56 protein-coding genes and 5 pseudogenes (2 of these 61 only partly in view) are annotated in these 55626 nt (G+C 69.0%); 18 read left to right on the forward strand and 43 right to left on the reverse strand.

The genetic code is table 11. The annotated features are described in order from the left end of the window. Nucleotides 1-213: the final stretch of a SpoIIE family protein phosphatase gene (locus GTY58_RS03185; protein WP_010982025.1), read on the forward strand. It extends 2217 nt beyond the left edge of the window; the window shows 213 of its 2430 coding nt (coding positions 2218-2430); its start codon lies off the left edge, out of view; the stop codon is at nucleotides 211-213. Between the two features lie 359 nt (nucleotides 214-572). Here the strand turns inward: GTY58_RS03185 and GTY58_RS03190 are convergent, their stop codons facing one another. Continuing rightward, on the reverse strand, nucleotides 573-1019 hold the full coding sequence (locus GTY58_RS03190) for an Lrp/AsnC family transcriptional regulator (protein ID WP_010982026.1): 447 nt from the start codon (nucleotides 1017-1019) through the stop codon (nucleotides 573-575). A gap of 93 nt (nucleotides 1020-1112) precedes the next feature. Between GTY58_RS03190 and GTY58_RS03195 the strand changes: the two genes are divergently transcribed. Both GTY58_RS03195 and GTY58_RS03200 read left to right on the forward strand, forming a co-directional pair. Continuing rightward, complete coding sequence (locus tag GTY58_RS03195; RefSeq protein WP_010982027.1) at nucleotides 1113-1931, forward strand: LLM class flavin-dependent oxidoreductase; 819 nt, start codon at nucleotides 1113-1115, stop codon at nucleotides 1929-1931. Further along, complete coding sequence (locus GTY58_RS03200) at nucleotides 1928-2365, forward strand: nucleoside deaminase (protein ID WP_010982028.1); 438 nt, start codon at nucleotides 1928-1930, stop codon at nucleotides 2363-2365. Before GTY58_RS03195 ends, GTY58_RS03200 begins: the two co-directional genes overlap by 4 nt. Nucleotides 2366-2483: 118 nt before the next feature. On the opposite strand, the gene GTY58_RS03205 is transcribed toward GTY58_RS03200, so the two are convergent. From GTY58_RS03205 to GTY58_RS03315, 22 genes are all read right to left on the reverse strand, one after another. Continuing rightward, the gene (locus tag GTY58_RS03205; protein WP_010982029.1) at nucleotides 2484-2894 is read right to left on the reverse strand and encodes a gas vesicle protein K; all 411 of its coding nucleotides are present in this window, start codon (nucleotides 2892-2894) and stop codon (nucleotides 2484-2486) included. Next, complete coding sequence (locus tag GTY58_RS03210; protein ID WP_042494207.1) at nucleotides 2891-3175, reverse strand: gas vesicle protein; 285 nt, start codon at nucleotides 3173-3175, stop codon at nucleotides 2891-2893. Before GTY58_RS03210 ends, GTY58_RS03205 begins: the two co-directional genes overlap by 4 nt. A gap of 2 nt (nucleotides 3176-3177) precedes the next feature. Next, nucleotides 3178-3993 carry a GvpL/GvpF family gas vesicle protein gene (locus tag GTY58_RS03215; protein ID WP_010982031.1) on the reverse strand — a complete coding sequence of 272 codons (816 nt, stop codon included), beginning with the start codon at nucleotides 3991-3993 and terminating at the stop codon, nucleotides 3178-3180. Continuing rightward, nucleotides 3990-4439, reverse strand: a complete 450-nt coding sequence (locus GTY58_RS03220) for a gas vesicle protein (RefSeq protein WP_010982032.1) — start codon at nucleotides 4437-4439, stop codon at nucleotides 3990-3992. Before GTY58_RS03220 ends, GTY58_RS03215 begins: the two co-directional genes overlap by 4 nt. Next, nucleotides 4436-4600, reverse strand: coding sequence for a hypothetical protein (locus GTY58_RS03225; RefSeq protein WP_154696715.1), 165 nt, complete (start codon nucleotides 4598-4600; stop codon nucleotides 4436-4438). The genes GTY58_RS03220 and GTY58_RS03225 overlap by 4 nt, the downstream gene beginning before the upstream one ends. Nucleotides 4601-4656: 56 nt before the next feature. Beyond that, nucleotides 4657-4908 (reverse strand): gas vesicle protein GvpG, encoded by a 252-nt coding sequence (locus GTY58_RS03230; protein ID WP_010982034.1) that lies wholly within the window; start codon nucleotides 4906-4908, stop codon nucleotides 4657-4659. 17 nt (nucleotides 4909-4925) lie between these two features. Beyond that, a complete protein-coding gene (locus tag GTY58_RS03235; RefSeq protein ID WP_010982035.1) occupies nucleotides 4926-5648 on the reverse strand; it encodes a GvpL/GvpF family gas vesicle protein in 723 nt (240 codons plus the stop codon). A 3-nt stretch (nucleotides 5649-5651) separates the two neighbouring features. After that, complete coding sequence (locus tag GTY58_RS03240) at nucleotides 5652-6101, reverse strand: gas vesicle structural protein GvpA (protein WP_010982036.1); 450 nt, start codon at nucleotides 6099-6101, stop codon at nucleotides 5652-5654. Between the two features lie 110 nt (nucleotides 6102-6211). Further along, nucleotides 6212-6580, reverse strand: a complete 369-nt coding sequence (locus GTY58_RS03245; protein ID WP_010982037.1) for a gas vesicle protein — start codon at nucleotides 6578-6580, stop codon at nucleotides 6212-6214. Between the two features lie 553 nt (nucleotides 6581-7133). Continuing rightward, a complete protein-coding gene (locus GTY58_RS03255) occupies nucleotides 7134-7940 on the reverse strand; it encodes an ABC transporter ATP-binding protein (RefSeq protein ID WP_037651180.1) in 807 nt (268 codons plus the stop codon). After that, complete coding sequence (locus GTY58_RS03260) at nucleotides 7937-8911, reverse strand: iron ABC transporter permease (protein WP_037651175.1); 975 nt, start codon at nucleotides 8909-8911, stop codon at nucleotides 7937-7939. Before GTY58_RS03260 ends, GTY58_RS03255 begins: the two co-directional genes overlap by 4 nt. Before the next feature lie 62 nt (nucleotides 8912-8973). Next, a complete protein-coding gene (locus GTY58_RS03265) occupies nucleotides 8974-10017 on the reverse strand; it encodes an ABC transporter substrate-binding protein (protein ID WP_010982040.1) in 1044 nt (347 codons plus the stop codon). 90 nt (nucleotides 10018-10107) lie between these two features. Further along, a complete protein-coding gene (locus tag GTY58_RS03270; protein WP_010982041.1) occupies nucleotides 10108-14430 on the reverse strand; it encodes a non-ribosomal peptide synthetase in 4323 nt (1440 codons plus the stop codon). 7 nt (nucleotides 14431-14437) lie between these two features. Further along, nucleotides 14438-14695 (reverse strand): phosphopantetheine-binding protein, encoded by a 258-nt coding sequence (locus GTY58_RS03275; protein WP_010982042.1) that lies wholly within the window; start codon nucleotides 14693-14695, stop codon nucleotides 14438-14440. Between the two features lie 32 nt (nucleotides 14696-14727). Continuing rightward, the gene (locus GTY58_RS03280; RefSeq protein ID WP_037651173.1) at nucleotides 14728-16290 is read right to left on the reverse strand and encodes a fatty acid--CoA ligase; all 1563 of its coding nucleotides are present in this window, start codon (nucleotides 16288-16290) and stop codon (nucleotides 14728-14730) included. A gap of 46 nt (nucleotides 16291-16336) precedes the next feature. Further along, the gene (locus GTY58_RS03285; protein WP_010982044.1) at nucleotides 16337-16855 is read right to left on the reverse strand and encodes an FcoT family thioesterase; all 519 of its coding nucleotides are present in this window, start codon (nucleotides 16853-16855) and stop codon (nucleotides 16337-16339) included. After that, nucleotides 16852-17742, reverse strand: a complete 891-nt coding sequence (locus tag GTY58_RS03290) for a TauD/TfdA family dioxygenase (protein ID WP_010982045.1) — start codon at nucleotides 17740-17742, stop codon at nucleotides 16852-16854. Before GTY58_RS03290 ends, GTY58_RS03285 begins: the two co-directional genes overlap by 4 nt. A gap of 35 nt (nucleotides 17743-17777) precedes the next feature. After that, the gene (locus GTY58_RS03295) at nucleotides 17778-18017 is read right to left on the reverse strand and encodes an acyl carrier protein (protein WP_010982046.1); all 240 of its coding nucleotides are present in this window, start codon (nucleotides 18015-18017) and stop codon (nucleotides 17778-17780) included. After that, nucleotides 18014-19084, reverse strand: a complete 1071-nt coding sequence (locus GTY58_RS03300) for a beta-ketoacyl-ACP synthase III (RefSeq protein ID WP_010982047.1) — start codon at nucleotides 19082-19084, stop codon at nucleotides 18014-18016. Before GTY58_RS03300 ends, GTY58_RS03295 begins: the two co-directional genes overlap by 4 nt. Before the next feature lie 71 nt (nucleotides 19085-19155). Further along, entirely contained in the window at nucleotides 19156-20562 is a 1407-nt protein-coding gene (locus GTY58_RS03305) for an MFS transporter (RefSeq protein ID WP_237528711.1), read from the reverse strand. A 270-nt stretch (nucleotides 20563-20832) separates the two neighbouring features. Then, the gene (locus GTY58_RS03310; RefSeq protein WP_010982049.1) at nucleotides 20833-21585 is read right to left on the reverse strand and encodes an aspartyl/asparaginyl beta-hydroxylase domain-containing protein; all 753 of its coding nucleotides are present in this window, start codon (nucleotides 21583-21585) and stop codon (nucleotides 20833-20835) included. Between the two features lie 28 nt (nucleotides 21586-21613). Next, nucleotides 21614-22270, reverse strand: a complete 657-nt coding sequence (locus tag GTY58_RS03315; RefSeq protein WP_037651171.1) for a hypothetical protein — start codon at nucleotides 22268-22270, stop codon at nucleotides 21614-21616. 777 nt (nucleotides 22271-23047) lie between these two features. Between GTY58_RS03315 and GTY58_RS03320 the strand changes: the two genes are divergently transcribed. After that, nucleotides 23048-23551 carry a copper chaperone PCu(A)C gene (locus tag GTY58_RS03320; protein WP_237528712.1) on the forward strand — a complete coding sequence of 168 codons (504 nt, stop codon included), beginning with the start codon at nucleotides 23048-23050 and terminating at the stop codon, nucleotides 23549-23551. A gap of 79 nt (nucleotides 23552-23630) precedes the next feature. Here GTY58_RS03320 and GTY58_RS03325 read toward each other — a convergent pair whose 3' ends face one another. The 7 genes from GTY58_RS03325 to GTY58_RS03355 all read right to left on the reverse strand — a co-directional run bounded on the left by GTY58_RS03325 (nucleotide 23631) and on the right by GTY58_RS03355 (nucleotide 30121). Beyond that, nucleotides 23631-24209 carry a sigma-70 family RNA polymerase sigma factor gene (locus tag GTY58_RS03325; protein WP_078234912.1) on the reverse strand — a complete coding sequence of 193 codons (579 nt, stop codon included), beginning with the start codon at nucleotides 24207-24209 and terminating at the stop codon, nucleotides 23631-23633. A 274-nt stretch (nucleotides 24210-24483) separates the two neighbouring features. Further along, on the reverse strand, nucleotides 24484-25161 hold the full coding sequence (locus GTY58_RS03330; protein ID WP_010982053.1) for a hypothetical protein: 678 nt from the start codon (nucleotides 25159-25161) through the stop codon (nucleotides 24484-24486). 150 nt (nucleotides 25162-25311) lie between these two features. Next, entirely contained in the window at nucleotides 25312-25833 is a 522-nt protein-coding gene (locus GTY58_RS03335; protein WP_010982054.1) for a copper chaperone PCu(A)C, read from the reverse strand. Beyond that, nucleotides 25830-28085, reverse strand: a complete 2256-nt coding sequence (locus tag GTY58_RS03340) for a heavy metal translocating P-type ATPase (protein WP_010982055.1) — start codon at nucleotides 28083-28085, stop codon at nucleotides 25830-25832. The genes GTY58_RS03335 and GTY58_RS03340 overlap by 4 nt, the downstream gene beginning before the upstream one ends. Further along, on the reverse strand, nucleotides 28085-28321 hold the full coding sequence (locus tag GTY58_RS03345; RefSeq protein ID WP_037651170.1) for a hypothetical protein: 237 nt from the start codon (nucleotides 28319-28321) through the stop codon (nucleotides 28085-28087). Before GTY58_RS03345 ends, GTY58_RS03340 begins: the two co-directional genes overlap by 1 nt. A 609-nt stretch (nucleotides 28322-28930) precedes the next feature. Next, nucleotides 28931-29152, reverse strand: coding sequence for a hypothetical protein (locus tag GTY58_RS03350; protein WP_242432295.1), 222 nt, complete (start codon nucleotides 29150-29152; stop codon nucleotides 28931-28933). Between the two features lie 135 nt (nucleotides 29153-29287). Beyond that, a complete protein-coding gene (locus tag GTY58_RS03355) occupies nucleotides 29288-30121 on the reverse strand; it encodes an alpha/beta hydrolase (protein WP_010982058.1) in 834 nt (277 codons plus the stop codon). 109 nt (nucleotides 30122-30230) lie between these two features. Here GTY58_RS03355 and GTY58_RS03360 point away from each other — a divergent pair, with 109 nt between their 5' ends. Further along, nucleotides 30231-30716 (forward strand): helix-turn-helix domain-containing protein, encoded by a 486-nt coding sequence (locus GTY58_RS03360; RefSeq protein WP_107083219.1) that lies wholly within the window; start codon nucleotides 30231-30233, stop codon nucleotides 30714-30716. 5 nt (nucleotides 30717-30721) lie between these two features. Here GTY58_RS03360 and GTY58_RS39425 read toward each other — a convergent pair. After that, nucleotides 30722-30869: pseudogene (locus tag GTY58_RS39425) on the reverse strand (AAA family ATPase); the annotation flags it as partial. Between the two features lie 477 nt (nucleotides 30870-31346). On the opposite strand from GTY58_RS39425, the gene GTY58_RS03365 reads away from it, so the two are divergent. Together GTY58_RS03365 and GTY58_RS03370 are read left to right on the forward strand one after the other, a co-directional pair. Continuing rightward, nucleotides 31347-31688, forward strand: a complete 342-nt coding sequence (locus GTY58_RS03365; protein ID WP_048894525.1) for a trypco2 family protein — start codon at nucleotides 31347-31349, stop codon at nucleotides 31686-31688. A 45-nt stretch (nucleotides 31689-31733) separates the two neighbouring features. Continuing rightward, a complete protein-coding gene (locus GTY58_RS03370) occupies nucleotides 31734-32030 on the forward strand; it encodes a helix-turn-helix transcriptional regulator (protein ID WP_010982061.1) in 297 nt (98 codons plus the stop codon). A gap of 174 nt (nucleotides 32031-32204) precedes the next feature. Here GTY58_RS03370 and GTY58_RS03375 read toward each other — a convergent pair whose 3' ends face one another. Next, nucleotides 32205-32771, reverse strand: a complete 567-nt coding sequence (locus GTY58_RS03375; protein WP_010982062.1) for a DUF6817 domain-containing protein — start codon at nucleotides 32769-32771, stop codon at nucleotides 32205-32207. Nucleotides 32772-32947: 176 nt separating this feature from the next. Here GTY58_RS03375 and GTY58_RS03380 point away from each other — a divergent pair, with 176 nt between their 5' ends. Further along, entirely contained in the window at nucleotides 32948-33859 is a 912-nt protein-coding gene (locus GTY58_RS03380) for a LysR family transcriptional regulator (RefSeq protein WP_010982063.1), read from the forward strand. Nucleotides 33860-34104: 245 nt separating this feature from the next. Next, the gene (locus GTY58_RS03385) at nucleotides 34105-34872 is read left to right on the forward strand and encodes a class I SAM-dependent methyltransferase (RefSeq protein WP_107083231.1); all 768 of its coding nucleotides are present in this window, start codon (nucleotides 34105-34107) and stop codon (nucleotides 34870-34872) included. A gap of 413 nt (nucleotides 34873-35285) precedes the next feature. Here the strand turns inward: GTY58_RS03385 and GTY58_RS03390 are convergent, their stop codons facing one another. After that, the gene (locus GTY58_RS03390; RefSeq protein WP_010982065.1) at nucleotides 35286-36761 is read right to left on the reverse strand and encodes a glycoside hydrolase family 76 protein; all 1476 of its coding nucleotides are present in this window, start codon (nucleotides 36759-36761) and stop codon (nucleotides 35286-35288) included. 20 nt (nucleotides 36762-36781) lie between these two features. Continuing rightward, entirely contained in the window at nucleotides 36782-38392 is a 1611-nt protein-coding gene (locus tag GTY58_RS03395; protein WP_010982066.1) for an alpha-galactosidase, read from the reverse strand. A gap of 192 nt (nucleotides 38393-38584) precedes the next feature. Between GTY58_RS03395 and GTY58_RS03400 the strand changes: the two genes are divergently transcribed. Further along, on the forward strand, nucleotides 38585-38971 hold the full coding sequence (locus GTY58_RS03400; protein WP_137951505.1) for a hypothetical protein: 387 nt from the start codon (nucleotides 38585-38587) through the stop codon (nucleotides 38969-38971). Nucleotides 38972-39616: 645 nt separating this feature from the next. Here GTY58_RS03400 and GTY58_RS03410 read toward each other — a convergent pair. Together GTY58_RS03410 and GTY58_RS03415 are read right to left on the reverse strand one after the other, a co-directional pair. Further along, entirely contained in the window at nucleotides 39617-40648 is a 1032-nt protein-coding gene (locus GTY58_RS03410; RefSeq protein ID WP_242432290.1) for a LacI family DNA-binding transcriptional regulator, read from the reverse strand. Between the two features lie 114 nt (nucleotides 40649-40762). Further along, on the reverse strand, nucleotides 40763-41032 hold the full coding sequence (locus GTY58_RS03415) for a hypothetical protein (protein ID WP_037651161.1): 270 nt from the start codon (nucleotides 41030-41032) through the stop codon (nucleotides 40763-40765). A 31-nt stretch (nucleotides 41033-41063) separates the two neighbouring features. Between GTY58_RS03415 and GTY58_RS03420 the strand changes: the two are divergent. The 5 genes and pseudogenes from GTY58_RS03420 to GTY58_RS03440 all read left to right on the forward strand — a co-directional run. After that, nucleotides 41064-41603, forward strand: a pseudogene (locus tag GTY58_RS03420) (FAD-dependent oxidoreductase); the annotation flags it as partial. A gap of 150 nt (nucleotides 41604-41753) precedes the next feature. Continuing rightward, nucleotides 41754-41879 (forward strand): annotated as a pseudogene (locus GTY58_RS41525) (MFS transporter); the annotation flags it as partial. Nucleotides 41880-42182: 303 nt separating this feature from the next. Beyond that, the gene (locus GTY58_RS03430) at nucleotides 42183-42647 is read left to right on the forward strand and encodes a hypothetical protein (RefSeq protein WP_010982071.1); all 465 of its coding nucleotides are present in this window, start codon (nucleotides 42183-42185) and stop codon (nucleotides 42645-42647) included. Nucleotides 42648-43509: 862 nt separating this feature from the next. Further along, nucleotides 43510-43733, forward strand: a pseudogene (locus GTY58_RS40285) (cold shock domain-containing protein). Nucleotides 43734-43979: 246 nt separating this feature from the next. Continuing rightward, on the forward strand, nucleotides 43980-45044 hold the full coding sequence (locus GTY58_RS03440; protein ID WP_010982072.1) for an IS110 family transposase: 1065 nt from the start codon (nucleotides 43980-43982) through the stop codon (nucleotides 45042-45044). Between the two features lie 185 nt (nucleotides 45045-45229). Here GTY58_RS03440 and GTY58_RS03445 read toward each other — a convergent pair whose 3' ends face one another. The 5 genes from GTY58_RS03445 to GTY58_RS40295 form a co-directional block, all read right to left on the reverse strand. Next, nucleotides 45230-46069, reverse strand: coding sequence for an enoyl-CoA hydratase/isomerase family protein (locus GTY58_RS03445; RefSeq protein ID WP_042492694.1), 840 nt, complete (start codon nucleotides 46067-46069; stop codon nucleotides 45230-45232). 505 nt (nucleotides 46070-46574) lie between these two features. Next, entirely contained in the window at nucleotides 46575-47183 is a 609-nt protein-coding gene (locus GTY58_RS03450) for a DJ-1/PfpI family protein (protein WP_010982074.1), read from the reverse strand. Nucleotides 47184-47265: 82 nt separating this feature from the next. Continuing rightward, nucleotides 47266-47844, reverse strand: coding sequence for a helix-turn-helix domain-containing protein (locus tag GTY58_RS40290; protein WP_306292919.1), 579 nt, complete (start codon nucleotides 47842-47844; stop codon nucleotides 47266-47268). A 123-nt stretch (nucleotides 47845-47967) separates the two neighbouring features. After that, complete coding sequence (locus GTY58_RS03460) at nucleotides 47968-48255, reverse strand: DUF1905 domain-containing protein (protein WP_037651244.1); 288 nt, start codon at nucleotides 48253-48255, stop codon at nucleotides 47968-47970. A 171-nt stretch (nucleotides 48256-48426) separates the two neighbouring features. Continuing rightward, on the reverse strand, nucleotides 48427-48600 hold the full coding sequence (locus GTY58_RS40295) for a DUF6228 family protein (protein WP_237528715.1): 174 nt from the start codon (nucleotides 48598-48600) through the stop codon (nucleotides 48427-48429). Nucleotides 48601-48923: 323 nt separating this feature from the next. On the opposite strand from GTY58_RS40295, the gene GTY58_RS03470 reads away from it, so the two are divergent. Continuing rightward, entirely contained in the window at nucleotides 48924-49877 is a 954-nt protein-coding gene (locus tag GTY58_RS03470; RefSeq protein ID WP_010982076.1) for an immunity 49 family protein, read from the forward strand. A gap of 603 nt (nucleotides 49878-50480) precedes the next feature. On the opposite strand, the gene GTY58_RS03475 is transcribed toward GTY58_RS03470, so the two are convergent. Continuing rightward, nucleotides 50481-50945 (reverse strand): protein kinase, encoded by a 465-nt coding sequence (locus GTY58_RS03475; RefSeq protein WP_052082409.1) that lies wholly within the window; start codon nucleotides 50943-50945, stop codon nucleotides 50481-50483. Between the two features lie 1693 nt (nucleotides 50946-52638). Here GTY58_RS03475 and GTY58_RS39440 point away from each other — a divergent pair. Both GTY58_RS39440 and GTY58_RS03480 read left to right on the forward strand, forming a co-directional pair. Further along, nucleotides 52639-53157 carry a hypothetical protein gene (locus GTY58_RS39440; protein ID WP_042492696.1) on the forward strand — a complete coding sequence of 173 codons (519 nt, stop codon included), beginning with the start codon at nucleotides 52639-52641 and terminating at the stop codon, nucleotides 53155-53157. Between the two features lie 398 nt (nucleotides 53158-53555). Further along, nucleotides 53556-53699: pseudogene (locus GTY58_RS03480) on the forward strand (adenosine deaminase); the annotation flags it as partial. An 83-nt stretch (nucleotides 53700-53782) separates the two neighbouring features. Here GTY58_RS03480 and GTY58_RS03485 read toward each other — a convergent pair. Continuing rightward, nucleotides 53783-55626, reverse strand: partial view of an NACHT domain-containing protein gene (locus GTY58_RS03485; RefSeq protein WP_048894526.1) — the 3' portion only. The gene runs 1321 nt beyond the window's last position; the window shows 1844 of its 3165 coding nt (coding positions 1322-3165); its start codon lies off the right edge, out of view — the gene reads right to left on this strand; it ends in the stop codon at nucleotides 53783-53785.

The following is a 55626-nucleotide window of genomic DNA, read 5'->3' on the forward strand; positions in this document are numbered from 1 at the left end:
CCGATGGACCTCCGTCTGATTCGCCACAACGCCCTGGTGTGCGAGGTCACCGACTCCAGCAGCACCCAGCCCCGCCTGCGGCGTGCCCGCACAACCGACGAGGGAGGACGCGGCCTGTTCCTCGTCGCTCAACTCGGCGGACGATGGGGCTGCCGCCACGTCCAGAACGGCAAGACGATCTGGTCCGAGCAAGTCATCCAGGATTCCTCCTGAAGCTACGGCTCACGAGGCCGCTGCCACCACCGAGCTGGTCGTCAGCGAGCCGGTCACCAACGCCATCCGCCACGCAAGCGCCCGATCGAGCTGCGGCTGATCCACAACGGCATGCTGATCAGTCGCACGGCTGTGTGAGCGGTGCACCCGGCACACCGGAGCGGGAAAGACCATCTGGGCCGAGCAACCCGCCCACTGCACGCTCTCGACTCGACCACTGCCCCGCTCGTCGCTGCGTACCCCGCAGGCTGGGAGCATGATGTTGCCGCGCGGCCGGGGTCGGCGGGGCCTGGTGCGCCCGGACCGCGATGGCACTCCACTACCGCTCTGCGGGAATGCGGCGGCGGGTCGACCGTTGGTCAGGGCCGGCTGGGTGAGCGATAGGGCAGCGTCTGGCTGTAGACGACGCTCGTGGTCGTGCTGCCAAAACCAGCCAGCTCATCCACGAGCGTCTCCAAGTGCTCCATGGAGCTCGCGGCCACCTTCAAGGTGTAACAGTCGTCGCCGGTGGTGCGCAGGCACTCCAGGATCTCCCCCCGCTCGGCGAGCAGCCGACGCAACGGCTGGTGGCGGTTGCCGGGGTACTTCAGCCGGACGACGGCGAGCACGGGATAGCCGACCTTGGCCAGGTCGACCACGGCGTGGTAACCGGTGATGACGCCCAACGACTCCAGATTCCGCACCCGTTCCGTGGTGGCCGAGGAGCTGAGATTCACGCGCCGTCCCAACTCGCTGAGGGAGATGCGAGCCTCCCGTTGCAGCTGCCCGATGATCGCCCAGTCAACGTCGTCAAGATTCACGGCCATGTCGCGACTCTACCGGCAGAACCACGGAAGAACGTCGCCATCGCCGGGAAGATTCGGTTCCGTATGCCATGATCTCCTGGATAACCTCGGCTCATGCAACTTGGCGTCAACGTACCGAACTTCGGGCCCGGAACCGATCCCGGCGTACTGCGCGATTGGGCGCGGCTCGCTGAGGGGCTCGGCTTCGACCTCCTCATGGTGTCGGACCACGTGGCCGTCACCCCGGACGTGGCCGAGCGGTACCCGGAGCCGTTCTACGAGCCGTTCACCACGCTGTCCTGGCTGGCTGGCCTCACCACGAGGCTGCGGCTGGGCACCACGGTGCTCGTCCTGCCCTACCGGCATCCGCTGCTGGTGGCTCGGATGGCTGCCAACCTCAACCAACTCAGCAGCGGCCGGTTCGTCCTCGGGGTAGGCGTCGGCTGGGCGCGTCAGGAGTTCGACGCGCTCGGCGTTCCGTTCACCGCGCGCGGCCGACTGGCCGACGAGTACCTGGGTGCCCTGCGGGATGCCTGGCGCACGGAGACCGGGGACGGCACCGCCCCGATACCTGTCTGGGTCGGCGGCCACAGCGAGGCGGCAATCCGACGCACGGTCAGGTTCGGCGACGCCTGGCACCCGCTGCGGCTCCCCCTCCCCCTGATGCGCTCAGTCCTGGCGAACCACTCGCTGCCGGCGTTCGCGCCCCGGATCGCCCTGCGGATGACCGGCACACCGGTCGACGACCGCGAGCGGCCCGCCGGTGTCGGCACCATCGAGCAGATCCTCGACGACCTCGACCAGCTCCGTCTGCTCGGCGCGGCCACCGTCGTACTCGACCCCTACCACGGAGATCCGGAGGAGACCCGCCGGCCCCACGCGGCCTGGCAGGCACTCACCGCCGTGGCCACACACTGGAGGACCCCATCGTGATCACCATTGAGGACGAGACCCTCCTGCGGCGTGCCATCGGCATCGCGGCCCACGCGGTCACCCTGGGGGACGCACCGTACGGCTCCCTGCTGACCGGCCCGGACGGCGCGATCCTTGCCGAAGCCCACAACACGGTACGGCGCGACAACGACATCGCCGCCCACCCGGAACTGAAGCTCGCCCGCTGGGCGGCCCGCGAACTCGCCCCGGCCGCGGCCGCCCGCACCACCATGTACACCAGCTGCCAGCCCTGCACCATGTGCGCCGGCGGCATCGTCCGCTCCGGCATCGGCCGGGTCGTCTACGCGCTCTCCACCGAGCAACTCGTCGAACTCAACCCGCAGTCGGGCGACTGGCCGACGGTGCCCCAGGACGGCCCGGTCCTCTTCGAGGAGGCGCGCGCCCCCATCGACGCCTACTACCGACCCACCTGATGACATCGGCTCGTCAAACTGTTCGAGCCGGTCGAGCGCGACACGCGCGAGGTTCGCCAGGCCGCGCTTCACGTGTGCCCGGAGATGCTCGACCGTGCCCCAGCGACCGCCTTGGGAGTCAGTAGTCGGAAGGCGGGAGCAGTGTGCCGAGGGGGCCGAGATCAATATTGAGGTCCTGCATGGTCAGGCCGTAGCGACCGCAAAGGTCGTTCAAGCGGTCGTGCAGGACCATCAGGGTCATCCCGAGGCGCTCTTCCTCCTCCTCGGTGAGGTCGCCGGCATCCACGCGGTGCAGGGCTTGTCGTTCCATGAGCTGACGGATGAGTTCGACCAGGGTGAGTACCAGCTTGATCAGATCTCGTTCCACGGTGTCGGGGTCGGTATTGATCCGGGAGGCCGGATGGGGTGGGCTCTCGTTGCCCGACGCGGGGACGTCCTGCGGAGCGGCGGGGAACAGGCGGAAGGGACCGGGAGCCGCGTCGGCCGCCTCGTCGGAGCGGCCTTGGTGACGGGGGGTGTCGGGCGTCATGGTGAGGGGAGCTGGTCGGGGTGGCCGGGTGACGTGACCGGGAGCGGCCCACCACGGCTCCAGGGGCTTGGGGTCGTGGTGCCGATGGAGGCGATGAGGGCTCGCAGGGAGATCCGTACGAGGTCGATGTCGGCGATCGACAAGGTGACATCGCCGGTGATGACGATGCCACCGGTGAGCAGGCGGTCCAGGAGGTCGATGAGCGCGACCTGGCGGTCAGGCAGGGACCCGCGGTCCGGTGGGCGGGGCTTCGCAGGGCCGAAATCGGAGGGGTCGGTCATCATCAGGTGATCGCCTCCTCGCTCATTTCACCCGGCTCGTTCTGCCGGGAGACGAAGGAGTACGGCGCCCACGGTCCGGTGATCTCGACGCGGATGGTCTCGGACTGCTCGGCGGCCAGCTGGACCGCGTCCCGGAAGTCCTCGGCCTGGCCGTCGGCCACCAGGTAGGCGTTGTTCACTATGTTCTCGCCGGAGCCGTGGGAGAGGGGGCCTTGCTGCAGGCGGTGCCGGACGTGTTCGACGGCCTGGGTACGGGCCGCGGCCTCGACGCGTCGCGCGGCCTGCTCCGCGGCTCGGTAGGCGTCCTGTCGTGAGTCCCGTTCCTGATGGCGGCTACGCAGGTAGGCCCGGCCGGGACTCAGTTCGGCCGCGGGTGCGGCCGCTGTGGAGGCCGTAGGGGCCGAGGGGGGATCGAAATAGACTTTGACTCCCCATTCCATGTGGCCGGCGAGGTGGGCGAGGCGCTGCGCGAACGCGCGGTGACCGGCTCTGATCATGGCGCGGACGCGGTCGTCGTCGCGATAGATGGTCGCAAGTCGCAAGGGCAGGACGGTGGTCCGGGCCGCCATCGCGTCGACAACCCGGTGGTGTGCCCGGGCCACGGCCTCCAGCCAGTCGAGATCCTCCAGGTGAGCGGCGAGCGGTGCCTCGTCGAAGTCGTCGGCCGGGACACTACTGACGATCGCTGCCAGGTTCGCGTCTTCGTCCGGCACCAGCCGCACTGGCGCGTCGGCGATTCCTCGCAGGGCGGCCACCACGTCGTACGAGCCGCCAGGGACCGCCGACACGCCGTACAGGTAGCTGACCGTCGCCGTCATCGCTCTGTCCTCGGTGTCCGCCGGTTGCCGGCGCGGGTGGACTTGGCCGTACTGGCACGCTTCTTGGGACGCTCGGGTTTCTCAGCGGGGCCCTCGGCCGACGGAAGGGCCTGGGCGTCGCGCAGGCCAGCTATCTCTTCACGCAGTCTTCGGTTCTCCTCGGCCAGCTCACGGCCGCCGTCAGCGTGGGAGGACAGGGCCGGGTCGTGTTCCCACCAGTCGATGCCCATTTCCTTGGCCTTGTCGACCGAGGCCACGAGGAGACGCAGCTTGATGGTGAGCAGTTCGATGTCGAGGAGGTTGATCTGAATGTCACCCGCGATGACGATGCCCTTGTCCAGTACGCGTTCCAGGATGTCGGCCAGGTTGGCCGAGGAGCCCTGGCCGTAGGACGGGGACGCCCGGGAGGGGAAGGAGCCGAGGTTGCTCGGGACAGGTTCGGTCACGGCCGTTCAGACCTCGATTCGGCGTCGGCGGTGTCGGTCAGCGCCGACTCGCGGCACGGCGCGGACGTTCTCTGCGTACGGGGCTCCGCGTCGTGCCCCTCTTCGGCTTCCTCGTAGAGGCAACCGAAGAGGAGCACCGCGCCTGCTGCGGCATTCATCATCGTGGGGGCTCCTCCTGACACCTCCTGGTCCGCACATCCACCGCCCGCTGAGAACCTCATGCTCCGGTGCCCTCCCGGAAGCGAGTGATCTCTTCGAGCCGGTCCAGCAGCTCGTCCTCACGTCGGTCGAAGGTCTCCTGATCGATCTGGCCGGACACCAGTGCCCGTTCCAGTTCGGCGAGTTCCTTCAGCACCGGATCGGGGTCGTAGTACTGCTCTTCCGCGACCTGCGCCACCTGCTGCATGACCCACCCGACGCCTCGGACGGGGGCCAGCGGGAGAGTCAGCAGGTGAGTCAACAGTCCCATGACAGATCTCCACGCACTTACGTTGCCTCGACGAAGCTGTAGGGCGGCAGCGGCCCGTGCAGACGGAAGTCGAAGTCCGCTCCGCGCTCGTTCGCCAGATCCTGCTCCGCGGCCGTGAAGCCCTCCTGCCGGGCCTTGTCCACAAGGAACGAGACGCTCACGAAGTCACCGCCTTTCGGATCCGAAGCCCGGATGTCGCGTGCCAGGGGACGCAGCGCTTCGACGGCTCCCGCGGCAAAGGACTCGTGGCGCAACTGGACCTCCCCAGCTACCCGTTCGCCCAGCGCGATCTGCAGATCCGGGCCGGCCCGGCCGCTGCGGATCTGCTCGTTCAGCTGGTGGGCCTCGGGTGATTGCAGCAGGATCTCCCGCAGCAGCGCGTCCTCGTCGCAGGATGCCTTCAGGTGGAACTCCACACAGCCGTCCAGGGCCGTCAGCCGCTCCTGATACGAGGCGGCTCGCTCATCCAGCACCTGGAGCACCGCTTGATCGTCGGAGGTCACCGCTCCGAAACGCAGGGGCAGCACACTGCCCTCGGCCATCAGCCGTTCCAGCACCGCCTCATGCGCCAGGACGTCGCGCCGCTTGGCTCTGAGCCCGTCCGGCGCATCGCTGACCACCGCTGCCAGCGACCGACTGTTCACGGTGCGCAGCTTCTCCGGCGGTTCTCCCACGCCGGTGACGCCGTCCAGGCGTAGGGGGTGGCTCGCGGCTGTGATGGCGTAGACATAGACGGCCATGGCTCACTCTTCCCGGCGCCGAGCAGGGCGGCGCGTCGGCCGTGGCCTCTTCCGCTCCGCTGCCGGCTCGCGCTCTTCCTCTCGGTCCTCCTCATGCCCCTGGTGGAACGACTCCGTGACGGCCTCCACCGCGCCGGTGAGGGCGCCCTTGCTCTTTCCCTTGGCTCCGCCTTCGGTGACCTCTCCGACGAGGTCGGTCAGCTGTGCCGGGGCTTTGCGCCCGCTCTCCAGATCGAGCCTGTTGCAGGCCTCGGCGAAGCGCAGGTAGGTATCGACGCTGGCCACCACCACACGGGCGTCGATCTTCAGGATCTCGATGCCCACCAGCGAAACGCGGGCGAAGACGTCGATGACGAGCCCGCGATCCAGGACCAGTTCCAGGACGTCGTACAGCGTTCCCGAGCCGCCGCCCTGGGCGACGCCGCCTCCACCGCTTTGCGGCACCACAGTCATGGTGCCTCCTTTCATGAGGCCGCCGCCGGCGCGGCCCCGTCCGGCTCCGTTCACCTACGGGATGCACAGCCGTGTATTCACCACGGGGAGACAGCCCTGTGGCGGGGCCCTCAGGCACGCCGGTCGACCTGGGCGCGTGTGTACCGGCGGATCCGCTCGTACGCCATCAGCTCGCCATCCGCGTCGAGCGTCACCCGGTAGCTGGCCATCACGCTGGTCGTCTCAGGTATGCGCTCGATCTCCAGCACCTCCACCTCGGCTTCCCATCCGTCATCGGTGGGCCGAACCGCTGAGACGGATTCCGGCGCCTTTCCCAGCAGCTCCTTCAGCTGCTGCATCGCCGAGAGCATGGCTCGCGACGCTGAAAGCCGCTGCGAGGGGCGCGGGCTCTCACCTCGGCTGCGGACGCGAGACTCCTCGGTCCCGCGATGCGTGCGCTTACGGGGCCTCGCGCTATCGCCGTTTCGATCCGCAGGCATGTTCCGCTCAAATACCTCAATTATTGAAATAGGATCTCAAATTGCATTCTATCGGATCTCGCGATATGCGGCTCGGCGCCTGCATGAAGGCGTCCGCCTGCACGGAGCAGGCGAAGGGGAGGCGGCGGTCTCCCGGCGTTGCAGGAGCCTTGCTACTGGCACGGGGACGCAGTACGCACAGAAAGGTACCGACGATCAGAGCCGTCGCTGGACCGAGCACGGTGGCATTCGACGGTGCCCCGCCAGTGCCGTGCCGCGGCGGGCGAGAGTCGGCACGCCGCGGTGAACTGCGCTGACAGGCCGTCAGCCCCCGGCCCGTCGCGGCGGACGACGGTGCCGGGCGATGCCGATCCATCCCGCCGGTGACAGCACCCGCTCCCTGGTGAAGGACGAACCGCACCCGGCCTGGCTGAGGGAACTGCGGCGGCAGGGAACCGTCCTGGCTAGCGTGTGCACCGGCTCGCTCGTCCTTGCGGCCGCCGGTTTGCCGGCGGGCCGGCAGGCCACCACCCACCGGGACCACCTCGGCAAGCTCGCAAGGATCGACGGCGCGTCACCGCTCTGCGGGCGCGGGCTCGGCCTCCCGGTCCAGGGCGAGCGGCTCGGCGGCATAGGTGATGCGGACGACGCCGTCGGCATGCCGCTCCGTGGCGCCCCGTACGCCGAAGACCTCTCGCAGGAGGTCCGGTGTCAGGACCTCCAGCACGGGTCCCGCCGCGACCACCGCGCCTTCGTGGAGCACGACGAGGTGGTCGCAGAGTCGGGCGGCGAGGTCGAGGTCGTGCAGGACCGCCAGGGTGGTGATGCCGGTGCTGCGGATCAGGTCCAGGAGTTCGAACCGGGCGCGGATGTCGAGGTGGTTGGTGAGTTCGTCCAGGACCAGAAGCTGCGGACGCTGGGCGAGGGCACGGGCCAGCAGGACGCGCTGGCGTTCGCCGCCGGACAGGGTGGCGTAGTCCCGGTCCGCGAAGGGGCCGACTCCGCAGCGTTCGACCGCCTCGGTCACGGCCTCGCGGTCCTCGGCGCCGTCCCGACCCATCAGGCCGTGATGGGGCGTACGTCCCAGGGCGACGATCTCGGTTACGGTCAGGCCGGTCGTGGTGCCGGCGTCCTGGAGAACGGCCGCCGTGCGGCGGGCGGCGGTACGAGCAGACAGCTCCCATACGTCGTCGCCGCCGACCCTGACCACGCCGTCGGCCGGGCGCAGCGAGCGGTAGACCGTACGGAGCAGGGTGGACTTGCCGCTGCCGTTGGGGCCCACGAGTCCGACGATGTCGCCCTTGGCGGCCTCCAGCTGCACATCGCGGAGGATCGGCTTGCGGTCCAGGGTGATGTGGAGCTGGTCCACGGTCAGTTTCATACGGTGTCCAGGCCCTTGTCGCGGCGCAGCAGCCACAGGAAGAAGGGGGCGCCGAGCAGAGCGGTGAGGATGCCCAGCGGCAGTTCGTTGGGGCGGTTGACGGTGCGGGAGAGCAGGTCGACGAGGACGAGGTACACGGCGCCCAGGAGTGCGGTCAGGGGCAGCAGTCTGCGGTGGTCCGCTCCGGTGGTGAGGCGGACCAGGTGGGGGATCATCAGGCCGACGAAGCCGACGCCACCCGCTACGGCGATGACGGTGCCGGTGAGCAGCGCGCTGATCACCAGGAGGACGGCGCGCAGCCGGTTGACGTCCACCCCGAGCGCGGTGGCGGACTCGTCACCGGCCAGCAGGGCGTTGAGGCGGCGGCCGAACAGGGTCAGCACGACGGTGCTCGTCAGGACCACCGCCGTGACGGTGGGCAGTTGGCTCCACTGGGCGCCGGCGACGCTGCCGAGCATCCAGAACATCACGGTCCGCAGCTCGGTGGGCGTCGCCAGCAGTTGGACGAAGCTCGTCACGGACAGCAGGACATAGCCGACCGCGACCCCCGCCAGGACCAGCCGGGTGGGGGCCAGCCGGCCCTGACGTTGCCCCAGGGCGAAGACCAGTGCCCCGGCGGCCAGTGCGCCGACGAATGCCGCGCCCGACACGCCGAGACCGGCCAGCCCGCCGAGTGCGACGCCGCCGAGGGTGATGACCAGCACGGCGCCGAGCGAGGCGCCGTAGGAGAAGCCGAGGACGACCGGGTCGGCGAGCGGGTTGGAGACCAGGGTCTGGAGCACCGCTCCGGCGACGGCCAGTCCCGCGCCGACCAGGGCGGCCAGGGCGACGCGAGGAGCCCGGAAGGTCCACACGATCTGGTCCAGCGCCGGGTCACCGGCGGCTCCCCGCCCGGTGACGTGGTGCAGGAGAATGCCCCACACATCCGCCACCGGGATGTTCACCGCTCCGATACTCACCGCCACCACCATCACGGCGACGAGGACGAGAAGCAGGCCGACGACGGCGAGCGGCAGCCGCAGGCGGCTCGGGCTCAGAACTTGTCGGGGTGCAGAGCCTTGGCGATCTTCTCGACGGCCAGGTCGTTGCTGGGGCCGAGGTACATCGAGTCGGACAGGGCCACGTACGTGTTGTTCTTCGCGGCCGGCCACTGGGGGAACTCCTTCAGCAGTTTCTTGGCGTAGGCCGCCGGGTTCGGGTCGTTGTAGCCGATGACGACGAGCGCGTCGACATCGGTGGCGGCCACCTTCTCCTTGCTCAGGTCGGCGAAGGAGGTCTTGGAGGCCGACGCGAAGGCGTTGCTGCCGCCGGCCTTGGCGAGGATGTCGTTGTAGATGCCCTTGGCGACGACCGAGCTGAAGTCGTTGCCGCCCATGGCCATGTTGGAGAACAGAACCATGACCTTCGGCTGCTTCTCGCCCTTGACCTTGGCGGAGATCTCGGCGATGTGCTTCTCCGACGCGGCGATCAGCTGCTCTGCGCGGTCACGGACGTTGAAGATCTTGCCCATGTCGCGCAGCAGCGTGTAGCTGTCGGCGACGGTCATCTTGGAGGTGTCCTGGTCGCAGCCCTGCGGGGAGACGTAGGTGTGGGCGCCCACCTCCTTGAGCTGGTCGCGGGTGGCGAAGCCGTTCTTCTCGTCGAAGCCGTACGACGTCGTGGACAGCACCAGGTCCGGCCGCAGCCCGATCATCGCCTCGCGCGGGATGTCGTAGGCGTCGTTGAGCTTGACCTTGCCGTTGGGCAGGGCCTTGATGGCCTTGGCGCGGCCGGGGACCTCGGACATTCCGTAGCTCTGCTGGTTGGCGACGACGCGGTCGCCGAGGCCGAGGGAGAGCAGCGTGGAGACCTCGGCGACCGAGGCGCCGTTCATGACGACGACTCGGCCGGGCGCCTTGGTGAACTTCTCGGACACTCCGCAGTTCTCGAGGATCGCCGGATAACCGGACTTCGCGGCGGCCGCGGACGCCTTGTCGCCGGTGGCGCCGTCCTGGTCGGTCGACGAGTCGGCGCATGCCGCCGTGACCAGACAGAGGGCGCCGGCCAGGGCGACGGCGACCGGCCGTTTCTTCGACATGCTGGCTCCTTGCTGCGGGGTGTTCGTGAGGCGGTGGGTTCTGTTGCAGTAGTCGGGGGGTGCAGCCCGTGAGTTCCCGGAGATGCCCAACTACTTTGCCGGGGTTGCGAGATGGCTCTGCTTCCCGGCCGGGGCGGGCAGCGTTCCGGTGGTGACGCAGTGGTCGAGGTAACGGAAGACGAGGTCACGGTCGACGGGCGGGGAGGTGATGCCGCTGCCGTGCAGGCCGTTCACGACGTTGTCGGCACGGACGCGTCCCAGGCGTAGCTCCGGCCCGGTCGCGTCGTCGGGGTTCGCCTCCCAGGCGTCGAAGAAGGCGAGCATGGTCGCCGCCACGCCGGAGTCACCGGAGGATCGCGGCAGTTCGGCACGCCACTGGGCCAGCGGCATGCGCCGCAGCGGATAGCCGTAGTCCTCCAGCCAGTCGTAGACGTCGGCCAGCCGCACCGGGCGGGCGGTGGCGTGGTTGAAAACCGTCGCTCCCGGCGGGCGCTGTCCGAGGCAGAGGTGGACGAGGGCCTGGGCGACGTGGTCGACGGGTGTCCATGTCTCCTCGTCGAACAGGTCGGGGACGATGCGCGCGGGGATCCCCGCGCGCAGCACGCTCCAGAGGAAGTCCCGTTCGTTCACGTAGCCAGTGGTGCGTGGGCCGACGATCCGGCCGAGCCGGTGCACGGTGACCGGCAGGCCTCTTTCGGCGGCCTGTTCCAGCAGGCGCTCGGCCGCCCACTTCGACTGCTGGTAGCCGTGGCGCAGTCCGGGGTGGGCCGCAAGGAACGCCTCCGGTACCTCCGGGGCGAGGTCGAGGGGCGGGGCGACGGAGAGGGTCGACACCAAGTGCAGGGGAATGGAGCGCACAGCCGCCATGCGCAGCAGGTCCCGGGTGGACTCGGTGTTGGCGGCGCGGAGGGTGGCGTATTCGCGCATGATGCTGACGGTCGCCGCGTTGTGGATGATCGCCCCGCAGGTCCGGGCGAGGTCGGCGAAGAGTGCCTCGTCCACGCCGAGGCGGGGGCGGGCGAGGTCGGCGGGGACCGCTGTGATGCGTTCGCGCGCCGCGTCCGGGAGGTGGATCAGGTGGGTTTCCAGGGCCTGGTGGATGCGGGCGGTGGCCTCGGCGGGGCTAGCGGCGCGCACGGTGCAGACGGCCTCCGCGCCGGTGCTCGTCAGGAGTTCGGCCAGCAGATGTGCGCCGACGAAGCCGGTGGCTCCGGTGAGCAGGATTCTGTCCGGCGTGCCGCTCGCCCGGGGACCGTCGCCGGGGCGGATGTCCGGATCGAGGACGGTGTCGGCGAGCAGGGCCGCCGGAAGGCCGGGAGGGGCCGAGCGAGGCTGCTCCTGCTGTTCCAGGAATCTCGCCAGTTCGGCCGGGGTCGGGTGCTGGAAGAGCCAGGCGACTTTGAGGTCACGGTGCAGTTCGACGCCGAGGCGGTTGGCGACCTGGATGGCCTGGAGCGAGTGGGCCCCCAGGTCGAACACATCGTCCCGGGCAAAGACGGCGGCCACGCCGAGCACCTGTTGCCAGACGGCGGCGATGGTGCGCACCAGTGCACTGTCGGACGTCGCGGCCTGCGCACCGGGCTCCGGCACATGTCCGTCGGGGGTCGTCGCGGCGAGCGCGTTCCTGTCGATCTTCCCTGAGCTCGTCCGGGGCAGGCGGTCAAGGAACTCGACGGCCGACGGGATCATGGCCGCGGGCAGCGTCTCCCGGAGGTGGTCCCTGATCAGGGCCACGGCCGGGGCGGGCCCGTCCGGGACGACGTACGCGACCAGGCGCCGCGTCCCGTCGCCCAGCACCAGCCCTACGACAACCGCGTCACGGACTCGCGGATGGCCAAGGAGGGCGCCCTCGACTTCGGCCGGGTGCACTCGATGTCCGCTGATCTTGAACTCGGTGTCCGACCGGCCCAGGTAGCGCAGCTGCCCGTCGTCGCCGATCCGTACCAGGTCGCCTGTGCGGTAGGCGCGGGGCGCTCCGGGGATCTGGTCCAGAGGGGCGAAGCGGGAGGTGTCCGGTGGCCGGTCTCCGCGGTAGCCGATGGCCAGGTTGTCGCCCAGGAGGTGGAGTTCGCCGTCGACGACCGCGGCTCGGGTGCCAGGCAGCGGCAGTCCGATCGGGACGTCTCCCGGAGCGAGCGAGGGGTCGTGGAGGTCGGCGACGGTGGCGACCACGGTGGCCTCGGTCGGCCCATAGGTGTTCAGCAGCCGGACCGACGTGCCGACGGCCGTGCGCCAGCGTTCGACCCGCTCGGGGAGGGCCGCCTCACCGCCGATGACGACGGTGCGCACCTCGGCCGGCAGAGTGACCGCACCGGTCGAAACGGCGTACGCCAGTTCGTGCCAGTAGGCCGTAGGCAGGTCGAGGAAGCTGATCCGCAGCCGTGCGCAGGCGTCCAGGAATCCGGGGACCGACTCGGTCATGTCGTCGGTACGGACGACGAGCGTGGCGCCCGCACACAGTGTGAGGAAGATTTCCTCGAGGCTGGTGTCGAAGTGCAGGGGGGCGAACTGCAGGACGCGGTCCCGGTGGTGAAGGCCGTAGCGGTGCGTGGCGCCGGCGACGAAGTGCGCGAGGGCGTGGTGGCCGACTTCGACGCCCTTGGGGCGCCCCGTGGAGCCCGAGGTGTGGAGGACGTAGGCGAGGTCCTCGGGCGTCGGTGCCGTCGACTGGGCCGCTTCGGAATCTGGTCCCGGCTCGTCGTGTCGCAGAACGGCCCGGTCCCCGAAGCGGTCGGCGAAGGCGCTGGTGGTGAGGACGAGGTCGGGCCGGGCGTCGTCCAGCAGTTCCGCCCTGCGGGCCCGGGGCGCCGTCGGGTCGAGCGGGCTGTAGGCGGCACCGGACAGCAGGACTCCGAGGATGGCGGTGATCGCGTCGATACCGCGCGGCAGGGCGACGGCCACCAGGTCGCCGTGGCCGACCTGACGGGCAGCCAGTCGGCGCGCGAGTGCACGCGCCGATCCGAAGAGTCGGGCATACGTGATGCTGGTGCCGCCGTGCTCGACGGCGACGAATCCGCCATGCCGGGCGGCATGGTCGGCGATCAGGCCGAGAACCGGGCGCACGGGGCCGGGCAGCGGCCCACCGTCCAGGACCGGGACGGGCTCGCGCGCACACAGGTCGCCGAGCGCCCGGTCAGGGGCCGCGACGGCCTCCTCGAGCAGGGCTAGCAGCCCCTCCTGGAGTGCGGCGACGTCCGCCTCGTCGTAGAGGTCGGGGTTGGCGTCCACGGCGATGCGCAGTCCCGCGCCCTCGGAACGGTCGTAGACGTTGACGGACAGGTCGTCGACGGGGCCCGCGGAGATATTGTGGACCGTGCTCCGGTGTCCGGCGAAGCGCAGGTCGTACTCGAAGGGCATGATGTTGACGCCAGGACCGGAGAGCCGGCGCTGTCCGCCGACGAGCTTGAGGTCGCGCCGCAGCTGTTCGTAGCGGTAGCGCTGGTGCGGCAGCCCGGCGCGCAGCTCGCGGGAGATGCGGGCCGCGAGGTCGCGCAGGCTGTCCGAGGCGGTGACGGCGACGCGCAGGGGCAGGATGTTGCGCACCATGCAGGGAACGCGCAGGGACACAGAGCCCAGACGTCCCATCGCCGGCAGGCTGAGGACGATCTCCGGTGCACGGGTCGCGTGGTGCAGCTGGGCCACGGTCACGGCCAACAGCACCTCGGACCAGGTGAGTTGGAGGTCCCGGGCAACGGCACGCAGGGCCTGCGTCTGCGCCGCGTCGAGGTCCGCCACTCGCCGGTGGAACGTGCGCGCGGGCAGGGCCGTACGGCCGGCGGGAGTGGCCACGGGCGGCCGGTCCGCGAACCGGTCCGCCCAGTAGGCGCGGGCCTTGGCGAAGCGGGGCGACTCCCGGTAGGCGCGTTCCTCGTCCCGCACCGAGGCCAGCGTGCCGAAGCCGCCGGCCGCCGCCCGCTCGCCCGCCGCCAGGGCCGTGTAGACCTGGGCGACTCGGCGGGCGACCAGCGACAGGCCGAAGCCGTCGAGGGCGATGTGGTGCACGCGGTGGTACCAGAGGTACTGCTCCGGCGCGGTGCGCAGCAGGGCGTGGCCGAAGACGGGGCCGCGCGCGAGGTCGACGGGGCGGGCCATGTCCTCGCCCATCCAGGCCAGGGCCGCCGCGTGCGGATTGGGCTCGGTGGTGAGGTCGGCCGTGTGCAGGCGCCAGTCGCCGACCGGGGCGGTTGCCTGCCAGGGGCGGCCCTGGTCGTCGACGACGAAGACGACGTTCAGGGCCTCCGTCTCGGCGACCACGTGGTGCAGGGCCGCATCGAAGACGGCCGTGTCCACCGGTCCTTCGATGAGCACGTACTCGGCCGTGTTGTACGCGGGACTGTCCGGGTCGAGCTGCTGGCCGGTCCAGATGCCTTCCTGAGCGGCCAGCAACGGATGACGCCGCGCTGTGTCATCCATGTCGCTGTCATGCGTCGGCATGGTCCGCTCCCCTCTGCCGTGCGGAGAGCAGTTGCCACCACTGGGCGAACGAGGTGCACTCGGCGAGTTCGACGAAGGTCACGTCGGCGCCGGTCTCCCGCCACCGTTCGAGGAGGGTGACGATGCGCAGGGAGTCCAGTCCCGCGTCCATGGGGTTCTCTTCGAGGTCGACTTCGTCGGGCCGCTGGTACAGGAACTCCGCCAGGTCCGCGCGGAAGCCCTCCAGCGTGAGGGGAGCAGGCATGTCGTTCTCTCTCGTTCGGGCCTGGTGGAAGGTCAGTTGACCTTGCGTGCGGAGTCGTCCCAGAAGCGGTCGCGCAGCTCGCGGCGCAGGATCTTTCCGCTGGGGTTGCGCGGGACGCTCTCGATGAACTCGTAGCGGGCGGGCAGCTTGAAGCTCGCGAGCCGCGGGACGAGGAAGGTGTGCAGGTCCCGGGGGCTGGGCCGCTGTCCGGGCGCGGGGACGACGAAGGCGTGCACGTACTCGCCCCAGCGTTCGTCGGGGGCGCCGACGACGACGGCCTCCGCTACGCCGGGGTGGTGCTCCAGTACGTTCTCGATCTCGGCGGGGTAGACGTTCTCGCCGGCGACGAGGATGGCGTCCTTGATGCGGTCGCGGATGAAGATGTAGCCGTCCTCGTCGATATAGCCGGCGTCCCCGGTGTGGATCCAGCCGTCGACGAGGGTCTCGGCGGTCTTGCCGGGCAGTCCCCAGTACTCGACCATGTGGGCCGGCGTGGCCAGACAGACCTCCCCGACCGCGCCCGGCGGCAGTTCGCGCCCCTCGCCGTCGATCACCTTGCTGCCCACACCCGGATACGGCCGCCCGGCCGCCTGCATGAGGGAACCGCCGGGGACATGGGCGGCCGGGGGCAGGCACACAGCGGTGTTGCCGGTCTCGGTGAGGCCGTAGATCTGGGCGAACTCGCAGTCGAGAACGGCGAGGCTCTCCTCAAGCAGTGCCTCGGAGATCGGGGAGCCGCCGTAGACGGTCTTGCGCAGGGTGGTGAAGTCCTTGGCGCTGACGCGGGGTTCGGTCAGCATCATGCGGAGCATCGCCGGGACGACGCAGGCGGTGGTGATGCCGAGGTCGCGGATGAGGTCGACGGCCTGGCGGGCGGCGAAGGCCCGCATCGCGACGATCGTGGTTCCGGCGTTGAAGTTCTGTGTGGCCCACCACAGACCGCCGATGTGGAATCCGGGGATACCGATCAGCGCGATGTCGCCTGCGCGCCAGTCGATCCAGTCCAGCCCCTCGCTCGCCAGCGCGTCACGGATCGCGAAGAAGCTGCGGTGGGCGAGGACGACGCCCTTGGGCAGTCCGGTGGTGCCGCTGGTGTAGAGCTGGGCGACGGGGGTGTCGGGGGTGACGTGCGGTGTCGGGTCGGTGTCGGGGTGGGATGCCTTCCAGGCGACGAAGGGCTCTCCGAGCCCGACGACCGTTTCGGGGGGTGCGGTCGGCATCTTCTCGACGATCGGCCCGAACTCCTCCTCCAGGAAAAGCAGTCGGGTCCCGGAGTCCCGCAGGATATGGCTGACCTCGGGCGCGGTCAGCCGCCAGTTGACGGGTACGAGCACGGTGCCGCTCTTGGCACAGCCGAAGAGGATCTCGTAGTAGTGCTCGGACTCCTTGCCGAGGTACGCGACCCGGTCGCCCGGCGTGAGTCCGGCGGCCTGGACGGCGTGGGCGATGCGGTTGCTCTCTCGGTGCAGTTGCTCGTACGTGACCGTGCGGCCCTCGAAGAGAACCGCGGGGGTCGTGGGCTGGTTCCGTGCGTGGAAGCTCGTGGTCTGGACGAGCGTCTGAAGCTCCGGATGGTGGAGCCTGTCCATGGCCATGGAGGTCTCGGTCCTCTCTTGCCGCTGGGTGGGTGGCAGGAGCGCGTCAGGGGATGTTGACGAACGCCAGGACGGCCTCGCCGTCGCACCGGCCCGAGTCGGCGTCCCAGTAGCGGTAGGCGGTCTCGGCGTGCAGGAACGGGATGCCGCCTGCGGGGGCGCGCCGGGTGACGGACTGAAATTCCATCTCCCCGGAGAATGCACGTGGGTTGACGGGCCGCCGGAAGTTGGAGGCGAAGCGGGCGATCAGGATGTCCGGGAGCTGATGCTTCCAGAAGTCGTCCAGCGTCCAGGATTCGAACCCCGCCAGGAGCCCTTCTTTCACGGACTTGGCGACGAGGTAGTACATCATCTGGTTGTAGCAGATGTTCACCTCGACGGAATTCAGATGGCCGGTGTCGTCGATATAGCACGACTCCGGAATCGCGAACTCGCAGCGGGCGACGGCCCGTCCGGTGTCGCTCTCGGTCACGACGGCCGAGCGCAGATACTTGCAGTGGTCCTTGTAGGGCACCAGCACGCGCGCCAACAGGTCCTCGTCCGTGGGGTGCTGGGCCGTCGTCATGCCACCTTGATCCCGTCGTGTAGCTTTCGCTCGTCGTGCACGGTGACCCGGTAGGAGACGGTCGGCTCGGGGGTGGTCGTGTGCCGGGCGCGGTGGATGAGGCTGCGGTTGTCCCAGACCAGCAGGTCGCCCTGCTCGAAGCTCTGCAGGTGGATGTTGTCGTGCTCGAAGGTCTCGTCGAGCTGGCCGGTGGCCTGGAACAGTCGCTTGAGCAGCTCGTCGTCGAGCGGCTCGCCGTCCTGGTCCTCGACGCCGATGGTGAAGCCCTCGCTGATGTAGAGGACCGTCTCCCCGGTCATGGGGTGCGTGAACGTGGTCGGCTGGACGACGGCCGGGGTCTTCCGCTCGACCTCCTCGATGATCTCCGAGATGGGGCGGTAGACGTCGTGGGGCCGGATCTTGAAATATTTGCGCACCGAGTGCCGGCAGTACGTTCCGCCGATCTCCTTCTTGAGATCTTCGGGCAGCCTGTCGTATGCCCGGCCCATGTCGATGAAATACGTGCCGCGGTTCTGCCGCGGAATGACCTGGGGGTAGATCAGGGTGATCCCGAAGGGGTCAGGCATGAACTGGTAGTCCGCGTGCCAGAACTTTCCGGTCTTCGGTACGCCTATCTGCTTTCCGTTCTCCGGCACGTTGGAGGATACGAATATCTCCGTGACCTCCGGGTGGTGGTACATCGGCTCGTAGTAGGTCTCGGGGCGCCCCAGCCGCTTGCCGAGTTCGAGGAACTCCTGGGGAGAGAGGTCCTGGCCCTTCAGGACGGCGATCTTCTTCGTGTAGACGGTGCTTTTGAGTGCGGCGATGTCGGCGTCCGAGGCGGTGGCGTGGTCGAAGCCCTCGACCGTCGCGCCGATCGCGGTGCCGGGCCGTTCATTGATCCGCATGGGTGCCGCCTTTCGTGGAGTGGGAGGAGAGGAGGTCAGACGGTTGCCTGGCGGGCGTCGACGAGTCCGGCGAGATCGCCGAGGGTGAGGTCGGGCTGGAGTTCGTCATCGCCGACGGCGACTCCGAGGTCGCGTTCGATGCGGATGCTGATCTCGACCGTCGTCAGCGAGTCGACGTCCAGTTCGCCGAGGGTCGCCTCGGGGCGGATCCGGTCCGCCGGGGCGTCGTGCAACCTCGCGAGGATGTCGACCAGTCGGTCGTAGGTGGTGCTCATGACGTCGTCCGTTCTCCTTGGGCGTGCGGGTCGTACGGTGGGGCCGGCGCGGGGAGCGTGGGCCAGGTCAGGAGGCAGGAGCCCCAGGTGAGGCCGCCTCCGAAGGCGGTGAGCAGAACCCGGTCGCCGGGCCGGAGTGTCTGTCCGGCGGCCGCGTCGGCAAGGGCGAGCGGGATGGACGCGGCGCCCGTGTTGCCGACGGACTCGACATGTGTCACGCAGCGCTCCCGTGGGAGACCGAGGTCGTCGGCCACCGAGTGCAGGATCCGCAGATTGGCCTGGTGGGGTACGAAGTGGTCGACGTCGTCGGTCTTCCAGCCGGCCCGGGACAGTGTGGCGCGCGCCGACTCGGCCATGCGCGTCACCGCGTGGCGGTAGACCTCCTTGCCCCGCATGCCGAAGTGCCGGTCCTGGCGACTGGGTTCGCCCGGACGGGAGCGCTGTCGGGAGCCGCCGGCCGCGACCATGATCAGGTCCTCGTGAGCGCCGTCGCTGCCGAGGTCGAAGTGGCCGACCGCGCCGGGCTCGTCGGGGTGTCCGGCGCGCAGGACGACGGCTCCCGCGCCGTCGCCGAAGATGATCGCGTTGGCCCGGTCGAGGGGATCCACGATCGTGGAGTAGGTGTCCGCCCCGATGAGCAGCACCCGTTCGGCCACGCCGGCCGCGATGAGTCCGGCGGCCGAGGCGAGGCCGTAGACGAACCCGGTGCACACGGCGCTGATGTCGAAGGCGGCCGCTCCCGTCAGACCGAGCCGTGCGGCAACGGCGGGCGCGGTGGCCGGGCAACTGTGGTCCGGCGTCGTCGTGGCGACGACGACGGCGTCGACGCTGGCCGTCGCGGCGCAGACGAGCGCCCGGCGGCCGGCTTCGACAGCCAGGTCGGACGTCGCCTGTCCGGGGTCGACGGCATGCCGTCGGCGGATCCCGGTCCGTGTGCGGATCCATGCGTCGTCGGTGTCGAGCCGTCGTGCGAGGTGCTCGTTGGTCACCACACGGGGCGGCACCCATCCGGCCAGCCCGCACAGGACGGCTGCCGGGGCGTAAGAACCGGCGGCGGTAGGGGACATGGGGAATCTCCAGGCATGACGGAGGACGGGCCGCAAGGCCCGGACACGGAACGGAGAGGGGAAGGGGGTGTCTAAGGACTCGTGGTCCTGCGAAGGGCGAGCAGTGCGAACGCGCCGCAGCCGATGCCGCCCGCTATCACGAACACGGCGGTACGGATGCCGTCGAGGAGCCCAGGCCCGGAGGCGTTCTGCCCAACCCCGCCGGCGACCCCGACCAGTAAGGCGAGGCCCACCGCGCCGCCCACCTGCAGGGTGGTCGACGCCAGTCCCGAGGCGATGCCCTGGTCACCGGGGGCCACCCCGGCGGACGCGGCGATCCACATCCCCGTCCACGCGGCCCCCTGGCCGACACTCAGCAGCACGATCCCCGGCAGGAGCGCGGGATACGAGCCGTCGGCGGTGAGCGCCAGGCCGAGTGCCGCGGCTCCGGCGGCACCCAGCGCCATGCCTCCCACCAGCATCCGGCGCACCCCGAAAGCGGACACGGCCCGTCCACCGGCCTGCGTACCGACGGCCACCACCACAGCGGGCACGAGGAACGCGAACCCGGTGGCGACCGCCCGGTATCCGTGGACGGTCTGGAAGTAGAGGGTCAGGAAGTACGGCACTGAGCTGAATGTGGCGCTGAACAGGGCGGTCACCCCCATCGCCGCGAGCAGGCCGCGGTCGGCGAACAGCCTTGCCGGTACGAGCGGATCACGGGATCGCCTCTCTACGACGGCGAAGAGCGCCAGCAGCCCGAGGGACAGCACCGCGCTCGCGAGGGCCGCGGGTGTGTCCCAGCCCTCCGCGGGGGCCTGCACCAGCAGGAACACCAGGAGTGTGATCCCGCCCGTCGCGGTCAGCGCGCCTGCCACGTCGAAGTGCCGTGAGCGGTCCCACGGGCCGTCCGCGGGGAACAGCCGCCATCCGGCCACCGCGAGGGTTCCCGCCACGGGCACATTGACGAAGAACACCGACGGCCAGCCGAACGCCTCCACCAGGACTCCACCGAGGAGAGATCCGAAGCAGAGCCCGCCGGCTCCCGCGGCACCCCACACCGCCAAGGCCCGGTTCCGGTCGGGCCCTTCGTCGTACAGGGTGTTGATCAGAGACAGCGTCGCCGGGAACAGGAGGGAGCCGCCGATGCCCTGGACCGCCCGGACAGCGACCAAGACGCCGGGCGTCTGAGCCAGGCCGCCCACGAGGGACGACCCCGCGTACAGCGACGCCGCGACAAGGAACATCCGGCGCCGGCCGAGCAGGTCCGCGGCCCGGCCGCCCAACAGCAGGAAGCCGCCGGTGGCCACGACGTAGGCGCTCACCACCCACTGCAGGTCGTGGTCGGAGAATCCCAGCCCTGCACCGATGTCGGGCAGAGCGACGTACACGATGTTGTAGTCGAGCGAGATGACGAGCTGACCCGACGCCAGAACAAGCAGAGGAAGTCCGATGGACTTTCGGAGCGGAGCCTTCGCCGGCTCTGTCACGGACATCATCGATCACCCCCCTCGGGATCACAACATTTGGAATTTCCACAGAGGGGAATTCCGGCAGCTCGATCGTTTTCAGTCACGTTAGCAGTCCGGATCGGCATTGTGAATGGCAACTTCTCGACAGGCATTGCACATTCACGGAACATCAGAGCAGCACTGACACCCGGCAGCCGGAGACTGCCGGGAAAGGAACACCAGCGACACCGGATATGGCCTGGATGTATTTCCAGGCTTTATCCGGGATCCTTGCTTTCCTGTATTCCTACCTCCGCGTCAGTCCTCCCCCATGAGCCGACGGATCTCGGTGATGAGGGCGACCAGCGCCCGGCGCTCCGGAACAGTGGTCTCCGGATGCCAGAGGTCGATGAGCAGGCAGGTACGCGGGCGGGTGCCCGTGTTGCGCGCCTCGTGCTCGAAGGAGTAGTCGAAGAGCAGGCACTTGCCCTCTTCCCAGGAGCGAGTCTCCCCGGCGACCGTGATGCTGCAACCGTCAGGGATGTCCACGGCGAGATGCAGGTTGATGCTGAAGTTCCACAGGTCGCAATGGGGTTCGATGACGGCCCCCGGCAACAGAGTAGAGAAATGACATTCCAGGAGAGGGCATATTTTTCCCGTGTCGACGGCGACGTCTTTCAGCACCTGATATGCGATGGGAACCGTTGCGGCCGACTCTTCGGTGATACCTCCTTCACGGAAGAGGTAGAGGGCCTGCCAGTTGTCCTGGCGGGTCAGGTAGTGCTCGTAGTCCGAGAACGCCTCCCGTCGCGCCGACCATGCGACCTTCAGCTCTTCCTTGATCGCCTGATGGCTGGCCTCCAGTTCATGGACGACGGGGGCCAGTTCGGCGTAGGCGTACGGGTCGTGCCAGGGAGTGGGAGACAGTCCCGGCATGATCCACTTGGCTGCTTTCTGCAGCGGATGCCGCTCGCTCCCGCTCGGCTCCAGCATCTGCTCGACCCGCCTGATCGATTCCGCACCGAACTCGGCTCTGATCGCGGCGAAGGCGTTCTCTATCTCTGGTGTCATGCGGTTCTCCGGAGTTCGGCGGCCGGGGTCACTGGCCAGCGGTCGATGTCCGCAGCACCGTTCCCCGGCGCTCGACCTCCACGATCGCCTCCGCGTGAGCGGCGGCAGCGCCTTCCAACTCCCCCTCCAGCAGCCTCAGGGCGCCGTCGATGCCCGACGAGACGACCCCGCCGGCCGTCACCAGGTCACCGTCGTCGACGACTCGCTGGTCCACGACCCGGGCTCCCCGTTCGGCGAGGTGACTCCTGGCCAGGTGGCGCGGGGCGGACGGCAGCCGCTCCTTGTCGAACTCCGCCCAGACGCCGGGGCTGTCCCGTCGGCCGAAGCCTCCACCGGGTACGACGATCAGAGCGGCGTCGCGCGGGGACCAGGCCGCTGCCGCCACCCTCGTGCCGAAGCTGTAGGTCATCTCGGCCGCTTCTCCGCCGGTCACCGGTTTCACCGTCACCGGATGGGCCCGGGCGGCCACGGAGAAGACTTCGAACGGGCCGAAGACCTGCAACTTCTCCACGCCGTCCAGCTCCTCCACGCCGTCGAAGGTGACAGTGCGGATGCGTAGCACCTCGCCGTCTTCGCCGCGGGCACGCGCCGGGACGGCCGCGTGGGCGGTGCCGGCGGCGAGCGGGGCCGCCGAGACGGCGCCGATCGCCGTCGTGGCGGACTGCAACAGACGTCTGCGTTCCACGTGTGCCGAACCACCTTCGCCCGAAGTTCCGCGCTCCGACCTGCCGACCTGCCTGCCTCGCACGGTGGTCAGCGGGTGGTGAGCTGCGCTGTCGAACTAGTAGTCGGTCGCGCGTGGGCTCGAGTTCCCGCGTTCTCCGGGCCAATTTTCCTTGCCTTGGCGGCACTTGAGGACATGCGGCCGTCGGGTCATACTCCGACGTGCCTGCTCCCCCGTCGGCCGCACGAACAAGTAGTCGCGCCGACGGGCTGCCGAGTTCCCCCGTTCGCGCGGTGTTTTGGTCAGCTGCGACTGCGAAGACGCCCGCGGTCCTCCGCCGCGCCGTGGACTCTGCGGTGCGCCGGCCGTGGGGCCGAGACCGCCGAATCCACCAGCAGACAGAGCAACCCGCTCAGTATCAGCCCAGCGGCACAGCCCACCAGGGCTCCGGGGACACCCTCCACAACGAAACCGAGCCAGGCGTAGCCGGCAGCCAGCACGGCCAGGGTGGCGAAGCCCAGGGGCCAGGCCCCGCCGATTCTCTTCCGTCTGGGTTCGGCTCGGGCGGCCTCCTGTCCCCACGGCCAACCCCGCGGTGTATCGTCCCTCGGCTCTCGCACGAGACCCAGCACGTGATCCCCCTCCCCCGCCACGGTCCGCACTTCCGCAACCGCGTTCGATCCGGGCTCCGGAGGGGTCTTTCCCCGCCACCACGGGGCGGAACCGGTCGGCTCGGCAGGGGCCGGGAACCAGCAGGGACCGCGCCCCGACCTCTGACGTATGGAGCCGAGAAGCCTGATGCGTGTGATGCGCCCGACGCGCAACACATGGTTCGTCAACGCCTTACGGACCGTCGCGCCGCCGTTGGGCGCCTCCTGCGGTGCGCTGGCCCTCATGGTCGCGTACACCGCGACCGGCGCGGCAGGCGATCCGCCGCCCAGGATCACGGTCGTCGACGCACACATCGTCGCGGTGTCCGCGGGTTCCGGCTCGACCGCCGCGTATTTCGAGATCCGCAACACCGGCCCGTCGAAGGACACGCTGCTGTACGCGGACTCACCGGACCTGGGCGTCAGCCTCCTGCGACGTACAGTGCGCCGCACCGGGACGGGGCGTACGGAGCCCGTGTGGGCCGTCGACGTTCCGGCGGGCGGCACGGTGCGCATGGCGCCGGGAGGTCTCGGGGTCGTGATCCTGGATCCCCCCGTACTGAAAGCCGGTCAGAAGGTGCCCTACCTTCTGTGGTTCCGTCAGAGCGGGAAGGTCGCCGTCCGGGCGACCGTGACCGCGGGCGTGAGATGAGCCTCGGCGGTCAGGGCCGGCCGGATGCCGGGGAGGGTGCCGGTGCCCCCGCTGGCGGTGGGCACCGGCACCCGTTTCGTCACGCGGCGACGGCGGCGGGGGCCCGCGACTCCTCGGCCTCGACAAGAAGTGCGACGAGGGTCGCCCGGGCTCGTGCCACCCGCGAGCGGATCGTGCCGACGGGACAACCGCTGGCCTCGGCAGCCTCCTCGTAGGGCAGTCCCGTCAGCTGGGTGAGGACGAACGCCTCACGGCGCTCAGCAGGCAGCGCGTCCAGCAGATCGAGCAAGGCCACACCGTCCTCGAAGCCGGGCAGACCGCTCGGCTGGGCCCGCTCGGCCCATACCGTCCAGTCGTCCGTGTCACGCAGCCGCGGCCGGGCCGCGGTGTAGCGCACGTTGTCGATCACCGTGCGGCGCGCGATGGACAGCAGCCACGTACGCGCCGACGAGCGCCCCTCGAACCGGTGCAGGCTGCCGAGTGCCCGCAGGAACGTGTCCTGCGCCAGGTCGTCGGCGAGCTGACGGTCGGAGGAGAGGTGCGTGATGTAGCGGACGACGTCGGGGTGCAGGGCACGCACGAAGCGGTCGACGGCGTCGGGGTCGCCGGCGCGGGCGGCGAGGGCCCAGGCGGTGGCCGCATCGTCGGGCCATGCCATGGCGCCGGGCTGATCCGCCGCCTTGCGCCCCGCGTCGCGCTTCTCGCGCGACACGGGGAGGACAGGAGTGATCACCTGATGTCCTTCTCGGGTTGTCCGGGATCCGGCACGGCGGCACGCGCGACCGCGCGCTGGTGCGCCGGGCGTGAGCACCGCTGCGGAAACGTCCCGGGACGGGAGGTGGGATGGGGCCGTACGACGTGAACGACCCGTGCCCGAAGCCCTGGCACCGACTACGCGGCGCCCAGCGGGTGGCCTCGGGAAACCAGCTGTCTCAGGCGACAGCCATCCCGGCCGGAGGCCCTCGAGAAATGATCGTGTGCGCGAGCGACAGCCGCGGCACCCGCTCCGAACGTTCGCGCGTCGGCACCAGACGCGGCCGACACGGCGGGGCGGGCAGAGCGAGCGACAGCCGCAGCGGAGCGGCCAGCCATCCCGCGACGGCCCGCAACACGCGGAAAGCGGCCCTCTCGCCGTAGGCCAGCCACAGCCCACTCAGCACAGCGGCCAGGGCATGGGCGGCGAGCATGCCGAACGACGACCCGCCGCCCATGTCGTGTACCAGATGGCCAAGTTGCCCTGGCTGCTCCGAACAGCCCATGGGCGCGGACCTCATGTCCATGGCGTCCATGGACGTGGCGCTCATGGACATACCACGCATGCCGTGCGCCACACCGCCCGCGCCGGTGTCCGATGCCGCCGACTGGGCCAGCGAGAAGGCCGAGTGGAGCGCTCCCTGCGCGACGACCGCGGCGGGCACCACCAGCGCGAGTCCGCGCTCACGGCCCGCCAGACACCAGCCGACGCCGGTCGTGGCGGCGAACCCGGCGGTCATCGTCCACCAGGGCACGGTGGAGCCCGACATCAGTACGTGACCGAGGGCGGCGAGCAGCACGCAGACTGCCGCGAACACCGCGGCCCGTATCGCGCGCGCACACCACCCAGCAGTCATGACGGCCTCATCTTCGCATCCGGGCTCCGCTCGTCACGGGTGGGTACGCACAGCACCCGGGACTGCCACTCATCCCGAAGAGAGTGATACAGGACACAGCGCCTCACCGGTACTCGACGGGCCGTCAGGTCGACCTCTACGAGTGAGGGATCACGTGCCGTCCTGGCCCGGACGGACCACCACAGCCAGGGTCTTCACAGCACCGCTGCGTGCGAAACGCAACGTGAACGAGACGAGATCGCCGGCCTGCCAGCCCGCATTCGCCGGCACCGTCACATCAAGGCCGTGCGGGGACATGGCGAGGCTGCCACCGGCCGGGACGGCGACCGACGCCACCGTCTGCGCGGAGGCCGACCGAGCGCCGGTCATGCGATGGCGACTGAAGGTGCCGGCGCCGTCGACCGCGCGGGACGTCACCTTCAGCAGCCGGTCCGCCGAGCCGCCGCTGTTGGTGATCCGGAAGAAGGCCGCCGTGTCCTGGGCGTTGCCGTAGGGCAGGTACACCCGGCCCCCGGTGACCGCGATACGGGCCGGGCTGCCCGCGTTGCCATACGCGGTCCACGTGCTCAGACCGCCGAGGGCCAGGCCGCACACGGCGACGGGCGAGAGCGTGGCGATCAGGGTGTCGGTGAGCCTGCGCCGGGTGGGCCGCCAGACCTGTTGTCCGGTCATCGGGTACGCCTCCGGGCGGGCGAGGGCTGCCAGCCGCGCAACCGCAGGCTGTTGCCGACCACCAGCACCGAGCTGGCGGACATGGCCGCCGCCGCGAGCATGGGGTTGAGCAGGCCGACCAGGGCGAGCGGCACGGTCACGACGTTGTAGCCGAAGGCCCAGACGAGGTTGGCACGGATGGTGCCCAGGGTGCGCCGGGCCAGCCGGACGGCGTCCGCGAGGGCCTCGATGTCGCCGCGTACGAGGGTCACGTCGGCGGCCCCGATGGCCACGTCGGTGCCGGTGCCCATGGCGATCCCGAGGTCGGCGCCGGCCAGCGCGGCGGCGTCGTTCACGCCGTCGCCGATCACCGCGACTCGGTAGCCCTGCTCCTGCAACTCCCGTACGAGTTCGGCCTTGCCCTCGGGCGTGCAGCGAGCGTGCACCTCGTCGATGCCCAGGGTCGCGGCAACGGCCCGGGCGGGCGCCTCGCGGTCACCGGTGGCGAGCACGGGCCGCACGCCGAGCCGCCGCAGCCGGTCGACGGCCCGGTAGCTTCCGGGGCGTACGACATCCCCGACCTCGATCAGCGCCTCGGCCACCCCGTCCACACGGACCAGTACGGGCGTGTGCGCGGCGGCCTCCGCCACCGGCAGGGCATCCGCGAGGGCTGCGGGCAACTCGTCGTCCGGGGCGAGGACTTCCACCAGCCGCCCCTCGACCCGGCCGCGCACTCCCCGCCCCGGCATTGCACTGAACTCGCCCACGTCCGGCAGCCGCTGCTCGCGCAGCTCCCGCCGGGCGTAGGCGGAGACGGCCCGGCCGAGGGGGTGTTCCGAGCCTTGTTCGACACCGCCCGCCAGCCGCAGTACCGCGTCGCGGCCGAGCCCGTCCGGTACGACGGTGACCCGGGCGACGCTCATGTGCCCGGTGGTGAGCGTGCCCGTCTTGTCGAGCACGACGGCGTCGATGTGCTGAAGCCCCTCCAGCGCCTGCGGGCCGGTGACGAGGACACCGAGCTGGGCACCCCGGCCGGTCGCGGCCATCAGCGCGGTCGGCGTCGCAAGGCCCAGCGCGCACGGGCAGGCCACCACCAGGACCGCCACACACGCGGTGATCGCCGCCTGTGGATCGGCCCCGGCGCCCAGCCAGAATCCGAGCGCGGTGACGGCCAGTGCCAGCACGACCGGCACGAAGACACCGGCCACCGAGTCGGCCAGCCGCTGGGCACGCGCCTTGCCGGCCTGCGCCTCGGTGACCAGACGGGTGATCCGGGCGAGCTGCGTGTCGGCACCGACGGCCGTGGCCCGTACGAGCAGCAGCCCGCCGGCGTTGACGGCCCCGCCGACCACGGCCGAGCCCGGCCCGACCTCGACCGGCTCGCTCTCCCCGGTGACCAGGGCCAGATCCACGGCCGAACTGCCCTCCACCACCTGTCCGTCGGTGGCGACCCGTTCGCCAGGCCGCACGACGAAGACCTGACCGCCCTCCAACTCCGCAATGGGAACGAGCCGTTCGGAATCACCGTCCCGTACCGACACCTCCTTGGCGGCGAGTTCGGCCAGCGATCGTAGCGCCGCCCCGGTGCCCCGCCGGGCCCGCGCCTCCAGGAACCGCCCCGCCAGTACGAACAGCGGTACGCCGACGGCCGCTTCGAGGTAGATGTGCGCGACGCCGTCCGATGCGGAGGGAACGAGGCTGAACGGCATCCGCATCCCGGGATCACCGGCACCCCCGAGGAAGAGCGCGTACGCCGACCACGCGAAGGACGCCACCACGCCCAGCGACACCAGCGTGTCCATGGTCGCCGCCGAGTGCCGCAGCCCCCGTACCGCCCGCGCGTGGAAGGGCCAGGCACCCCATACCGCGACCGGCGCGGCCAGCATGAAACACAGCCACTGCCAGTTGCGGAACTGCAGCACGGGCACCATCGACAGCACGAGCACGGGCACCGCGAGCAACGCGGTGCCCAGCAGCCGGTCGCGCTCCTGCCGCGCCTCCTCGGTCTCCCGCCCGCCCTCACGCGGCTGCTTCTTGGGCGGCTCGGGGAGCGCGGCCGTATAGCCGGCCTTCTCGACCGTCGCCACGAGTTGCCCGACGCTGACCTCCGTCGGATGGCTCACGCGAGCCCGCCCGGTGGCCAGGTTCACGGTCGCCGTCACTCCGTCGAGCTTGCCGAGCTTCTTCTCGACACGGGTCACGCACGCGGCGCAGGTCATGCCGCCGACGCTCAGATCGGTCGTCACCAGGGCGGTCATCGGTTCGGCGCCCATCAGCCGTGTCCCCCCTGCATGTTGCCCATGTCGTCCATACCTCCGCCGCCGCCGTCGCGGTTCGTGCCGCCGCCGTGCATACCGGGTGCGACAGGACCGGCGCCGGCACCCACCGCGTAGGACACCGTGAAGATCAGGGCCAGCAGCAGAAGGAAGCCGCAGAGCGCGGGCGGGGGCGCCGCCCTCCGCAGGGCCGTACCCGCGCCGGTCAAGGAGGATTGCCGGGACTCTTCCATCAACCGCGTCTCCAGGTCACGTCGGACGGCGTCGGTCGGATCGCGCCGTACCAGTTCAGTAGTCGGACCAGCCACGGGCCGGGTTCCGGAGGAGCTGTGTGGCGCGCGTCACGCGAGGAACGACCGTCCCGTACGCCACGTCGGCGGACGGACGGCCCGCCCTGCCGACGGGTGTGCGTCGACAGGGCGACCGGCCTGCTTGGCCCGGGATCCCTCGGAGCGACCGGGTTCCCGGTTCGGCCGGCCCGTGAAGACGCATGTCAGGAGCGACGACGCCCCGGAAGCGTCGTCGTTTCCACGGCGCGCTGACGAATCGTCCCGGCCAGTACGGGCTGACCGGCGGCAGCGATCACGACGCCATGGGGAACCTGCGGCTGATCGCCCGCACCACGCCCGTTCCCACGGCCGTCCGGCACGACCTGGCCCAGCAGCGTCGTACTGCCGAGCCCTATCACCCCTGGCACGGACCCCGCTTCAGCGGCTGCTGGGGCACCCCGCGGCGAGCTGGAGTTCCGCCCCGTCCAGCCCGACCCGGTGGCGTAGTCCTTTCCGGCCTTGCTCGAAGCCACAGAATCAGCCGCCGCACAGATCACGGCCGGCGAGTCGCCCTTACTCAGGGATGACCAGACCGCGGGCACGCAGCTGCGGCAGGCAGATCTTCAAGCAGGCTTCCACCGAGGCGGCATCAGTACGCACGAGCAGGTCTTCGTGGAAGGGGAGACCGTTCGCGACGAAGGTCCACGGTCTCACTCCGTCACGCATGCGTTCCGCGTCCGCCTTGAACAGCACCGTGACGCCCTGCTCGGCCAGCGCCTCCATGACACGCACCACGTCGACCAACGTCCCACCCCGCCCGTTCGAACAGGCGGGCCACGCTACACGGCACACATGCAGCTGACTTGACGGCATAGCAACGTGAGGTGTCTCCCGGACTTCCGGCAGGCTGTTGCGCCGGGCCGCTCCGCGTCATCCCGCGGCGTTGAGGATCTCCCGGATGCGGGTTGCCCAGGTCCGGGGATGGCTGGTGTTTCCGTTGTGTCCGCCGGGCAGCTCCTGCAGTTCGCGGTCGAGGAGTGTGGCCAGGGCTGTCGCGGCCCGGTAGTCGAAGACGGTCCGCGGGGTGGTGCGCCCGGCGGCGGGCACGATGTGTGTGCTGACGCCCTTCAGTGCGGCGATGTCGAGGGTGTCGTGGATGACCGCGGTGAAGTCGTGGCGGATGAAGTAGTCGAAGTTGGCGGTGCGCAGGGCGTTCATCGGCTGGGGTGTCAGATCGGGTTCGGTGTCCGTGGCGGCGGGGTCGATGCCCAGGGTCCTGGCGATCTCCGGGAGCGCGGCGGCCAGGCCCTCTCGGAGGTAGAGGTCCTGAAGGGCGACGAGTTCGTGCTCATGGCGGGCGCGTTCGTCGTCGGGCAGCAGGCGTGGGGCGACGGGCTCGTGGGCGATGAGGGTGCGGATCTGTTCGGGGTGCCGCACGATCGCGTGCATGCCGATGACGGCTCCGAGGCTGCAGCCGAGCATGAGGGCGGGGGTGTCGGTGAGAGAGGCCAGCAGGCGGTGGACGTCGTCGGCGTGCTCGGCCAGTGTCGCGCCTCGCTCGGGGGCGTCGAGCCGGCTGCGGGACAGCCCGCGGCGGTCGTAGCTGACCACGGTGTAGGAATCGGTGAGGTGGGCGACGAGGTCGGTGGTGCGGTCGGCGTCGCCCTCTCCGCTCTGCGAGATGAGCAGCAGCGGGCCGGTGCCGCGGATCTGGTAGTGCAGGACGGCGCCGGGAACGGCGAGCGTGCCGGTGGCCTTGGGCATGGCGGTCTCCCTTGTGGGCGGCGGTCCTTCCGCCGCCCTTCGGCCAACTTAATCCATCGAACTAGATACATCAATCTCGATGAATCTAGTTCGATGTATGTTGGGTGGTGTGAACGGAGTCGAGCTGTTCCTGCTGGGACGCGTCCTGATGAAGATCGGCGAGGAAGCCCTGCCGGAGCCTCCGGGCGGCGCCGGCCGCTATGCCGGCAGCGCCCGGCTGGTGTTGATCGTGGCTAGCGATATCGCCGCTCATCCCGACACCGCTGTCGGCGAGATCGCCGCCCGCACCGGTCTGCCGCAGAGCCAGGTGTCCGCGGCCGTCGCCCGGCTCAAGGAAGCCCGGTCGGTGCAGACGGCGCCGGATCCCGCCGACCGGCGCCGTGTGCTGGTGCGTCAGGCTGCCGAGGTGTCCGAGCGAGTGGCGCAGGTCCGCGCGGTCGGCATCGAGGATGCTCTCGCCAGGGCACTGGGATCTGATGCCCCGCACCGGCTGAGGGAGGTCTCGGAAGCGTTGGATGTGCTCGCCCGGAACCTCCTGCCGCAGTCGGGGGCCCCGGAGTCCCCCCAGGCAGACATCGTTCCGCCGTCGCGGTAAGGCCGCTACTTCGTTACGTTGTCCTTGTTCGCCTTGGTGCGGGCCAGGCGGTAAGACGCGGTGCCGGTCTCGATGAGGGTGGCGTCGAAGATGAGCCGGTCCACGATCGATCGCCACACAGAGCCGCGGATCGGTGAACGTTTTTGTCCAGCCGTCTGGCAGGGCTCCGTTGTTCGGGGTGGCTCCGCGGTACTGCGGAGCCTTGGGCAAACGCGCCAACTGCCAGGTCGCCGCGGGTTTGGATCACCTCTCCGGTGGCCTGCGTCCACGGGCGAGGGCGCTCTGCGGCTGAGGCAATGTTGTCGCTGCGGAACCGGAAGTTCAGGGCGAAGAACTCTTCGTCGATTTCCGCGGTCGATTCGCCCCTTGAAGATCCTTGAAGACCCTTGAAGATCAGGACCCACTCCTCGACGTTGTGTCCTCCGCTCTCCTGATACAGCGCCATGGCTGTCGCCCCGCCGTCACTCAGCCCTCCGGAACCCCACCCCGACTCCACCGCCTCACGCGCCCGACATGGCCGAACACATCGCGGGACTCTGCACCACCCGCCACACCCCTTACGCCCCTCGCGCTCTCTTGCGCCGCCCACTCGGCTGCCCAAAGCCTGAAAAGGATCTGGGAGGGAGGCCCATGACCGAGAACGAGAACGAACGTGCCACCGAACTCGGCGACGCCATCGAGGCAGTACGCCAGGGGTTGCTGAAGGCAGCCGCACAAGGCAGCGACGACCTACGCTTCCTGGTCAAGGAAACAGAGCTCGAATTCATCGTCGAACTGCGGAAGACGGGGTCGACCGGCGCGGGTGTGAAGGCCTGGGTCCTCTCCGGTGACGGACGCCTCGAGCGGTCTGCCGGCCAAACCAACCGGCTCACCGTCCGGCTGGGGATCCTGGCCCCGGAATCACACCCGATCGACGAGACCCACTTCGGCGACAAGAAGGACAAGGGCCACCCGGGACCGCGGCAGATGTGACCAGCCGAAGCCGGATCGAGCAAACAACTGCGCACGGCCCACGGCATGCTGGAGACGATGGGGATGACCGCGTTCGCCGAGCGTGCCGGCCGCGAACTGCGGGCCGCCGGCGGAACCGCCCACAAGCGCACCGCCCCGGCCCGGCATGAGGAACTGACCGCTCAGGAAAGCCAGATCGCGCGGATGGCCCGCGACGGCCTGTCGAACCCGGAGATCGGCACCCGCCTGTTCATCAGCGCACGCACCGTCCAGTACCACTTGCGCAAGGTCTTCACCAAGCTCGGCATCACCTCACGCAGCCAGCTCGACCGGGTCCTGCCAAGCGGCCCTGGCGGCGCATAAGAGGACGTTCAGCGGCGGGTTTTCAACGGGACGGGCCGGCGGACACCGTATCCGTGGTTCCGCTGGAACCCCCAGTCGTCCTACAGGAGCTACGAGCCGTTCACCCCGAGATCTTCGCGAGGGCGCCGACGGGGGCGCGATCCTCATGAGCGGGGCGGCTCTCGTTCGATCTGCTCAGTCCTGCGCAGGGGGATCCGGAGCAAGCACCACGTGGCAGGCCGACCAGGCTGGTTGGCTCAGCAGGGGGCGGAATCGAGTGCACAGGGCGAGGAGTTCGGATCCCCACTTCTCACGGAAGGCCGGATCGATGCGGGCGAGGTCGAGTTCGTTGGCGGCAGACAGCTCAGCGAAGTCCCGGCGCAGCTGCGGCTCCGGAATACGGGCACGGCCGGTGAACCGGTCGCGGAAGGAGGCGTCGGCATCCGCGAGCGTCGGATAGGTGGCCTTCCGGTCGCACGAGGCGTAGAGGTACACGATGCCTTCGGCCTCGACGCCGATCGCCGCTGCGAGTTCGTCGCGGCGGTCCAGGGACAGCAATGCGGCGGGGAAGCCGTCGGTGCCGTAGAACGCATGGCACAGGCCCGCAAGCTGGAGGGCGGTGCGTGCCTCCCATACGGCGAGTTGCTCTTGGACGCGCTGGAGGTGCGCGAGGAGAGTGCCGCCCGGATGGGCGATCTCTGTGGCGCCGAGTTCGCGCAGGAGCGCGATGGCCTGAGCGGAAGCGGCAGGGGAAGCAGGCACGGGGCGGAGTCCTTACGTCGCTCGGGGTCGGCACCCGTCCGCGCCTTCGCCTGTGGTCCGGACCCCGGGAAAGCACGGACGGGTTGCCGCCTGGGCCCTGCACTGATCGTCCTGGACCACGTAACCCCAGTCAATCCTATGGATTTCTAGCAATACCCAAGCTGTAGCTTGGGGTTATGACTTTGGAGGACCTGCGCGTCTTCGTGGCCGTGTGCAAAGCGGGAAGCCTCAGCGCCGCCGCCCGGGACCTGGACTGCACACAGTCAGCGGTGAGCCAGCATGTGAAGCGGTTGGAGCGAGAGACCGGCGTGAGCCTCGTGGAGCGCCAGCCACGAGGCGTCCTGCCCACACACGCGGGGCGCGTCTTGTGCGATGCCGCCTCGGACAGCATCGCCGGTCTGGATCTGGCCCTGCGTCGTCTCGGGGACCTTGTCAACGGGGACAGCGGCTCCGTGCGCGTCACCACGGGCGGAACAACCGTGCGGCACTTCATGTCCGAGGCCATCGTCGCCTTCCGTCAGCGCTACCCGAAGGTCAGTCTGGAGTTCCAGACAGAGACCTCCAGCCGCAACTGCTTCGACGCCCTCACCGCCGGCAACCTGGACCTCGCCTGGGTCACGATCGCCGGCCCGGTGCGCGGTATCGAGCAACGCCCCGTCGTCGCCCTGCCCTGGGTACTCGCTGTCCGCGCCGACGATCCGCTCGCGGGCCGGCCCTGTGTCAACACAGCCGAACTCACCGACATCAGCCTCATCCGGCTCCCCCACAACTCCACCTCAGGTGCCCGCCTCGACGCCGCGTTCGCCGAGCTCGGGGTCCGGAGCAGCTCCGACACCAGCGTCGCCGACTGGGACACCGCCCTCCTGCTGGCAGAGCTCGGCCTCGGTCACGCCGTCGTGCCTGTCCTGCCCGGCTGGCAGGTACCCGGTGACGGCCCCCTACGGCTCGTCCCCATCCCCGACCTGCCCCCGCTCCCGGTCGGCTGGGCCGTCCGCCGTTGGGACGCTCTCACCCCACTGGCCCGGGTCTTCGCCGACACTGTCGCCCGCAGCTGCAAGGAGAAGACCGCCAACACTCGGCCCAAGTAGCAAGCGGCCTGGGCAGCGCTGATGAGTAGGTTCGCCCCATGGGCCGTGTGCCCAGCCCTACCTCTGTCCGGCGGCTCATGCGCCTCTCCCTCTTCCAAGAGGGAGAGCGAAGCGGAACAGGTTATTTCCCAGAGCCGTTCGTCCTCTCCGCGTCGTTGTCTCCCGATGGCTGGGAGGTGGGCGCCTGGCGGCCTCGTTGAAACTCGATGTCGGTGGCGGGCATGCCGGGGCTAGCGTTGCGCCCCATGGATGACAAGGATCTTCCGCCGCGCCTTACCCATCTCACCTTTCACGGTCCCCTTTCCGAAGCCCGAGCCGCACGGATCATCGGCAGACTTGCCCGAGCGGCACCCTCGACTGTCCTCGACATCGGTTGTGGCTGGGGGGAGCTGATGCTCCGCACCCTCGAGACGGTGGAGGGGGCGACCGGTCTCGGTATCGACCTCAATGGCCAGGACATCGCCCGGGGACGCGAGAACGCCAAGGCCCGTGCACTGGCTGACCGCGTGAAGTTCGTCGAAGAATCTGCAGCCGGAACGGCACGTGGGCCTGCTGACCTCGTCCTGTGCTTGGGAGCCAGCCACACGCTCAGCGACGCACAGCCACCTCAGCACACCACCGCCGCACTGCACGCGCTGCGACGGCTGGTCCAGCCCGGGGGACGCGTCCTCCTCGGTGAGAATTTCTGGCAGCGCACCCCCACCTCGGCCGAACTCGACGCGATGTGGCCGGGCGCCCGCGCCGAAGAGTTCCACGACCTGGCCGGACTCGTCGACCTCGCTGTCGCCTCCGGGTTCCGCCCTGCCTGGATCGAGACGGCGAGCAGCGACGAATGGGACGAGTTCGAGTCCGGCTACCAGTCCGACGTGGAGGAGTGGCTGGCCGCCCACAGCGACCACCCGCTGGCTGCTGAGACGCGGGAGCGCGTGGACCGGCACCGGGCGAGCTGGCTGAAAGGCTACCGAGGAGTACTCGGGCTGGCCTATCTCACGTTGGTCCCCGTTGACCACTGAGCTTGAGTTCGTCATGTCGTGCGAGATCAGCCCGATGCGGTTGTCCCCGATGAGCGGCCACGTCCGTCGCCGACAGTCGTCGATCCGTCCCGCGCCACCGACAGCCGCGGATCGTCGTGTACCGGCTGCCGCGCGCGGCGGCGGCCGGAGGATCACGGCGAGTCGCCACGGCTGTGAGGAGGCACTCCGCGTGCGCCCTCAAGGATCGCGCCCGCCAGCGAGGAAGGGTCGGTGTCCATGGTCACCGTGCGCGGCCCCGGCGTCCTGCCGGTCGATCGGACTAGCGGACACCGTCGGCAACACCTGGTCCGAGCCATTTCCCTGCTCAGCGATCCTCCAGCCACTCCCCTCCCCTCCTACCACTCCCCTCCTCCCCCCTACACACCCGACCTGCGGATTTGGTGAGTCCGGGGTCAGGAGGCAGCGTTCATCAAGTCGACGGCGGACTGCTGGCGGGCGGCGTCGGACGTGTCGAGGGGGCCGGCCCAGTGGAGGCCGTAGGCGTCGAGGGGCGTGCGGTCGTTGGCGTATGCGGAGTCGGCCTGGCGGTGGATGTAGGAGGTGTAGGGGCGGTCGGAGAGCTGGGCGTTGAAGGCGTTGAGGCCTCGGATGTAGGCACCCTTGAAGGAGGGTCCGTCGGCGCCACAGCCGCCTGTCTCGCATGGTTCGCGCAGGATTCCGCCGGAGTTCAGTGCGGTGGAGGTGGTCGAGGCGTCGCCGATCTGGCGGCCCTTGGTGAGCAGGGCGGAGTTCCCGGTGGCGCGATAGAGCTCCGCGAGGCCGCCGAGGAGGACGCCTTGGTTGTACGACCAGGCTGTGTCGCCGTTGTTGGTGCAGGTCGTGACGTTGATGCCGTCGTTGACCAGATGGGAGCTGTTGATCATGGCGGTGCCCTGGAACCACGACCACTCCGCGTTCGCACGGGCGAGGTAGGTCGTGTCGCTGGGGACGCGGTTGTGGAGCGCGGCGTTCAGCTCCAGGTAGAGGGAGTTGGCGATGGCGTTCTTGTAGGTCTTGGCGGTGCTCCACCAGACGCCGCCGCCACATGTCGAGTCCCAGTACCGATGCATGTGGTCCGCGTCGGCGCGGGCGGTGTTCAGGTACCTGCTGTCACCGGTCAGGTCGTACGCGGCGACCCAGGCCAGCCCCCACCACCCGGTGTCGTCGATGTAGTCGTTGGTGAAGTTGCCGCCCTGGGCGTGCAGGTTGAGGTCGTAGGTCTTGGCGATGGCGTACTTGTAGCTGCTCATGCCAGTGACCTGAATGTTGTTGATGAGGGCGGTCAGCGCGTTGGCCGAGTTCCACCAGCCGGTGCTGTCGAACAGGCCGGAGCTGAGGTTGTACGACTGCATCAGCGCGGTGGCCGCCGCGGTCGGGCGGCTGCCGGCGTTCCAGGTCGTACGGGCCCAGGCCGTGCAGGCGATCTCGGTGCGATTACCGGCCTTGCCGCAGGCGCGGAGGGCGCCGACGCCGAGGTTGTTCCAATCGTCGACGTTGTACATCAGGGTGCGCCAGCCGGTCTGGCCCGAGGGGATCGTGGTGTCGCCGAGCCTGCTGCCGGAGGTCCAGGTGCGGCCGCCGTCGAAGGAGCGGTCGAGCCAGACCTCGTCGGTGGGGCTGCCGTTGGTGATCGAGGCCCAGCCCATGGCGTCGGTGTCGTCGAAGTGCAGGGCGATGGTGCGGGAGTAGATGCTGGTGGTCACCGGCCGGCGGTCCTGCGGGGACAGCGACGGGTCACGGCCGTCGCAGTACTTGTTGCAGACGGTCGCCTGGACTGCTGTGGTCGCGGCTTCGGCGCTTCCGGATGCCGGGATCAGGAGAGCCAGGGACATCACGGTCGCGAGCAGGCCGGCCCCGAGCATGCGTGTTCTTCTTGCCTTTGAGTGCATGTCAGCTCCGTCGAGGTCGGTCAGCCCAGGCGCCACTGCTGGTTGGCGCCGCCGTTGCAGGTCCAGAGTTCGAGCGCGGTGCCGTTGACGTTGCCGGAGGCCTGGTCGCCGCCCGTGACGTCGAGGCAGAGGCCTGACTGGGTGCCGGTGACGGTGCCGTTGGGGTTGAGGCTCCACTTCTGGTTGGCTCCCCCGTTGCAGGTGTAGAGCTGCACCTTGGTGCCGGAAGTGGTCCCGTTGTCGTAGGCGTCCAGGCACTGGGTGCCGCCGTAGAGCCGGAGTTCACCGGCGGCGGTGATGGTCACGGCCTGGTTGGCGCCGCCGCAGTCCCAGATCTCGATCTTGGTGCCGGGGGCGGTCTGGTTGTCGTACGCGTCCAGGCAGCGGTTGGAGGAGGCGCCGACCAGCGGGTGGGTGCTCCCGGCGCTGGTGCCACTGCCGACGGAGACCCGGTACATCACGGAGCCGTGGCCGGGGACACTGGCCGAGATGCTTCCGCCGGTGCTGCTGACGACGTGTGACCAGAGGTTGTCGAGCCGGTAGGAGGATGCCGCGGGGAGACCGGCCGCGGTGGCGGAGGTGGTGATGGTGGCGGCGGAGGAGTTCTCGTTGAAGAGCACCACCGACACGTCGCCGTTCGCCAGCGGTTTGGTCAGCACGTGGAGGCCGCCGGAGGAGGACACCTCGGTGCCCTGCTTGCCCAGGGAGTCCTGGTCCACGGCGATGACGTCCTTGTTGCCGTAGAGGAAGAGGGTGGCGGCGGAGGCCTTGCGCAGGTCGGTTCCGGCGATCAGGGGCGCGGCCATCTCCGACCAGAGGCTGAAGTGGGAACGGTCCTCGGTGAACGACATGCCGTTGCCGACCTCGAGCATGTCGGGGTCGTTCCAGGCGCCCGGCTTGGCGTACGGAGCGAGCTTGACGTTGGCCTTGTAGATCGACACCACCGTCGAGAAGTTGACGTTGATGTCGTCGGTGGTGCGCCAGCTGTTCCCGACCCCCGCTCCCCAGGTCCACACACTGGCCAGACCCCAGTTGCACAGGCTGTAGACGATCGGGCGGCCGGTGTTGACCAGGGCGTCGCGCATGGCGGTGTAGCGCTGCTGGTCGGGCACGTTCTGGTGGTTGCAGTTGTCGTACTTGAGGTAGTCCACGCCCCAGGAGGCGAAGCTGTCGGCGTCCGTCTGCTCGTGGCCGAGGCTTCCGGGGTAGCCCTGACAGGTGGCGGTGCCGGCGCTCTCGTAGATGCCGAGCTTGAGGCCCTTGCTGTGGACGTAGGCGGCGGTTCCGCTGATGCCGTCGGGGAACTTGACCGGGTCGGGCACCAGTTGGCCCACGGAGTTGCGGGCCGAGGTCATCCAGCAGTCGTCGATGTTGACGTACTGGTACCCGGCGCCCTTCAGACCGGAGGAGACGAGGTAGTCGGCGGTCTGCTTGACCAACTGCTCGGTGACGTTGCAGCCGAAGGCGTTCCAGTCGTTCCAGCCCATCGGGGGCGTCCTGGCCAGACCGTTGTCGAGGGCCTGCGCGGGCGGTGCCGCGCGGAGCACCAGCAGGGCCGGAGCGAGGACCAGCAGAAGCAGCATCGCGAAGGCGGCGCTCAGGGGTCTCAGGAAGGATGGCGGGACGGTCATGTCGGTGTCTCCTGTTTCGCCGTGTGGGGCCGGACGAACTCAAGTGCCTGACAACGTTGTTCAGTTGCCGGGTGTGGCGCCTTTGGAAACGTAACCATCGCGAAGTTCCCACCGGCCGGGCCCAGCCGTCAATAATCCGTACCAAACTGTCGCGGGGGTGAACTACTCGCGCTGTCAGAAGCGTTGACGACCTTGCCGACCACATCGGCAGCCGCGGCGGAGCGCTTGGGCCCGGCCCGGGCGTTGACGCGCGCCGTCGCCGCGTACTCCGCGCTCTGGAGACCCTTCGGAACGAACGACGGTTCCGGGCTGGTCCGCGAGCAGGTTCCGGTGGCCGCCGACGACAAGCCGTACTCGTACGAATGGCCCTACTCGCAGGTGCACATCGCCGCGCTCGACCTCACGGCCGTGGACGCGGCGTACGAGTCGGAGCCAGCCGAACGGACAAAGGCGCAGGAGCACTTCTGGCACGTCGGCAAAGGCACGACCGGGTGTCCCGGATACGCCTCCTACCCTGTCGTCGCGTGCGGCGAGGGCGGCGAGGGCGGCGCAGCGCCACGGCGGCGACCAGCCCCATGATCGAGCGTCGTAATCTCACTTGGTGTCCCTTCGTCGAGGTCGGGACCCGCACCCTCCAAGGCGGCAGTCAGGGCTACAAGGGTTCTTCGTTGTCCCGGACAGGACTTTGGCAATTGGTGCAGGTCACGGCTGTGCCCGCCCCTTTGTCCCGGACAGCCCGGACAGTCGTGAACATCGGCGGCTGACTTGGCGATCCTCGCCCTGGAAGGCATCCGATCGTCGGTACTGGTGACAGAAAGGCGGACGAATGAGTCTTTGTCACAAGCCGCGTGCCTCACTGGTGACAACCAGGCTGCTTCGGCGGGTGCCATTCGCCAGCTCATCCGGCTCTGCCGGTGACAACTACTGAGCTTCGGCTCACTACGACGACAACGAATGGGTCGGCCTGGCGAAGGACCAGCGACACCTGCAGACCGGGGACGCCGCCGCCCTGGCCCGCGCGAAGGAGATCTTCGCCCTGGTCAGATCCGGCTGGGACACCGACACGAGCTACGCCGCGCCCGGCGGCGTCTTCTGGACCCAGGTCGGCTGGAGCCAGGACCGCAACACCGTCTCGAACATGCCGGGCGCCCAAAGCAGGCAGCGTTCGCGCAGATCTGCGCCGTGCTCGCCTGACCCCGCGCCAAGTGGCGGACGCTCTACTGACTACTGGGTCCCGATCTCGCCCGTGCCGCGCGCGATCAACTGGACCGGCAGGACCGTGCGGCGGGAGGGAGCGTCGTCGCCGTCGATGCGGTCCAGCAGAAGGCGGGCGGCATGGCGGCCGAGCTCCTCGGTGTCGGAGGTGACCACGGTGACCGGGGTGGGGAGCATGTCGGCCAGTTTGAAGTCGTCGAAGCCGACGATCGCGACGGAGGTCTGGAGCTGCCGGCAGGCGCGCAGGACACCCTCGGTGAGGAAGCCCGTCGTGGAGAAAACCGCGGTGGGGGGATCCGCGGAGGTGAGCAGGGTGTGGGTGGCGGCCGAGGCCTCCTCGGTGGTGCCACGGCGCAGGGTGACAACCAAGTTGCTGTCGGGAGTGATGCCGCTGCGGCGCAGCGCCTTGCGGTAACCGCGCAGCCGTCGGCCGGTGCTGTAGTAGGAGGGGGCGCCGAGGATCGCGATCCGGCGGTGGCCCTGGTCGATGAGGTGCTGGGTGGCCTTGCGTCCGCCGTCCTCGTTGTCGACGAGGACGACATCGGCCTCGGCGCCGGTGGCCGGCCGGTCGACGAAGACGATAGGCACGTGGTCATGGCCGTTGATCTCGTTGAGGAAGGCGTGGTCGCCCTGGTCGGGGACGATGATGAGCCCGGCGACGCGCCGTCCGATGAGCTCGCCCACCGCGCGGCGTTCGACCTCCGGGTCCTCGTCGGCCGTACTGAGGAGGACCGCGTAGCCGGCCCGGTTGGCCACTTCGACGGCGGCCTTGGCCAGGGACGCGTAGAACGGGTTGGTCAGATCGCCGAGCAGCAGCCCGATGGTCATGGAGTTCTGCCCGGGACGCAGTGAGCGAGCGAGCTCGTTTCGCTGGTACCCGATGGCGTTGATCGCCGCCATCACACGCTCGGCCGTCTCCTCACGGACCGTTCCGACGCCGTTGACAACGCGGGAGACGGTGACGAGGGCGACTCCGGCCCGCTCCGCGACATCGCGCATCGTGGGCCTGGTGTTCTGGCGGTGCGGGGGACGACTGCTCACGTGAGTTGAAGACCAACCTTCCATCGCGTACCGGGGGCCGGGACCGCCCTCAGGATACGTTTCGGGCCCCGGCCCGCTGCCCGGCCCGGGTGGCCAACTGTTGCTCCTGATTCCCTAGTTGCTCTTGTCGGTCATGGTCTGGAGGTCGGAGAGCGGCTTTGTGCCGTCGAGGATATCCGGCCAGTAGGCGGTGATCAGGTCGTTCGACTGGCTGGCCCACTGGGTGGTGAAGCGCACGCCGATGCTGGACGACGTGTTCAGTCCCGTCTTGACGGTGGACGCGACGGTCGTCAGGCCGGCCCTGTCGAGGGCACCGAAGTAGGCGTCCTGCGCCGGGAGGTAGGCCGGGGCCGCAGCGGGGAGTCGGGCAGCACCTTGGTCCACACGGTGGAGTCGAGGTATTTGAGGACCTTGCTCCGCGGAGTCCGACAACGATGTCGTGCGGTCGGTGACCTTGAAGGACCTGCGCGACGGGACGCATCGCACCCTCGCCGCGCGTTACGTCCTGGACGCCACCGAGACGGGCGAACTCCTCCACCTCGCGGGCGTCGAGCACGCGAACGGGGCCGAGTCGCGCGCCACGGCGTGCCCGCTCGCCGACCTGGCACTCGGCCGCATCGTCTTCCCGACCGCACCGTTGCCGCCCGGTATGACGGACCCGAGGGCCGCGGTCGACGGCGACGCCGGCACCGCATGGTCCCCCGGTCCTGACGGTCGCATGGTCGTCGACCTGGACGCCGAACAGCACATCACCGAGATCCGGACCCAGTGGCGAGGAGGCCATGCCCCGGCATCCCAAGTCGAGTTCAGCCGGGACGGCCGTACGTACGGTGGCGCTGCGCAGCTGTCGGCGCGTGGCGTCCTGCGCACCGACAGCACCCCCCGCGACGTGGCACTACGGGTCATCACTTCGTCCGCGGGACCCACCTCACTCATCGCCCTCACTATTGCGTAGGAGTGGCCGCATCGGAGACTCCCGTCTCGGGATGAACCGACGCACGGGGTGCGACGCACGGGGTGCAACCTGGCGTGCCGCCGCCCGGCTGGAGGACAATTGCTGTTCCGACGTCGCCTGCCAGTGATCTTTCGCTGGTACGGTCCGGTCGTGCCGCGCCTGGTGGAAGTTCCAGGGGACGTACGCTTTTGGACCACCTCGGCTGTGTCTGCTTTCGGTTCTCAGGTCACGGGGCTGGCGTTGCAGATCCTCACCGCCGTGGCGCTGAGCGCATCCATCGGCCGGCTGCCCCTGGTCCTGGGGCCCGCACTGCCGACGAACTCGATCCCTCGGCAGCTGACCTGACACGCCACGGCGCAGAAGCCGCGGCCGCAGCCGGGGAGGGCAGGGACTGATCAGCTCGCAGTGGCATTGTTCCCGGGCCGTCGGTTCGGCACGAGGAGCCAGTCGCGTATGAACGCAGGTGAACGGCCCTACACTCGGCCCGACACAGGACCAACAGACTTGGAGAGCGTATTGGCAGCGCCTGACTTGGATCAACAGCCTCGCGACGTAGGCGGCACGTGATCAGCTTGTGGTGTGGAAGCCATCATCGCCAGCGCCGTAGCCGTTCTGGGCACCCTGCTCGGCTCAGGGATCACCCTTGCATTTCAGCGCAGCACAGCCGAGAGAAGCCACGAGTTCACCCGCCGCGAGAAGCTCCGACAGGAACGCCTCGATGCCTACTCGGCCTACGCCGGCGCCCTGGTCAACTACCGGCGCTGTCTGGTCCACCTGTGGTTCTGCATCCATGAGCAGCCGCCCCCCGGGGACGCAGACGAAGTTCGAATACGCGCCTACGACCTCCGATCAAACACCCAAGAGGCCCTGTTCCGCGTGCAGATGCTCACGGATGACGAGGCTCTGAGCCAGTCCGCAGAAGCTGTACTCACTGACGTGACGGGCCTCTACAAGACGGACAGTCGAAGCGAGCTCGACGAGCGCAGAGCGCAAACCCGAGATGACATCAGCCACTTGGTACGCGCGGCCAAGCAACATCTCTGACCCACCCGGCCGGCGTGGCGTTCACCCAGGTCAGCCCTCGGAGCCCGCCCTTGAGCCCCAAGCTTCCCAAGCTAGGGGCTGCTTGCCATGGCCAGAGAGACTATGAAACTGGCAGTCCTCTGGGCCGGAACGAGATACCCGAAAGTGAAGGCATGAGCAGGGTCAGGAGCGAACCACTCGACCGACCGTGTCAACCACTGCTCCCGCGGAAGCACGCACTCGCGCTGCGCGGGTGGCCAGGTCTTCTTCATCAGCGGCATAGTGCAGTGTGAAAGTGGCGTCAGCCAATTCTGCGAGCCGCTCGCGTATCTCAGCATTGTCCGTGAGCAGTTGCACCTCGGCCAAAGCTGCGATCACTCCCGAGCGAGCCTCCAGGGCGGCGGCCTCCGCTGCATCCTTCTCGGGAACATCAGCGTCGCGTCTCCCCCACCGGTTGTACTGGAGACGGCGGAATGAGGTCTCGCAGGCGAGTAAACGAGCAGTCGCTTGGCGCAGTTCGCGCCGTGTCTCAGCATTTAGCGCACCGGCATGGAGTCGTTCGGCTGCACGGGTTTGGAGGACATGCGAGACCACGACGCCAAGCAGAGTTCCAATGACCGCAACGACACCCGTCAAGGACTCCACCTCGCGGCCTCCCCCATAGTCAACTGGTATCTGCCTGCCCAGCACGACGCCTGTCCAAAGATCTGCCACCCGCCTGAACGGTCTCGTCGTTGTGCCATGGCCCTACCGCCGAAGCCGATCCCGACCGATCAGCGTAGAGCTGCGGACCGGATGGTGGGATCGGTGTTCGACTACAGGTCATCAGAACAGCTTGGGAACGATGCGGCTCGTGCCATGTCCGTGCCAGAAGGTTCGGCCCATGGTGACTGCCACTGTCCGTGAGTGGCCCGACGAGAAAGGGTGGGGCGTGCTCGACTCCCCCAAGACTCCCGGCGGCTGCATCGGCCACACTCCGACATACAGATGACTGAGTTCCGCACCCTGGCGCCCTGACAGCGAGTGAACCTCGTGTGGGAAGCCTCCGGCTTCAAACAGGACGGGCACGGCTGCCCCGCGGTGAGCATCGTGCCTAGACCTGCCTGACATCCACACCTGACTGTGAGGATGTAAATGGCGCCGTCCGAGGGGCCTGACCCTCCATCTGACCGACGCTTGCTGTCCTGTTGATGATTTGTCGGCCGCTTCGGGCGGTGCCGCCCTGCACGCGGCCGGTCGGGCGTTTGTGACCTCATAGGAGCCCGGCCAAAGGTCCCATCACAGTCTTGTCCTCCCGCCCGACCGGCGCGTGCCATCCCCTCATGCGCCGCACGGAAGGACAGCATCCTCAGCATGGCAGACGAGACAGCGGTGATCGGCGGCGTCGACACCCACACCGACTTCAACCAGGCCGCCGTGATCGATCCCATCGGCAGGCACCTTGCCACCCAGGCCTTTCCCACCACCCCCGACGGCTATCACCGGCTGCTGGGCTGGCTCTGCTCCCACGGAGAGGTGATCGCCGTCGGCGTCGAGGGAACCGGGGCCTACGGCAGCGAACTCGCCCGGTACCTGCAGGACAGCCAGATCACCGTCATCGAGGTGGACCGCCCCGACCGCCGGGCCCGCAGGGCAGGCGGCAAGTCCGACCCCATTGACGCCTACGCCGCCGCAACCGCCGTCCTCACCGGCCGAGCCGGCGGGATCCCCAAAGCCCGCGACGGCATCGTGGAGGCCATACGCACCCTGCGCGTGGTCCGTCGCTCAGCCGTCAAGGCCCGCACCCAGATCATCAACCAGATCCGCAGCCTCATCATCACCGCGCCCGGCGAGGTCCGCGAACAGTTGCGCACCCTGCCCCCTGCCCAGCTGATCAAGCATCTGGCCCGCTCCCGCCCCGGCACGCAGACCAGCGAACCCGCCTGCGCGGCCAAGATCGCCCTGCGGCGCCTCGCCCGCCGTCACCAATACCTGACCGCGGAGATCAACGATGCCGATGCCGAGCTGCAGACACTGATGACCGAAGCAGCACCTGAGCTGGTCGCATTACCCGGCGTGGGGATCGAGACCGCCGCCCAGCTTCTGATCACCGCAAGCGACAACCCCGAACGGCTCGCCTCGGAAGCGTCCTTCGCCCACCTGTGCGCAGCGGCACCAGTCCCGGCCAGTTCGGGCCGCACCAACAGGCACCGCCTCAATCGCGGTGGCGACCGCCGGGCCAACCACGCACTCCACATGATCGCGCTGGTCCGCATGCGCTACGACCAACGCACCCAGGCATACGTCGCCCGCCGCACCGCCGAAGGCATGTCCAAGAAGGACATCCTGCGCTGCCTCAAACGCTTCATCGCCCGTGAGGTCTACAAGTACCTCACCTACCAACACACCCCATCGAAGCCGCTCATCCCAACCGCTTGACGCCTATAGGAGCTTCATCAACGACAGCGCACGACCACGGTCCCCAGCGATTCACTGTGCCACCGCACCCCCTGCCCCGCGCCACACGGCCCCTGCCGGGTCGGCTCGGGCTCTTGATCACGCTCGATCCCAGACCGGGCGGCCACCGGCCAAACCCACTCCACCGACCTCACGGCACTCCTTCATCAGTCGACGGCCTTCAAGTGGCCCAGGGCATCTCCGAGGTCGAGTTCGGTGGCACCACGGGTCTGGAAGCCCTGCTTGAACAGCTCAGCCGTGCGCTGCTGTACTTTCTCGCCTCGGACGAGTTGTTGGAACAGCGCGGCGTCCGCGCGTACTTCGGCAGGAGCCGGCAGGCTGATGGCGTTGATCGCCGACTTGGCTGCGATCAGCGCATCGCGGGGGAAACCGCTCATGCGCGCGGCGATGCCTGCTACGAACTCGTCCAGTTCGGCGTCAGGGACCGCACGATTGACCCATCCATAGCGTTCGGCGAGGTCGGCGTCGAAGTCCGACGACGTCAGCACGGCTTCGAGTGCACGGCCCCGGCCCAGCAGACGGGTGAGGTGCTGGATCGCGCCCGCGCCGGGGGGTGCTCCGATTCCCACTTCCGGCTGGCCCAGGATGGCGTTCTCCCGGGAAGCGAAGCGCATGTCGCAGGCAAGGAGAAACTCACTGCCCGCTCCCCGGGCACGGCCGCGCAGCTTTGCGATGGTGACAGCCGGGAGCTGGCTCAGCTTGCGGAACAGCATTCCCAGGGAGGCATCGCCGGGGCCTCCCGCCTTCGCGGCCTCAGCGGTGTACTCGGGGACTTTCGTCATGTCGACGTGCGGGAAGAAGAAGTCGGCGTCCGCACTGTCGAAGATCACCACGCGTGGGGCGGTCGGGTGGGCCAGTTCCTCGAGCAGTGCGACCAGGTCCCGCACGACCTCGGGACCGATGAGGTTCATCGGCGGCGCGTTGAACGTGGCAGACAGGACGGTGCCATCCAGCCTGGCCTTGATGGTTTCGTACGAGGCGGTCATCTTCGGTCCTCCTGTCATCGCTCAGCCCCGTCCTCCTCGTGGACGCGGCGCAGGGTGATGTCGTGGGATTCGGCGACCGCGACGACCTGGAACGGAGACCGTGACCAGGCCGAAGCTCATCGCCTCGCGCCAGATCGCTCGGGACTTGAAGCGAGCCTTTCGCCCGGGTTTGCCATGCTATGGCGACCCTCGTCAGTGGGCTCCCCGGATGGTTCCGGACCGAGCTGGAATCGAACATCTGCCCGATGCGTGTCCGACAGGTCGCTATGGGTTCGCCGCGGCACCGTTGCACCGTCGTCACAGGTCAGACCGGAATCCGAGTGCAGAAGCGCAGTGATCCCAAGCTCGGAGCGCGCGTTCGATTGCCGTCACTCGCTCCAAGGACGAAGGCCCAGGCCCGATTCGCGGCCAGCTTGCGGGCCCCGATCTCCTGATGACCGTAACTGTGCGGTGGTTTCAGTCTTGGACGACGAAGCGGCAGGCCAGAGGGCTGATTCGCGGGGCCCTAGCGCAGTACAACCTCGCCCGCGTGGACGGCGCGCATGGCGCGCTCGACAGTCTCCTGGTTTTCGCCCACCGGAGCCACGTAGCCGATGACGTCGCGCGCGGCATCCTCCCCGAGCATTCGGGTGATCACCCACGTGGCGAGATACTGGGACGCCAGGCAACCGCCCGCCGTAGCGATGTTCCCCTCGGCGTGGAACGGCGCGTCCAGCACGGTGACGTCGCGGGCCTCCACAAAGGGTCGGCTCTTCATGTCCGTGCAAGCCGGCATGCCATCCAGCAACCCGAGCCGGGCGAGCACCAGCGCGCCGGAGCACTGCGCACCGATCAGCTGTCGCGAAGGGTCGAGCGGCAGCCTGGAGATCAGCCGGTCGTCGGCGACCACCTCTCGCGCCTTCACCCCGCTGCCGATCAGTACGACGTCGGCTTCGGTCACGAACTCCATCGGGCGCTGCCCGGTCACGTCGACGCCGTTCATGGACGTGACCACCGGCGTCGGTGTCGTGATGAAGGCCTCCAAGCCGTCCTTTCGACACCGGTTGATCAGCGCGGAGGCGATGAAGCTGTCGAGCTCGTTGAATCCATCAAAGGTGACCACGGCTACCTGCATGGCATCTCCTCAAAGCACGGCAATGGCGTGCAGTCTCTCAGAGCGCTGTGCCCAGGTCGCAGGCCAATTGTCAGTCGGTGGCTCATCTGTCGGTGCCGCAGTCGCCGAGTCGCCCCTGGACCGGTTGATGGCCGAGATGGAGGCATCGAGGCTGGACCTGGACCGTGTCGCCGGTTCGGTAAGGCCGAAGGGCGAAGCCGGGCTCGTTTGAAAGGTGAGTGCGGTACAGCAGCGAAGTACAGCGACCCAGCTGATCCTGGGGACCACCACGAGCCGCTGGCGCCCCTTTGACCAGGCTGGGAGACCTAGGAGACCGCGCTGCCCGCGGCTCGCATCGAGGGGGCCAGGTCGGGCCAGAACCTTCTCGTCCCCCAGGGCGTCTGGAGAGCTCGCACCGCTGGACCTCGGTCAGCAGCGGGCGGGCCCCGGCCGCGCCCGTCGAGGCCAGCGCCGCCGTCCCGCCGGCCGCAAGGGCGCGGCGCCACCGGTCGGCCGCCATCTTCGCCACCCGGAAACGCCGTGCCACCTGCTCGTCGCTCTCACCAGCGGCGATGAACTCCGCCGCGGCCATGCGCACCTGCTCGCGCCGGTCCCTGACCGCGGCATCGAGCCCACCACCCTGTGCGTACCTCACACATACGACGCACCGCACACCGCACACCGCAGCACGTCACAGCAGAGCGCGACCCTGGCGCAACACCCAAGGGGAACTCTCCAGCAGTTCCAGGAGGGGGTCACTGCCAAGTCCCGCCAACCCGCGTGGCCACCCAAGCAATGCCCAGGGTCAGAGGCGAACGGTCATTTCTACGGTGACCTCGTCCCCTGTCGAAAGACCCTGTGGTTTGCGCACGGCCTGTTTGATCGGGAGCAGGTACTCGCCGTCCTTCGGGAAGAGTGACGTCGCAAAGGCGATCTCACCGATCCGGGCCTCAACAGGAACAACGCCCCACCCGTACGTGGCCATCGACGCTACCTCCCGTATGTCGGCAGACTGCTCCTCCGGTACAGGGACGAAGTAGAACGGGGAAGGCCCGCGCCATTCGATCACATGGCTGGAGAAGACGACGTCCATAGGGCCGGTCCGTTCCACGAGGAGTGCTGAATCCCACTGAGCGTACAAGCGGTGCCACCTCGTGGACGCAGATCCAGTCCCGCCGCGAAAGAGGCCGGACCGCAGGGGCCAGCTCAAGAACACATGACCACCAGGGCCGAAGGTCGCCGTCACGACCAGATGGTTGTTGACTCAGACCCGCTCACCCTCCCAACCGCGGAAGTCGCGCGCGAGGCCATCGAAGAACCCGCCCATGTCATCCCAGACGGTGGCGGTCACCGTGTCGAACCGTGCACGCACACCGTCAGCAACGGCCTCCACAGCGAAGGCGACCTCGTACTCATCCGCACGCGACCAGTCGAACAACCTGACAGTGGACGCCAAGGCCCACGCCCTTGAACGACGAGCTCGATCTGTCCTCCACTCACCTCGATCAGAGTCACCCGTCGAAGGATGCGGACGCCAACCAGCCGACGTCATCACCGTTCCGAGGCGCCCGAACGTTGCTACTTCTCCTCAACGCACTTGCCTCACACGTATCCGAGGGGTCGTCAGGCAGTGCAGCGACCGCCCATTCAGCTCCCTGTAGCTGCCTGCATTTGCCTCACATGTATCTGGAGGGCCGTAATGTCCGAGCCCGCTGATAGTGTGCCGCGTTCGGCCGAAAAGATCACGAGAGGACGGCAGCCGTGCAGGAAGTGACGCGCCATGAGGTCAGCGGACAGCACATAGCCCACGCGCTCGACGACATCAGCCGGCGGACCCGGCGGCGGTGGCATGGGATGCGCTATGACGACCCGTCCCTGGAGAAGTTGCAGGAGATGCGTGATGAGCTCCTCGACCACATCGCCGCCCGTACCGTGGAGGACCCCGCGCTCGACGAGTCATCTCGAGCGGCACTGCGGACCGCGGCGGAGTGCTCCCTGGGGGTTCTGAGCGTTGGCTGCTTCCCCGACGGCGACCAGGAGATCGTCTTCCCGCTCATCGGCGAGAGGCTCGGCAGCGAGGACATCGCCTTCGGTGACGTCGTAGAGCAGGCCCCCACGGCCGGAACGTGGGTTGACACGTTTGCAATATGTCTGGTCAGTGGCCTGGTGTGGGACTGGCAGCGGGTGATCGGTCTGCTGCTGCGGGAGGACTACGCGCCCGCGATCCGCGACGGGGTGCCGTACTCGAAGCTGAACTCGGCGTCGGATCCGGCGGACCTGGCTGCGATGGACGCACTGTGCGGCTACCTGACCCAGGCGCAGGGGCACCTGCCCCGCGACTGGCCCACCGTGCCCCTGTGCAAGCCGGACACCGACGAGCGCGCAGAGGCGGCCCGGAAACTGGACGCAGCCGGCCCCCTGACATCGGACCAGCGCCTCCTTCGTGTACTCCTCGAAGATGACCAGCACGCCTTTGAGCAGACTCTCGTGGCCCATCTCAGCGAGCACCGGGAGAGCGTGGGATCCGATCCCGCCCCCAGGACTCTGCTGCCGGTCGGCGCCCTTGCTCTGACCGCTCTGGCGGTCCAAGTGCACGGCTGGGAGCTGGACGTTCGGTCCGGCTATCTGCCGCACGGCATGCTTGGTTCCCCGGACACCCTGCGCCGAGCGGCGGACGCCGGCGGGAACGACCTGGGCCACTGGACCGCCAAGTAGCCCGTTCGACCGCTACGTCGGCAGGCCAGCGAACAGACGTGCGGGTTCCGTTTCCGCCTCACCCCCAGGTGAGGACCCCCTTGCCCGGCCCTGCCGTCCGCTACGGATGGCAGGGCCCGCCGCACCTCCCGGCTCCCCACGGGAGGCATGCGGCTGCCCGGACCCGGCTGCGGAGAGCGTCCGCCAGCCGCCGCCGGGACCCGTGACCGGCGCGATGGCCGCGACCTCCCGCCCGCACGGCTCACCGTCCCTGCACCGTGAGACTACGGCCGGTGGTGGGCCTCCCAGGCGCAGCACTGCGCTCCGAACTACTCCTGGCCTTCAGCCAGAAGGTCTTGGGGCCGCCGCAGGTGCAGCCCAGAATGTGCACGCCCTCCTGTTTGTAGCTGTCCACGTCATGGGGTGCGGTCTCCGAAAAATCCGTGCAGCAGCACCAGCGGCAGTCCACTGCCCACGGTCTCGAAGGCGACCTGTACTCCGTCGCCGCCGGTGACCTGCATGCCCACTCATCCCCGGACGCAACAGGAGTTGCCCGGTGGAAGTACATGCGCCGGCCCGTCTCCGTCAGCCGCCCCAAGGAGGTTCGGAAGAGGCACTCGGTGATCAGCGCCGCCAGGACGGGCGGAGCTGTGGTGAGGGGCGGACGGGCCCGTGCAGGTGCTGGTCGTGGTAGTCGTGCTCGTACGGTCCTGTGAAGGGCGGGGTTTCCTCCAGGAGCTCGTACGCCACAACTCCCGGGGCGTAGATGTCGCTGGCGCTGGCGGCCCGCTGGTTATTCCAGCGTTCGGGGGCCATGTACGCGAGGGTGCCCGCGAGTTTGAGGGTGTGCTTCGCGATGGTGGCTTCGGCGTAGCGGGCGATCCCGAAGTCGGCGAGGCACCGGCGGCCACCGAGCAGCAGGATGTTCTCCGGCTTGAGGTCGCGGTGGACGATCTCGCGGTCCTTGAGGTCGGCGAGTGCTTCGGCGACGTCGGACAGGACGGCGACCGCCTCGTTGAGGGGCAGCCGGCCGTGCTCCTGGAGGTGGTAGCGCAGGGACTTCTCGGCACGGACATCACCAGCGCCCACTGGTCGTGCTCGCCGCTGTCGATGACCGACCGGCACGACGTTGCGGACGCCGTCCAGGTTGGTGAACAGCAACTCGCGCCTGGCGCCCGGCGCCAGTGGGCCCTAGCTTCACCTCCGCCTTCTCGCCGACGGTGTTCTCCGCTTCGAACACGGCGCCGCAGCCGCCGCCCCCGATGCCGGCGCCGACGGCCCAGTCCTCATTCAGTGCCAGTCTCATGGGGCGCGCTGTCTCCATCGTCAACTGCTGTCCCGTGCGGGCGGTTTCGCACCGCTTGCATCCTCCGTGGGACCCTGACAGTGAGGTATTCGTGGTGTCCCGCGCACCCCGAGCCGGGCCCCCGGTGTCTGCTTCTGGACAGCACAGGACCTGCCGGTGCCGAGCACCGGATCAGCGCTCTGCGCGGGCGGGTGCCCGGGCTGCTGGCGCCGCCCGCCTTCTGTACGACGTCCCCGTCCTCGCGTCACCGCTGGCTGACCTGCTCCACCATGGCCCCTCCGTACCCATATGGCGCCCCGTCCACGACCCGACCAGCGAGTCCGCTGAATCGGGCCCGAGCGTCGGCAGACATGACGCGCGGCCGCCGCAGACGACGGCATGAGGCTGCGCTTCGCTTCGCGCGCAGATCCTCCGCAGCGAAGTAGTCGGCCGGCCACGAACCCAGCGCGCGCTTACCCCTTGTCGCCCTGGACGACCGCACCTCCGAACACCAACGGCCGGCCTGGCCGAGGCGCCATGAGGGGGCACCCCGCTACGGACCACGAAGGACACCACGAGAGGCGCCCCGAAAGGCAACCCCTCGGGGGCGCGGCCTCTGCGTACGTCGGCACTGCGCAGACCGGCCGTGGTCGGGGGTGGGCGCGGCACTGCGGGAGGCATGGTCGGCCTCCGCGACGGCGGGCCAGCTCGCTGTCGTCGGGCAGCGGTGATGAGCGGGTCGGTGCGCAGGCTGTGCGCGAGGACCAGGCTTCGCGCACACCGAGCCCGGACAGTGCCCGGACAAGACGCTGACCAGGCCGGACAAACAACGACCGTCCGGGACAGTCACAAACTGTTGCTCCAGCTCGGCCAAGGTCGGCAACCTCGATACCGCAAGGCATCCGGCAGAAACCAAGGTGAAGGTGTCCGGCCTCAGGCGACGCACGTCGGTGAGCCGTGAAGCGGTGGCAATGGCAGACGTGGGCTCGGGCCTGGATGGCGTCGCCAGGCGAACCAACGGGGCCGGTGGGTCGCATCACGCATGGGCCGGACGGCCAGCGTCGTGGACAGTCGCTGGAGCAGTGTGGATGCCGTTCCACGCTCGTATGCAAGAGCGGCAAGGCAAGACAGGCGCGGAGTGCTGGGCCCTTCGGGCACGGTCTTCGCTGAATGAAGGGGCACTGATGCGCACACGCAAGATCATCGCAGGACTCGTTCTCGGCACCACTGTCGGACTGGGGCTCATGGCGCCACCTGCCCAGGCAGCTTCCACGGCGTCACCCGCCGCTTCCTCCGACACTCGGGGCGTCGTGGACATCCAAGGTGCGCAGGCGAGCTGGCACTTCTACAGCAGTCACAAGACCTGGGTGGAATGCGGACTCCGAGCGTCCTACTGGCACGATCTGCACCCCACTTGGGAGGCGAAGTGCCCTGAATTCAAAGGTACTGACGGGGTGAAGAAGTTCCACCTGTACTTGTACTACTAGCAACTTGGTCATGGCGAAGCCCTCCGGTGTGGTGGAGGTGCTGAGCCTTCACCGCACCGAGATCTTCGTGGACCACTGCAATGCCCGGCTGATCGTTCACGGCGGGCGGCTGCTGTTCGAAGCGTGCCCCCGGCGCCGGGGGCACGACTCTCAAGGGGAGGGAACCCACATGCGTATCCGACGCGCACTCGCCACCACTGCGGCGACTGCCGCGCTCGCCGGCGGCCTCGCCGCCGCACCCGCCAGCGCCGACAACAGCGGTGAGATCAATGCCGCGGCAGTCTGCGACCTGGTGCCCAACTATAACCAGTGGGACTCGGTCGTCGTTCGCCACGCGACCGCCCCCTTCCGCGACGGACCCTACGCCGAGTGCGATGGGACCACCAGGAGCGCCTCGTCCTACCTCGACGCATACTGCCGATACAAGAACAGCCACGGCAACGTCTGGTACTTCACCTACTACGGCTGGGTGTACGGCACGCACGTCACCCGCCCCAACGGTGAACCCGTCTGGTGCGACATGTCCTGAGCTGCGGCCGGCGCTGCTCGACCGACTCGGCCAGTCAGGACCGAACACGCCCTGCCACGGGGAGCTCCGTGGCAGGGCGTTCTGCTGCGCGTCAGTGCCTGAACGGAAAATCTCCCCGCGCCGGGGCGGGCTGCGCCCATCATTGGCCAGGGGTTGGGCGAGTTGCTGGTCAGGAGCGGTAGGTTGATTGCGCCTCAGCCCGACCTGACGGCACGAGCGGTGCTTCGCAGGGCGTCCGGGCGGGTGATTTCCCCTCCCGTACGCGCTCCGCCGGAGCGGCCGGGGGCGGGCCGCCTGCGGCGCGGGGCCAGCCGGCCGCCCGGATACGGCGATGACCCGTGGTGGGTGCGCCAGCAGCACCAGCCCCGCGACCATGGCCGACCAGCTGCGGGTGCTCGTTCGAGCACATGGTGGACGCGTTCGGCTATGGGCCCGAGGTCTTCGAGGAGTTCCGGGTCGCCGCGGTCGAGTCCGCGTTCCTGCCGCTGCCGAAGCGCCGTCGCCTGATTGACCAGGTGATCCGCCTGGGGTACGGGGCGCTTCGGGCCGACGGGCGCGGACGGGCCGCGCGGCGGACCACGCGCGGTCGCGTCGGGGCCGGCAGCCGGCGGCTGAACCCCGCGGTTCAGCCGCCGGTCTGCGTATAGATGTCGTTCACCGTCTTGCGCATCAGGTCGGCGTGCTGCTTGGCAACGGCCGTACGCAGCCCGAGGAGGTAGTCCTTGCCGCCGATGCGGAAAGCCCGGACCATCTCGACGCAGTGGAGGTCGTTCTGGTCGGGCCATTCCTTGGACGGCTTCCGGCTGCACGAGAAGTCGGCGATTTTCGTCGACGCATCGGCCCACTTCCAGGGCGCCCCGGCCGCATGCTTGTTCTTCGGGTCCCGCACATAGCCGTCGATCGTCCTGCGGCTGCAGGGCCCACCCGTGCACTCCCGCAGGTCAAAGACGATGATGCCGTACACGGGACGGGGATGTCCGAGGATGCCGATCCCGCATATCCATTGCATGGCGCAGCTCATCCGTGGTCCCCGGAACACAAAGGGGAGAGATTGGATGCCGTTGAGCTGGGACCGGTCACCCGGTCGCCAGACGGGACCGTCGATGGATCGTGCGACACCCCTGCGGTAGCGGGTGTACGGCGCGTCGCCGGGCAGCGGGGGACGGGGGACGGCCACGAGGGCGGTGCCGGGGGATTCTCCCAGACCGGCGTTGGCCAGAACCTGCCTGACCAAGATGGCCGCCACGGCCTTGACGCGCTGGCCGTCCCTCGCCACCTCGGTGTACGTGAGATCGACAAACACATTCCCGGTTCGGGCGCCCACCCTCGCCGACCACCCGGCGCTCCCCGGCTCGTTCTCTCGCGGGCTGATCACGGCCCGGTCGCCCACTCCGGCCAGTTCAAGGGTGCTGACGACGTTCAGCTGCCGGTCGGCCACCATCACGGCGCTCACCCCATTGCCGGGACGCGCGACGGTGACGGACAGTGTCACTTCACCGTCGCGGTTGAACGGCGCCTGTTCGGTCCAGTGGCAACGGCCGGAGCCGTCCGCCCGCGCCCAAGGATCGGTGATCGCCGGTTCCAGCTGTTCTCCCCTCAGGAGTGAGCACGCCGGAGCCACGGAGGAGTACGGCCCGGAAGGGCCAATTGCGTTCTCAGCCGCTGCGAGCAGCCACGCGACCAGTCCTACCCAAATAACCATATGCACGACAAAAGCAAGCCGTCTTATACGAAGCGAGTGCTTCTTCCGCTGTGAAAAGTCCTTCCCGGCAAGTCTGTTGAGTAGTTCCAGATGCCGGAAGCGGTACCGTCCGCCGCTCTGCCGCAGTACGCCACGCCCGTGTGCATCCTGGAGAAAGGCCCCGAGTCGCCAAGGCAGCCGGCCCGTCGCCGCAAGCCAGATCCGGGCCACGTTGAACCGTCCCCAGGCCGACCCTCCGACTTCGTACAGCAGCCAGGCGAAGGTATTCAGCAGGAGCGTCACGCGCCCAACATTCTGCTCAGGCTCCAGGATGTCGATGTTGGACTGCCAGAGCCACGTGATCGGCAGGATGAGGAACAGAGCCAAGGAGAAGAGGTCCAAGGGGCCGCCCCTTTCCTTGAAGGGAAGTACCCAGAAGGCGCCCTTGACCCATGCCGCGGTCCTGTCCCGTCGCAGCAGTTCCCAGGGGCTGCTCACGGACTCCGTGTCCGACGGTTCACTGCGCAGGAACGGCAGGGCCCGGGAGCCGCGCACATGCTTGGGGCCCGGGAAGGCCGACGGGTCGGTGGCGAACCACACCGTGGTCAGCAGGGCGAGAAACAGCAGCGCCTCGGTGAGCCAGATCGGACCTCCCGGCCAAAAGGTCGCATGAGCCTCCCCTAGGCCGGACCAGTAGGTGACGCCCGTGATGGCCGCGATCAACGGCACGAAAGCCAACCAGCCGACCCACCGGGGTGTCGTCGTGTCCAGCCGCCACCACTCCAGCT

Source organism: Streptomyces sp. SID5469, from assembly GCF_009862865.1.
Lineage (GTDB): Bacteria > Actinomycetota > Actinomycetes > Streptomycetales > Streptomycetaceae > Streptomyces > Streptomyces avermitilis.

Coding starts and splice junctions, on each gene's coding strand:
- GTY58_RS03190 (WP_010982026.1), bottom strand. CDS start 1,019: ATGGCCGTGAATCTTGACGACGTTGACTGGGCGATCATCGGGCAGCTG.
- GTY58_RS03195 (WP_010982027.1), top strand. CDS start 1,113: ATGCAACTTGGCGTCAACGTACCGAACTTCGGGCCCGGAACCGATCCC.
- GTY58_RS03205 (WP_010982029.1), bottom strand. CDS start 2,894: ATGACGCCCGACACCCCCCGTCACCAAGGCCGCTCCGACGAGGCGGCC.
- GTY58_RS03210 (WP_042494207.1), bottom strand. CDS start 3,175: ATGACCGACCCCTCCGATTTCGGCCCTGCGAAGCCCCGCCCACCGGAC.
- GTY58_RS03215 (WP_010982031.1), bottom strand. CDS start 3,993: ATGACGGCGACGGTCAGCTACCTGTACGGCGTGTCGGCGGTCCCTGGC.
- GTY58_RS03225 (WP_154696715.1), bottom strand. CDS start 4,600: ATGATGAATGCCGCAGCAGGCGCGGTGCTCCTCTTCGGTTGCCTCTAC.
- GTY58_RS03230 (WP_010982034.1), bottom strand. CDS start 4,908: ATGGGACTGTTGACTCACCTGCTGACTCTCCCGCTGGCCCCCGTCCGA.
- GTY58_RS03235 (WP_010982035.1), bottom strand. CDS start 5,648: ATGGCCGTCTATGTCTACGCCATCACAGCCGCGAGCCACCCCCTACGC.
- GTY58_RS03240 (WP_010982036.1), bottom strand. CDS start 6,101: ATGACTGTGGTGCCGCAAAGCGGTGGAGGCGGCGTCGCCCAGGGCGGC.
- GTY58_RS03245 (WP_010982037.1), bottom strand. CDS start 6,580: ATGCCTGCGGATCGAAACGGCGATAGCGCGAGGCCCCGTAAGCGCACG.
- GTY58_RS03255 (WP_037651180.1), bottom strand. CDS start 7,940: ATGAAACTGACCGTGGACCAGCTCCACATCACCCTGGACCGCAAGCCG.
- GTY58_RS03260 (WP_037651175.1), bottom strand. CDS start 8,911: ATGGTGGTGGCGGTGAGTATCGGAGCGGTGAACATCCCGGTGGCGGAT.
- GTY58_RS03265 (WP_010982040.1), bottom strand. CDS start 10,017: ATGTCGAAGAAACGGCCGGTCGCCGTCGCCCTGGCCGGCGCCCTCTGT.
- GTY58_RS03270 (WP_010982041.1), bottom strand. CDS start 14,430: ATGGATGACACAGCGCGGCGTCATCCGTTGCTGGCCGCTCAGGAAGGC.
- GTY58_RS03275 (WP_010982042.1), bottom strand. CDS start 14,695: ATGCCTGCTCCCCTCACGCTGGAGGGCTTCCGCGCGGACCTGGCGGAG.
- GTY58_RS03280 (WP_037651173.1), bottom strand. CDS start 16,290: ATGGCCATGGACAGGCTCCACCATCCGGAGCTTCAGACGCTCGTCCAG.
- GTY58_RS03285 (WP_010982044.1), bottom strand. CDS start 16,855: ATGACGACGGCCCAGCACCCCACGGACGAGGACCTGTTGGCGCGCGTG.
- GTY58_RS03290 (WP_010982045.1), bottom strand. CDS start 17,742: ATGCGGATCAATGAACGGCCCGGCACCGCGATCGGCGCGACGGTCGAG.
- GTY58_RS03295 (WP_010982046.1), bottom strand. CDS start 18,017: ATGAGCACCACCTACGACCGACTGGTCGACATCCTCGCGAGGTTGCAC.
- GTY58_RS03300 (WP_010982047.1), bottom strand. CDS start 19,084: ATGTCCCCTACCGCCGCCGGTTCTTACGCCCCGGCAGCCGTCCTGTGC.
- GTY58_RS03305 (WP_237528711.1), bottom strand. CDS start 20,562: ATGATGTCCGTGACAGAGCCGGCGAAGGCTCCGCTCCGAAAGTCCATC.
- GTY58_RS03310 (WP_010982049.1), bottom strand. CDS start 21,585: ATGACACCAGAGATAGAGAACGCCTTCGCCGCGATCAGAGCCGAGTTC.
- GTY58_RS03320 (WP_237528712.1), top strand. CDS start 23,048: ATGCGTGTGATGCGCCCGACGCGCAACACATGGTTCGTCAACGCCTTA.
- GTY58_RS03325 (WP_078234912.1), bottom strand. CDS start 24,209: ATGGCATGGCCCGACGATGCGGCCACCGCCTGGGCCCTCGCCGCCCGC.
- GTY58_RS03330 (WP_010982053.1), bottom strand. CDS start 25,161: ATGACTGCTGGGTGGTGTGCGCGCGCGATACGGGCCGCGGTGTTCGCG.
- GTY58_RS03335 (WP_010982054.1), bottom strand. CDS start 25,833: ATGACCGGACAACAGGTCTGGCGGCCCACCCGGCGCAGGCTCACCGAC.
- GTY58_RS03340 (WP_010982055.1), bottom strand. CDS start 28,085: ATGGGCGCCGAACCGATGACCGCCCTGGTGACGACCGATCTGAGCGTC.
- GTY58_RS03345 (WP_037651170.1), bottom strand. CDS start 28,321: ATGGAAGAGTCCCGGCAATCCTCCTTGACCGGCGCGGGTACGGCCCTG.
- GTY58_RS03355 (WP_010982058.1), bottom strand. CDS start 30,121: ATGCCCAAGGCCACCGGCACGCTCGCCGTTCCCGGCGCCGTCCTGCAC.
- GTY58_RS03365 (WP_048894525.1), top strand. CDS start 31,347: ATGACCGAGAACGAGAACGAACGTGCCACCGAACTCGGCGACGCCATC.
- GTY58_RS03370 (WP_010982061.1), top strand. CDS start 31,734: ATGCTGGAGACGATGGGGATGACCGCGTTCGCCGAGCGTGCCGGCCGC.
- GTY58_RS03380 (WP_010982063.1), top strand. CDS start 32,948: ATGACTTTGGAGGACCTGCGCGTCTTCGTGGCCGTGTGCAAAGCGGGA.
- GTY58_RS03385 (WP_107083231.1), top strand. CDS start 34,105: ATGGATGACAAGGATCTTCCGCCGCGCCTTACCCATCTCACCTTTCAC.
- GTY58_RS03390 (WP_010982065.1), bottom strand. CDS start 36,761: ATGCACTCAAAGGCAAGAAGAACACGCATGCTCGGGGCCGGCCTGCTC.
- GTY58_RS03395 (WP_010982066.1), bottom strand. CDS start 38,392: ATGACCGTCCCGCCATCCTTCCTGAGACCCCTGAGCGCCGCCTTCGCG.
- GTY58_RS03440 (WP_010982072.1), top strand. CDS start 43,980: ATGGCAGACGAGACAGCGGTGATCGGCGGCGTCGACACCCACACCGAC.
- GTY58_RS03445 (WP_042492694.1), bottom strand. CDS start 46,069: ATGACCGCCTCGTACGAAACCATCAAGGCCAGGCTGGATGGCACCGTC.
- GTY58_RS03450 (WP_010982074.1), bottom strand. CDS start 47,183: ATGCAGGTAGCCGTGGTCACCTTTGATGGATTCAACGAGCTCGACAGC.
- GTY58_RS03460 (WP_037651244.1), bottom strand. CDS start 48,255: ATGGACGTCGTCTTCTCCAGCCATGTGATCGAATGGCGCGGGCCTTCC.
- GTY58_RS39440 (WP_042492696.1), top strand. CDS start 52,639: ATGGCGAAGCCCTCCGGTGTGGTGGAGGTGCTGAGCCTTCACCGCACC.